Annotated in this window: 47 protein-coding genes, 1 tRNA gene and 1 pseudogene (2 of these 49 only partly in view); 34 read left to right on the top strand and 15 right to left on the bottom strand. The window is 68.3% G+C overall.

Translation table 11 applies throughout. From position 1 onward, the window contains the following. The 8 genes from EV648_RS04930 to pyk all read left to right on the top strand — a co-directional run. A protein-coding gene (locus tag EV648_RS04930; protein ID WP_241994909.1) for a MauE/DoxX family redox-associated membrane protein crosses the window boundary here: on the top strand, positions 1-448 show its 3' portion. It extends 38 nt beyond the left edge of the window; the window shows 448 of its 486 coding nt (coding positions 39-486); the start codon falls outside the window, past its left edge; it ends in the stop codon at positions 446-448. Then, a complete protein-coding gene (locus tag EV648_RS04925) occupies positions 445-1,152 on the top strand; it encodes a thioredoxin domain-containing protein (protein ID WP_132285413.1) in 708 nt (235 codons plus the stop codon). The genes EV648_RS04930 and EV648_RS04925 overlap by 4 nt, the downstream gene beginning before the upstream one ends. Before the next feature lie 72 nt (positions 1,153-1,224). After that, positions 1,225-2,265, top strand: coding sequence for a prolipoprotein diacylglyceryl transferase (gene lgt, locus EV648_RS04920; protein ID WP_241994908.1), 1,041 nt, complete (start codon positions 1,225-1,227; stop codon positions 2,263-2,265). Beyond that, positions 2,258-3,034 (top strand): VIT1/CCC1 transporter family protein, encoded by a 777-nt coding sequence (locus tag EV648_RS04915; protein ID WP_241994907.1) that lies wholly within the window; start codon positions 2,258-2,260, stop codon positions 3,032-3,034. Before lgt ends, EV648_RS04915 begins: the two co-directional genes overlap by 8 nt. Positions 3,035-3,431: 397 nt before the next feature. Further along, entirely contained in the window at positions 3,432-7,970 is a 4,539-nt protein-coding gene (gene gltB, locus EV648_RS04910; protein WP_132285411.1) for a glutamate synthase large subunit, read from the top strand. Further along, positions 7,970-9,436 carry a glutamate synthase subunit beta gene (locus tag EV648_RS04905; RefSeq protein WP_132285409.1) on the top strand — a complete coding sequence of 489 codons (1,467 nt, stop codon included), beginning with the start codon at positions 7,970-7,972 and terminating at the stop codon, positions 9,434-9,436. The genes gltB and EV648_RS04905 overlap by 1 nt, the downstream gene beginning before the upstream one ends. A 113-nt stretch (positions 9,437-9,549) precedes the next feature. Then, positions 9,550-11,100, top strand: coding sequence for a metallophosphoesterase (locus EV648_RS04900; RefSeq protein WP_241994906.1), 1,551 nt, complete (start codon positions 9,550-9,552; stop codon positions 11,098-11,100). Positions 11,101-11,173: 73 nt separating this feature from the next. After that, complete coding sequence (gene pyk, locus EV648_RS04895) at positions 11,174-12,616, top strand: pyruvate kinase (RefSeq protein ID WP_132285407.1); 1,443 nt, start codon at positions 11,174-11,176, stop codon at positions 12,614-12,616. A 290-nt stretch (positions 12,617-12,906) separates the two neighbouring features. Here pyk and EV648_RS04890 read toward each other — a convergent pair whose 3' ends face one another. Together EV648_RS04890 and EV648_RS04885 are read right to left on the bottom strand one after the other, a co-directional pair. Then, complete coding sequence (locus EV648_RS04890) at positions 12,907-13,653, bottom strand: helix-turn-helix domain-containing protein (protein ID WP_132285405.1); 747 nt, start codon at positions 13,651-13,653, stop codon at positions 12,907-12,909. A 41-nt stretch (positions 13,654-13,694) separates the two neighbouring features. After that, positions 13,695-13,771 (bottom strand) — tRNA-Leu (locus EV648_RS04885). Positions 13,772-14,483: 712 nt separating this feature from the next. Here EV648_RS04885 and EV648_RS43810 point away from each other — a divergent pair. The 8 genes and pseudogenes from EV648_RS43810 (at position 14,484) to EV648_RS04845 (ending at position 21,472) form a co-directional block, all read left to right on the top strand. Continuing rightward, a complete protein-coding gene (locus EV648_RS43810; RefSeq protein ID WP_241994905.1) occupies positions 14,484-14,729 on the top strand; it encodes a hypothetical protein in 246 nt (81 codons plus the stop codon). Positions 14,730-14,794: 65 nt separating this feature from the next. Then, complete coding sequence (locus EV648_RS04875; RefSeq protein WP_132188209.1) at positions 14,795-15,376, top strand: ANTAR domain-containing response regulator; 582 nt, start codon at positions 14,795-14,797, stop codon at positions 15,374-15,376. A 191-nt stretch (positions 15,377-15,567) separates the two neighbouring features. Then, entirely contained in the window at positions 15,568-16,806 is a 1,239-nt protein-coding gene (locus tag EV648_RS04870) for a branched-chain amino acid ABC transporter substrate-binding protein (RefSeq protein ID WP_241994904.1), read from the top strand. A gap of 88 nt (positions 16,807-16,894) precedes the next feature. Further along, positions 16,895-17,240: pseudogene (locus EV648_RS45050) on the top strand (branched-chain amino acid ABC transporter permease); the annotation flags it as partial. Beyond that, complete coding sequence (locus tag EV648_RS43805; protein WP_370452698.1) at positions 17,240-18,211, top strand: branched-chain amino acid ABC transporter permease; 972 nt, start codon at positions 17,240-17,242, stop codon at positions 18,209-18,211. The pseudogene EV648_RS45050 and the gene EV648_RS43805, both read left to right, overlap by 1 nt. Beyond that, positions 18,208-19,893: a branched-chain amino acid ABC transporter permease gene (locus tag EV648_RS04855; RefSeq protein WP_132285403.1), complete on the top strand. Its 1,686-nt coding sequence runs from the start codon at positions 18,208-18,210 to the stop codon at positions 19,891-19,893. The genes EV648_RS43805 and EV648_RS04855 overlap by 4 nt, the downstream gene beginning before the upstream one ends. Further along, positions 19,890-20,759, top strand: coding sequence for an ABC transporter ATP-binding protein (locus EV648_RS04850; protein ID WP_132285401.1), 870 nt, complete (start codon positions 19,890-19,892; stop codon positions 20,757-20,759). The genes EV648_RS04855 and EV648_RS04850 overlap by 4 nt, the downstream gene beginning before the upstream one ends. Continuing rightward, a complete protein-coding gene (locus tag EV648_RS04845) occupies positions 20,756-21,472 on the top strand; it encodes an ABC transporter ATP-binding protein (RefSeq protein WP_132285399.1) in 717 nt (238 codons plus the stop codon). Before EV648_RS04850 ends, EV648_RS04845 begins: the two co-directional genes overlap by 4 nt. 73 nt (positions 21,473-21,545) lie before the next feature. Here EV648_RS04845 and EV648_RS04840 read toward each other — a convergent pair whose 3' ends face one another. After that, entirely contained in the window at positions 21,546-22,286 is a 741-nt protein-coding gene (locus tag EV648_RS04840; RefSeq protein WP_132285397.1) for a DUF554 domain-containing protein, read from the bottom strand. Positions 22,287-22,450: 164 nt separating this feature from the next. Here EV648_RS04840 and EV648_RS04835 point away from each other — a divergent pair, with 164 nt between their 5' ends. Continuing rightward, complete coding sequence (locus EV648_RS04835) at positions 22,451-23,203, top strand: GNAT family N-acetyltransferase (protein ID WP_132285395.1); 753 nt, start codon at positions 22,451-22,453, stop codon at positions 23,201-23,203. On the opposite strand, the gene EV648_RS04830 is transcribed toward EV648_RS04835, so the two are convergent. After that, positions 23,166-23,594: a hotdog fold thioesterase gene (locus EV648_RS04830; protein ID WP_132188215.1), complete on the bottom strand. Its 429-nt coding sequence runs from the start codon at positions 23,592-23,594 to the stop codon at positions 23,166-23,168. The two genes, EV648_RS04835 and EV648_RS04830, sit on opposite strands and share 38 nt — an antisense overlap. Before the next feature lie 128 nt (positions 23,595-23,722). On the opposite strand from EV648_RS04830, the gene polA reads away from it, so the two are divergent. Next, a complete protein-coding gene (gene polA / locus EV648_RS04825) occupies positions 23,723-26,434 on the top strand; it encodes a DNA polymerase I (protein ID WP_132286666.1) in 2,712 nt (903 codons plus the stop codon). A gap of 45 nt (positions 26,435-26,479) precedes the next feature. Here the strand turns inward: polA and EV648_RS04820 are convergent, their stop codons facing one another. Both EV648_RS04820 and EV648_RS04815 read right to left on the bottom strand, forming a co-directional pair. Further along, on the bottom strand, positions 26,480-26,950 hold the full coding sequence (locus EV648_RS04820; protein ID WP_132285393.1) for an NUDIX domain-containing protein: 471 nt from the start codon (positions 26,948-26,950) through the stop codon (positions 26,480-26,482). 73 nt (positions 26,951-27,023) lie between these two features. After that, positions 27,024-28,286: a lipopolysaccharide biosynthesis protein gene (locus EV648_RS04815; RefSeq protein WP_132285391.1), complete on the bottom strand. Its 1,263-nt coding sequence runs from the start codon at positions 28,284-28,286 to the stop codon at positions 27,024-27,026. A gap of 74 nt (positions 28,287-28,360) precedes the next feature. Here EV648_RS04815 and EV648_RS04810 point away from each other — a divergent pair, with 74 nt between their 5' ends. Then, positions 28,361-30,055: a hypothetical protein gene (locus tag EV648_RS04810; protein WP_132285389.1), complete on the top strand. Its 1,695-nt coding sequence runs from the start codon at positions 28,361-28,363 to the stop codon at positions 30,053-30,055. Between the two features lie 59 nt (positions 30,056-30,114). Continuing rightward, positions 30,115-30,279 carry a DUF2613 family protein gene (locus EV648_RS04805; RefSeq protein WP_132285387.1) on the top strand — a complete coding sequence of 55 codons (165 nt, stop codon included), beginning with the start codon at positions 30,115-30,117 and terminating at the stop codon, positions 30,277-30,279. 29 nt (positions 30,280-30,308) lie between these two features. Here EV648_RS04805 and EV648_RS04800 read toward each other — a convergent pair whose 3' ends face one another. After that, the gene (locus tag EV648_RS04800; protein WP_241994950.1) at positions 30,309-31,472 is read right to left on the bottom strand and encodes a glycosyltransferase family 4 protein; all 1,164 of its coding nucleotides are present in this window, start codon (positions 31,470-31,472) and stop codon (positions 30,309-30,311) included. Positions 31,473-31,588: 116 nt separating this feature from the next. Here EV648_RS04800 and EV648_RS04795 point away from each other — a divergent pair, with 116 nt between their 5' ends. Then, entirely contained in the window at positions 31,589-32,347 is a 759-nt protein-coding gene (locus tag EV648_RS04795) for a bifunctional 2-polyprenyl-6-hydroxyphenol methylase/3-demethylubiquinol 3-O-methyltransferase UbiG (RefSeq protein ID WP_241994902.1), read from the top strand. Beyond that, positions 32,344-36,408, top strand: a complete 4,065-nt coding sequence (locus EV648_RS04790; protein ID WP_132285385.1) for an alpha-(1->3)-arabinofuranosyltransferase — start codon at positions 32,344-32,346, stop codon at positions 36,406-36,408. Before EV648_RS04795 ends, EV648_RS04790 begins: the two co-directional genes overlap by 4 nt. On the opposite strand, the gene EV648_RS04785 is transcribed toward EV648_RS04790, so the two are convergent. Continuing rightward, on the bottom strand, positions 36,297-37,520 hold the full coding sequence (locus EV648_RS04785) for an acyltransferase (RefSeq protein WP_132285383.1): 1,224 nt from the start codon (positions 37,518-37,520) through the stop codon (positions 36,297-36,299). The two genes, EV648_RS04790 and EV648_RS04785, sit on opposite strands and share 112 nt — an antisense overlap. Continuing rightward, positions 37,517-39,328: a hypothetical protein gene (locus EV648_RS04780; RefSeq protein ID WP_132285381.1), complete on the bottom strand. Its 1,812-nt coding sequence runs from the start codon at positions 39,326-39,328 to the stop codon at positions 37,517-37,519. Before EV648_RS04780 ends, EV648_RS04785 begins: the two co-directional genes overlap by 4 nt. Positions 39,329-39,440: 112 nt before the next feature. On the opposite strand from EV648_RS04780, the gene EV648_RS04775 reads away from it, so the two are divergent. Next, positions 39,441-40,547, top strand: a complete 1,107-nt coding sequence (locus EV648_RS04775) for a DUF3068 domain-containing protein (RefSeq protein WP_132285379.1) — start codon at positions 39,441-39,443, stop codon at positions 40,545-40,547. 39 nt (positions 40,548-40,586) lie between these two features. On the opposite strand, the gene EV648_RS04770 is transcribed toward EV648_RS04775, so the two are convergent. The 3 genes from EV648_RS04770 to EV648_RS04760 all read right to left on the bottom strand — a co-directional run bounded on the left by EV648_RS04770 (position 40,587) and on the right by EV648_RS04760 (position 42,569). Continuing rightward, positions 40,587-41,378: a class I SAM-dependent methyltransferase gene (locus tag EV648_RS04770; RefSeq protein ID WP_241994901.1), complete on the bottom strand. Its 792-nt coding sequence runs from the start codon at positions 41,376-41,378 to the stop codon at positions 40,587-40,589. A gap of 76 nt (positions 41,379-41,454) precedes the next feature. Beyond that, positions 41,455-42,003 (bottom strand): SRPBCC domain-containing protein, encoded by a 549-nt coding sequence (locus EV648_RS04765; protein WP_132285377.1) that lies wholly within the window; start codon positions 42,001-42,003, stop codon positions 41,455-41,457. Beyond that, positions 42,003-42,569: a TetR/AcrR family transcriptional regulator gene (locus tag EV648_RS04760; RefSeq protein WP_132285375.1), complete on the bottom strand. Its 567-nt coding sequence runs from the start codon at positions 42,567-42,569 to the stop codon at positions 42,003-42,005. Before EV648_RS04760 ends, EV648_RS04765 begins: the two co-directional genes overlap by 1 nt. A 112-nt stretch (positions 42,570-42,681) precedes the next feature. Between EV648_RS04760 and EV648_RS04755 the strand changes: the two genes are divergently transcribed. Both EV648_RS04755 and rpsA read left to right on the top strand, forming a co-directional pair. Further along, entirely contained in the window at positions 42,682-43,590 is a 909-nt protein-coding gene (locus tag EV648_RS04755; RefSeq protein WP_132285373.1) for a phosphotransferase family protein, read from the top strand. A gap of 250 nt (positions 43,591-43,840) precedes the next feature. Further along, the gene (gene rpsA, locus EV648_RS04750) at positions 43,841-45,319 is read left to right on the top strand and encodes a 30S ribosomal protein S1 (protein ID WP_132285371.1); all 1,479 of its coding nucleotides are present in this window, start codon (positions 43,841-43,843) and stop codon (positions 45,317-45,319) included. A gap of 204 nt (positions 45,320-45,523) precedes the next feature. Here the strand turns inward: rpsA and EV648_RS04745 are convergent, their stop codons facing one another. After that, positions 45,524-46,468 (bottom strand): phosphotransferase, encoded by a 945-nt coding sequence (locus EV648_RS04745; RefSeq protein WP_241994900.1) that lies wholly within the window; start codon positions 46,466-46,468, stop codon positions 45,524-45,526. A 169-nt stretch (positions 46,469-46,637) separates the two neighbouring features. Between EV648_RS04745 and coaE the strand changes: the two genes are divergently transcribed. The 9 genes from coaE to EV648_RS04700 all read left to right on the top strand — a co-directional run bounded on the left by coaE (position 46,638) and on the right by EV648_RS04700 (position 56,166). After that, positions 46,638-47,324 carry a dephospho-CoA kinase gene (coaE, locus tag EV648_RS04740; protein WP_370452697.1) on the top strand — a complete coding sequence of 229 codons (687 nt, stop codon included), beginning with the start codon at positions 46,638-46,640 and terminating at the stop codon, positions 47,322-47,324. Positions 47,325-47,558: 234 nt separating this feature from the next. Beyond that, entirely contained in the window at positions 47,559-48,701 is a 1,143-nt protein-coding gene (locus EV648_RS04735) for a PrsW family glutamic-type intramembrane protease (RefSeq protein ID WP_241994898.1), read from the top strand. After that, complete coding sequence (locus EV648_RS04730; protein ID WP_132285367.1) at positions 48,698-49,774, top strand: PT domain-containing protein; 1,077 nt, start codon at positions 48,698-48,700, stop codon at positions 49,772-49,774. The genes EV648_RS04735 and EV648_RS04730 overlap by 4 nt, the downstream gene beginning before the upstream one ends. Further along, the gene (locus EV648_RS04725) at positions 49,771-50,778 is read left to right on the top strand and encodes a hypothetical protein (RefSeq protein ID WP_132285365.1); all 1,008 of its coding nucleotides are present in this window, start codon (positions 49,771-49,773) and stop codon (positions 50,776-50,778) included. Before EV648_RS04730 ends, EV648_RS04725 begins: the two co-directional genes overlap by 4 nt. A gap of 49 nt (positions 50,779-50,827) precedes the next feature. Next, on the top strand, positions 50,828-51,595 hold the full coding sequence (locus EV648_RS04720) for a hypothetical protein (RefSeq protein ID WP_132285363.1): 768 nt from the start codon (positions 50,828-50,830) through the stop codon (positions 51,593-51,595). Positions 51,596-51,776: 181 nt separating this feature from the next. Then, positions 51,777-53,882: an excinuclease ABC subunit UvrB gene (gene uvrB / locus EV648_RS04715; RefSeq protein WP_132285361.1), complete on the top strand. Its 2,106-nt coding sequence runs from the start codon at positions 51,777-51,779 to the stop codon at positions 53,880-53,882. A 132-nt stretch (positions 53,883-54,014) separates the two neighbouring features. Next, entirely contained in the window at positions 54,015-54,395 is a 381-nt protein-coding gene (locus tag EV648_RS04710) for a VOC family protein (RefSeq protein ID WP_132285359.1), read from the top strand. Positions 54,396-54,398: 3 nt separating this feature from the next. Then, a complete protein-coding gene (locus EV648_RS04705) occupies positions 54,399-54,755 on the top strand; it encodes an MmcQ/YjbR family DNA-binding protein (protein WP_199234433.1) in 357 nt (118 codons plus the stop codon). A 253-nt stretch (positions 54,756-55,008) separates the two neighbouring features. Next, positions 55,009-56,166, top strand: a complete 1,158-nt coding sequence (locus EV648_RS04700; protein WP_132285357.1) for a TerC family protein — start codon at positions 55,009-55,011, stop codon at positions 56,164-56,166. Between the two features lie 75 nt (positions 56,167-56,241). On the opposite strand, the gene EV648_RS04695 is transcribed toward EV648_RS04700, so the two are convergent. Together EV648_RS04695 and EV648_RS04690 are read right to left on the bottom strand one after the other, a co-directional pair. Further along, complete coding sequence (locus tag EV648_RS04695; protein ID WP_132285355.1) at positions 56,242-57,108, bottom strand: C40 family peptidase; 867 nt, start codon at positions 57,106-57,108, stop codon at positions 56,242-56,244. Continuing rightward, positions 57,105-57,671: the 3' portion of a mandelate racemase/muconate lactonizing enzyme family protein gene (locus EV648_RS04690; RefSeq protein WP_132285353.1), read on the bottom strand. The gene runs 501 nt beyond the window's last position; the window shows 567 of its 1,068 coding nt (coding positions 502-1,068); the start codon falls outside the window, past its right edge; the stop codon is at positions 57,105-57,107. Before EV648_RS04690 ends, EV648_RS04695 begins: the two co-directional genes overlap by 4 nt.

Here is a 57,671-nt window from a genome sequence, read left to right as displayed (position 1 = left end):
CGCCCGGCTGGTGCTCGGCGGCGTGATGCTGGTGGCCGGCGCGCTCAAGGTCACCGACCCGGAGGTCGCCGCGCAGGCGGTCCGGGCCTACGAACTGCTTCCGTCCGGGTTCGACAGCATCGTGGGGCTGGTGCTGCCGTTCCTGGAGATCGCGATCGGGTTGCTGTTGATCGTCGGTTACGGTGTCCGGCCCGCCGCCGCGGTGGCCGGTGTTTTCATGGTGGTGTTCATCGCCGCGGTGTCCTCCGCCTGGGCTCGTGGTCTGGCGATCGACTGTGGCTGCTTCGGCGGCGGCGGTCAGGTCGCGCCCGGCCAGACGAAGTACTTGCAGGAGATCCTGCGGGACGTCGGTCTGCTGGTGCTCGCGGGGTGGCTGTGGTTCAGCCCGCGCAGCAAGTTCGCGCTCGAATCGGATCCGCACGTGTCGACAGGAGTAACCGCGTCGTGAGCAAGACCCAGCCCAAGCCCCCGGTCAATCCGCTGCTGCAGCAGAAGCGGCGGATCTCGCCCGGCATCGTCATCGTGGTCGTGGTGGTGCTCGCCATCATCGCCGCGGTCGGTGTCGACTACTGGCGCAAGCACTCCAAGGTCGAGGTGACCACCAGCGGCGGGCCTGAGCCCGCGGTGATCACCGGACCCGGCACCAACGGCAAGGGCGTCACGGTCGGCAAGGCCGGCGCCAAGTCGCACATCGACCTGTACCTCGACTTCCGCTGCCCGCACTGCGCGGACTTCGAGGAGGAGTCCGGCCCGACCATCGACAAGCTGGTCGAGGACGGCACCGCCACCCTGACCTACTGGCCGCTGGCTTTCGTGAGCCCGGATGACTCGCCCCGGCTTGCCAACGCGTTCGCCGCGGCCGCCGCGAACGGCAAGGCACTGAGCTACGCCGACGGCATGTACGGCGACTTCTCCAAGGCCTGGACCACCGACCAGCTGATCGACCTGGGCAAGCAGCTCGGCATCGACGACCAGAAGTTCGAGGCGGCGGTCAACGACAACAGCTACAAGGGCTGGCTCGACTCGATCGCCCAGGCGGCCAACGACCGCAAGGTGGAAGGCACTCCCACAGTCTTCGTGAACGACAAGATGCTGAGTGGCGACCAGCTCACTCCTGAGGGCCTGGAGAAGGCCGTCGGGGCCACGAACTGACGCACCGAGTCCCCATCGTGACCCCGTGTTGGTGGTCGCGGTGGGGCCGGTCGAGTAGCGTTCCTGCTTGCCATGTCTAGTCTGCTGCCCGCCGTGATCATCCCGGCGTTCATCCCCAGTCCCAGCCAGGGCGTCTGGCACCTCGGCCCGTTGCCGCTGCGTGCCTACGCCATCTGCATCCTGCTCGGCATCTTCGCCGGTTACTGGCTGGGCCGGAAACGCTGGGTCGCCCGCGGCGGCTCGGCTGAGGTGCTCGCCGACATCATCATGTGGGCGGTGCCGTTCGGCCTGGTCGGGGCCCGGATCTACCACGTGATCACCGACGCCGAGCTGTACTTCGGCGAGGGCAAGCACCCGATCGACGCGCTGAAGATCTGGCACGGCGGCCTCGGTATCTGGGGTGCGGTCGCGTTCGGCGCGCTCGGCGCCTGGATCGCCTGCCGCCGGCACAAGGTGCCGTTCCTCGCCGTCGCCGACGCGATGGCGCCCGGGATCGCGCTGGCCCAGGTGATCGGCCGGTTCGGGAACTACTTCAACCAGGAACTGTTCGGGAAGCCGACGGACCGGCCCTGGGGCCTGGAGATCGCCCCGGAGCACCGGCCCCCGGGCTACATGGACTTCGCCACCTTCCACCCGACCTTCCTCTACGAAGCGATCTGGAACCTCGGTGTGATCGCGCTGGTGATCCTGGTCGACCGGCGCTACAAGCTCGGCCACGGCCGCGCCTTCGCCCTGTACGTCGCCGGCTACACCCTGGGCCGGGCGTGGATCGAGAACCTGCGGATCGACACGGTGAACGAGTTCGCCGGACTCCGGCTGAACGTGTGGGTGTCGATGGTGATGTTCGTGCTCGCCGTCGCCTACTTCATCATCAGCCTCCGCCTGAAGCCCGGCCAGGAGGACATCTCCGGCGGTCCCGCGGCCGGCGGCGACAAGCCCTCCGACACCGCGGCGGATGCCGACGAACCGGCGGACACCGTGGCCGAGACCCCTTCCTCCGAGGAGGCGGTCCCGGCTGACGCGGACCAGCCGTCCGCGGACACCGCCGCCCCCGGCGGCGAAAAGGACGCCAAGGTCGAAGCCGGATCCCCGACTGACAGGCCCCGTGACTGACCCCGTTGTACCTGCTGCCGGCGGCGAGGACCCCACCTCGCCGCCGACTTCCGGCGGACCGGAGGTGTCCGCGGAGCATTCCGGGGACCACACGCATCGCGATGTGACGGGTGGCTGGCTGCGGCCGGCGGTGTTCGGGGCGATGGACGGGCTGGTCTCGAACTTCGCGCTGATCGCCGGCATGGACGGCGGCACCGAGTCCGGGTCGCAGTTCATCGTGCTGGCCGGGCTCGCGGGGCTGGCGGCGGGCGCGTTCTCGATGGCGGCGGGGGAGTACACCTCGGTCGCCTCGCAGCGCGAGCTCGCCCGCGCCGAGATCGAGGTCGAACGGCGCGAGATCCAGCGCCACCCCGGCGACGAGGAGCTGGAGCTCGCCGAGACCTACGAGGCGAAGGGCCTCGACCCGGAGCTGGCGAGCAAGGTCGCCCAGCAGTTCCACGCGAACCCCGAGCAGGCGCTCGAGGAGCACGTCCGCGAAGAGCTCGGCCTCGACCCCAACGACCTGCCGTCCCCGGTGGTCGCGGCGGCGTCGTCGTTCGTCTGCTTCGCGATCGGCGCGATCATCCCGGTCCTGCCGTACCTGCTCGGCGCCTCGAACGTGCTGCCCGCGCTGATCATGTCCCTCACCGCGCTCTTCATCTGCGGCGCGGTCGTCAGCCGCGTCACCACCCGCTCCTGGTGGTACTCCGGCCTCCGCCAGCTGATCCTCGGCGGCGCCGCCGCAGCCCTCACCTACTTCGTCGGCACCCTGGTAGGCCCAGGCATTTAGCGTCGCAGCCTTCTATGCCGCCTGGCGGGAGGCCTCTTCGATGACGTCACCTACCGAGACCATTCGCTCTTCACCACCCAGCCCTCGCCGGTGACCCAGACGCCACCATTCGCCTGCCCGGTCCCGGACGTGAGCGGCTGCCAGCCGTCCCTCGGTCCCCAGGTCACGGGTGAATTCTCGGGGTCGTGTCTGGTGGGTGGGAAGGGGGTGCTGTCACCATGGGTAGACAGACGAGTGAGCGCTTGCTCACGTGGCGTGACAGCGGATTGTGAAAGGCGTTGTGACGGTGGAATGGCTGTCCATCTGTCGGGCGTCATGAGGTAGTCTCGGGACTCCCGGCTTGGGCCAGTGTTGTCCCGCGGCCAGTTGTTGACCGTAGGACGACGGGAGCCCCTGAATGTTTGGTCGCCCCCCCTTTTTCATCAGGCACAGGCCGAGCGAGGGTCTGTACGACGGACGCCACGAGCACGACGCGTGTGGTGTCGCCTTCGTCGCAACCCTCACCGGTGAACCGAGCCACGACATCGTGGCCAAGGCTTTGACCGCCCTGCGCAATCTGGAACACCGTGGCGCCTCCGGCGCCGAGCCCGATTCCGGCGATGGCGCCGGCATCCTGCTGCAGGTCCCCGACGCGTTCTACCGCAAGGTGTGCGACTTCGAGCTGCCCGTACCGCGGAGCTATGCGACGGGTATCGCGTTCCTTCCCCAGGAGGCCGACGACGCCGCCAAGGCCGTCGCCCGGATCGAGGAGCTCGCCGCCGAGGAGAACCTGACGGTGCTCGGTTGGCGCGACGTGCCGACCGATCCCGCGCTGCTCGGAGCCACCGCGCGCTCGGTGATGCCGGTGTTCCGCCAGCTGTTCGTGGCGGCCAAGGCCGGCCGGGTGATGGGACTGGCGCTGGAGCGGATGGCGTTCCGGCTGCGCAAGCGGGCCGAGCGGGAGACCGCGACCTACTTCCCGTCGCTGTCCGGCCGCACCATCACCTACAAGGGGATGCTGACGACCGACCAGCTGGACAAGTTCTTCCCCGAGCTGACCGACCCGGACCTCGCCTCGGCGATCGGCGTCGTGCACTCGCGGTTCTCCACCAACACGTTCCCGTCCTGGCCGCTGGCCCACCCGTACCGGTACATCGCCCACAACGGCGAGATCAACACCGTGCAGGGCAACCGGAACTGGATGCGGGCCCGCGAGGCGCTGCTCGCCAGCGACCTGATCCCGGGTGACCTCGAGCAGATCTACCCGATCTGTACTCCGGACGCGTCCGACTCGGCGTCGTTCGACGAGGTGCTGGAGCTCCTGCACCTGGGCGGCCGCTCGTTGCCGCACGCGATGCTGATGATGATCCCGGAGGCGTGGGAGAACGCCACCACGATGGATCCGAAGCGACGCGCGTTCTACGAATTCCACTCCACCCTGATGGAGCCGTGGGACGGACCCGCCTCGGTGGTGTTCTCCGACGGCACCAAGGTCGGCGCCGTACTCGACCGGAACGGCCTGCGCCCCTCGCGGTACTGGGTGACGGAGGACGGTCTCGTCGTTCTCGCTTCCGAGGCCGGGGTGCTCGACATCGACCCGGCGACCGTGACCCAGAAGGGCCGGCTCGAGCCGGGCCGGATCTTCCTGGTCGACGTCGACGCGCACCGGATCATCACCGACCACGAGGTGAAGTCGGCACTGGCCGACGAGCACCCGTACGACGAGTGGCTGCACGCGGGCCTGATCCGGTTCGAGGACCTGCACGAGCGCGAGCACGTCGTCCACAGCCACGCTTCGGTGACCCGTCGCCAGCAGGTGTTCGGGTACACCGAGGAAGAGCTGCGGGTGCTGCTCACCCCGATGGCGAAGTCCGGCGCCGAGCCGATCGGCTCGATGGGCACGGACACCCCGATCGCCGTCCTGAGCGACCGGCCGCGGCTGCTGTTCGACTACTTCGCCCAGTTGTTCGCCCAAGTCACCAACCCGCCGCTGGACGCGATCCGCGAGGAGCTTGTCACCTCGCTTTCGTCGTCGCTGGGGCCCGAGGCGAATCTGCTCAACCCGAGCCCGGCGTCCTGCCGTCAGGTGGTGCTGCCGTTCCCGGTGATCACCAACGACGAGCTGGCCAAGCTGCGCCACATCAACCTGGACGGCGACCTCCCAGGCCTCGCGACGACCGTGTTGCGCGGTGTCTACGAGGTCGAGGGCGGCGGCGCCTCGCTGAAGGCCAGGCTCGAGGAGATCTGCACGGAGGCCGACGCGGCCATCGCGGACGGCGCCCGCATCCTGGTGCTGTCCGACCGGCATTCGAACGCCGAGAACGCGCCGATCCCGTCGCTGCTGCTGACCGCCGCGGTTCATCACCACCTGGTGAGGGAGAAGACCCGCACGCAGGTCGGCCTGGTCGTCGAGGCAGGAGACGTGCGTGAGGTCCACCACGTCGCCCTGCTGATGGGCTACGGCGCGGCCGCGGTCAACCCGTACCTGGCGCTGGAGTCCGTCGAGGACCTCTGCCGCCGCGGCACCTACCTGCCCGGGATCGAGCCGGAGCAGGCCGTCCGGAACCTGGTGAAGTCGCTCGGCAAGGGCGTCCTCAAGGTGATGTCGAAGATGGGCGTGTCCACCGTCGCGTCGTACACCGGTGCGCAGATCTTCGAGGCCAACGGCCTGTCGCCGGACCTGGTCGATGCCTACTTCACCGGTACGTCGTCCAAGCTCGGCGGGATCGGGCTGGACGTCATCGCCGAGGAGGTCCGGCGCCGGCACCTGCGGGCGTACCCGGCGGACGGCATCGTCGCCGCGCACCGCAAGCTCGAGATCGGCGGCGAGTACCAGTGGCGCCGCGAGGGCGAGCCGCACCTGTTCGACCCGGAGACGGTGTTCCGGCTGCAGCACTCCACCCGCACCGGGCGGTACGACATCTTCAAGCAGTACACGGCCCGGGTGGACGAGCAGTCCGAGCGGCTGATGACGCTGCGCGGCCTCTTCGGGTTCAAGTCCGGCCGGGACCCGATCCCGATCGACGAGGTCGAGCCGGTGGCGGCGATCGTCAAGCGGTTCTCCACCGGCGCGATGAGCTACGGCTCGATCAGCGCCGAGGCGCACACCACGCTGGCGATCGCGATGAACCAGCTCGGCGGCAAGTCGAACACCGGTGAGGGCGGCGAGGACTCCGACCGGCTGCACGACCCGGCCCGGCGCAGCTCGATCAAGCAGGTCGCGTCCGGCCGGTTCGGCGTCACCTCGGAGTACCTGACGAACTCCGACGACATCCAGATCAAGATGGCGCAGGGCGCGAAGCCCGGCGAGGGTGGTCAGCTGCCCGGGAACAAGGTGTACCCGTGGGTGGCGAGCACGCGGCACTCCACCCCGGGCGTCGGCCTGATCTCGCCGCCCCCGCACCACGACATCTACTCGATCGAGGATCTGGCCCAGCTGATCCACGACCTGAAGAACGCGAACCCGTCCGCGCGGATTCACGTGAAGCTGGTCTCGGAGGTTGGTGTCGGCACGATCGCCGCCGGCGTCAGCAAGGCGCACGCGGACGTCGTACTGATCTCCGGCCACGACGGCGGTACCGGTGCGGCTCCGCTGACGTCGCTGAAGCACGCGGGCGGTCCCTGGGAGCTCGGTCTCGCCGAGACCCAGCAGACCCTGCTGCTGAACGGTTTGCGGGACCGGATCGTCGTTCAGACCGACGGCCAGCTCAAGACCGGCCGGGACGTCGTGATCGCGGCTCTGCTCGGCGCGGAGGAGTACGGCTTCGCCACGGCTCCGCTGGTGGTCTCGGGCTGCATCATGATGCGCGTCTGCCACCTGGACACCTGCCCGGTCGGCGTCGCGACGCAGAACCCGGTACTGCGTGAGCGGTTCTCCGGGAAGCCCGAGTTCGTGGTCAACTTCTTCGAGTTCATCGCCGAGGAGGTCCGGGAGTACCTGGCGGAGCTGGGTTTCCGGTCGCTGGACGAGGCGATCGGCCACGCCGACGTGCTCGACATCCAGCGCGCGGTCGACCACTGGAAGTCCGACGGGCTCGACCTGACGCCGATGCTGCACGTGCCCTCGCTGCCGGAAGGTGCTTCGCGGCACCAGACCGTGCTGCAGGACCACGGGCTTGACAAAGCGCTGGACAACGAGCTGATCCGGATCTGCGCACCCGCGCTCGAGAACGGCGAGCCGGTCCGGGCGCAGCTACCGATCCGGAACGTGAACCGGACCGTCGGCACCATGCTCGGCCACGAGATCACCAAGCGGTACAAGGCCGCGGGGCTGCCGGACGAGACGATCGACCTGACCTTCACCGGGTCGGCCGGCAACTCGTTCGCCGCCTTCGTCCCGCGCGGGGTGACGCTCCGGTTGGAGGGTGACGCCAACGACTACGTCGGCAAGGGCCTGTCCGGTGGCCGCGTGGTGATCCGGCCGGACCGGCACGCGCGCTTCGACGCTGCCGACCAGATCATCGCCGGCAACGTCATCGCATACGGCGCGACGTCGGGTGAGCTGTTCATCAACGGTGGCGTGGGGCAACGGTTCTGCGTGCGGAACTCCGGCGCCACCGCCGTGGTCGAGTCGGTCGGCGACCACGCCTGCGAGTACATGACGGGTGGTCGCGTCGTGGTGATCGGCGCGGTCGGCCGGAACTTCGCAGCGGGCATGTCGGGCGGCGTGGCCCACGTGCTCGACCTGGACCGCACCCTGGTGAACCCGGAGCTGGTCGACCTGCTCCCGCTCACTGGGGACGAGTCCGAGCTGTTGCACGACCTGGTCCGCAGGCACCACGAGGAGACCGGCTCGGAACGGGCGGCCAAGCTGCTCGCCGACTGGACCGCGGCGGCCCCCAGGTTCACCACGGTGATGCCCCGCGACTACGCCCGGGTGCTGGCGGCCAAGGCGGCCGCCGAGCGCGACGGGCTGGACGCGGACGCCACCACGCGAGCGATGATGGAGGCCATCTGATGGCTGATCCGAAGGGATTCCTGACCACTCCGCGCGAGGTCGCCGAGCGCCGCCCGGTGGAGGAACGCAAGCAGGACTGGAAAGAGGTCTACCCCGGTGGGGCCGGCAAGGCGCTGCTGCCGATCATCACCAAGCAGGCCGGGCGCTGCATGGACTGCGGCATCCCGTTCTGCCACTCCGGCTGCCCGCTGGGCAACCTGATCCCGGAGTGGAACGACCTGGTCTGGCGCGACGACTGGACCGGCGCGATCGAGCGGCTGCACGCGACGAACAACTTCCCCGAGTTCACCGGCCGGCTGTGCCCGGCGCCGTGTGAGCCGGCTTGCGTGCTGGGCATCAACCAGGAGCCGGTGACGATCAAGAACGTCGAGGTCGCGATCATCGACAAGGCCTGGGAGTCCGGCGACGTCCGGCCCCAGCCGCCGGAGTGGCTGACCGGCAAGACGATCGCCGTGGTCGGCTCCGGCCCGGCCGGTCTCGCCGTCGCCCAGCAGCTGACCCGGGCGGGTCACACCGTCGCCGTGTACGAGCGGGCCTCGGCCCCCGGCGGGCTGCTGCGGTTCGGCATCCCCGAGTTCAAGATGGAGAAGTCGCAGGTCGAGCGACGGATCCAGCAGATGAAGGAAGAGGGCACCGTCTTCCGGTCCGGTGTCAACGTCGGCGTGGACGTCACCGGCACCCAGCTCAAGCAGCGGTACGACGCCGTCGTGATCGCGACGGGTGCCACCGCGGCCCGGGACCTGCCGGTGCCGGGACGCGAGTTCGGCGGCATCCACCAGGCGATGGAGTACCTGCCGCAGGCGAACAAGGTCGCGCTGGGGGAGACGGTCGAGGACCAGATCGTTGCCACTGGCAAGGATGTGGTGATCATCGGTGGCGGTGACACCGGCGCCGACTGCCTGGGTACGGCGCACCGGCAGGGCGCCCGCAGCGTCACCCAGCTGGAGATCATGCCGCGCCCCTCGGAGGAGCGGCCGGCCGGACAGCCCTGGCCGACGTACCCGATGATCTACCGGGTCGCCTCGGCCCACGAGGAGGGCGGCGAGCGGGTCTACGCCGTCTCGACGAACAACTTCGTGGCCGATGCCGACGGCAGCGTCTCGGGCCTTGACCTGATCGAGGTCGAGCTCGTCGACGGCAGGTTCACCCCGGTCGAGGGCTCGGAGCGGACCATCCCGGCGCAGCTCGTGCTGCTCGCGATGGGCTTCCTCGGTCCCGAGCGGGAGGGCTTCCTCGAGCAGCTCGGCGTGGACCTGGACGAGCGCGGCAACGTCAAGCGCGACAAGTCCTACCAGACGTCGGTAGAGGGCGTCTTCGCCTGCGGCGACGCCGGCCGAGGCCAGTCCCTGATCGTCTGGGCAATCGCCGAAGGCCGCTCCTGCGCCGCCGGCGTAGACACCCATCTGACCGGCTCCTCCACCCTGCCCACCCCGATCCCACCAACCGCCCGACCACTGGTGGTCTGAGTTGACCGGTACTACGGACGCCTGCGTGCGGCAGGCGTCCGCAGTACCGGAGGCTTGGGTCGCGCCGCGCGCCATGGTGCGGACGTTTGATCAAGGGCTCTAGGTTGGGACGCGTGTCTGGACGGCTGGTGACGAGGTCCCGGCTCCGCAAGGCGGCGCCGTGGGCCGGGTTGGTTGTGCTCTGGCTCGTCGTCTCGACCACCATCGGACTGCTCGGTTTCGCGAACGACTCCGAGCGCGTCACCATCGGCGCGCACGCCGCGACCGTCTCGCCGACCTTCGACGGTCACGCCACGCTGGACCTCGGTGCCGTCCTCCCGCGGCTGCGGCTGAAGACCGACCTGCCCGCGGACCTCGGCATCAACATCGACATCCAGGAGACGGATGCCGACAACCTCACCGAACTGCTCAACCGCGACGCCCTGATCGCCAGCCAGCCGGACGGTGAGATCGCCAGGATCCGCGAGGTGGTCCGGGAGATGGCGGTCGACAACGCGGTCGCCGGCTCCGGTTCCGGCCTGCTCGCCGCGGTCGTCGTCGCCACCGTCTGGGCGATGCTCGGACCACGCCGGCGCCGCGAGTTGTTCGTCCTGCTGCACAGCTCCGAACGACGCGTCCGGCACCGGGCGGTCGTCGTACTGGTCGCGATGCTGATCACCATCGCCTCGATCTTCGGACCCGGCCGGATGCGCGCCCCCGAGGTCGCGCCGACCGACTGGCGACCGCTGTCCGCGCTGCTGCCCGAGCTGTCCTTCGACGAACGCCTGAAGACGGTCGAGGTCGCCTCCGGCTTCTCCACCACGGGCGGGATCGGAGTGATCCGTACGGCGGTCGAGACGTACGAGCGGTCGACTGACTTCTACGGGCAACTCCGCGACCGGGTCGTCCGGGTCGGCGGCCGGATCCACCAGGCGAACCCGGGGGAGACCGTCGCGCTGCTCGTCTCGGACCGGCACGACAACATCGGGATGGACCCGTTCGCCGCGGAGGTGGCCAAGGTGGCCGGCGCGAAGGTGCTGATCGACGCCGGAGACGACTCCTCCTCGGGCCAGGCCTGGGAGGTGTTCAGCATCAACTCGCTGGCGCAGCACTTCAAGGACCTCAAGGTGGTCTCGGTCGCGGGCAACCACGACGCCGGCGGCCACATCGAGGACGCGATGCGGAAGAACAAGTTCACCGTGCTCGACAGCAAGCCCGTCGAGGTCGAAGGGATCCGCTTCCTGGGCGACAGTGATCCGACCCGGACCGGGCTCGGCAGTGCCGACAGCCCGGGCGACGAGACGACCGCCGAGCAGTCCGAGCGGCTGGCCGACGTGGCCTGCGAACAACCCGAGGACAAGCGGATCTCCACCATGGTCGTGCACGATCCGGCGTCGTTCGCGGACACCGCCAACCGGGGCTGCGCGACCCTCCTGCTCTCGGGTCACCTGCACCGTCAGGTCGGGCCGGACACGAAGGTGGTGGACGGCAAGCCGGTGACCACCTTCACGAACGGGACCACCGGCGGAGCGGCGTACGCGTTCGCTCTCGGGTACACCTTGCGGCGTCCGGGCGAGGTCACTCTGATCACCTACTCGGAGGGTCAGCCGATCGGTCTGCAGACCGTCACGGTCGAGCTGACCGGCGAGGTGACGGTCGGGGCGTACCGGCCGCTCTCTTCCTGACACCAACTGTTGACCGTCCAGTAGTGGGGCGGACCAATCGTCGAGTGGTCTTGTAGGAGTAGGGTTTTGTGACGTGCGTCGCGCAAAGATCGTTTGTACGCTCGGCCCGGCTACGGCCGCCCCCGAGCGCGTCCTGGAACTCGTCCAAGCAGGTATGGATGTCGCTCGGCTGAACTTGAGCCACGGCGCCCACGCCGAGCATGAGCGCATCTACCAGCGGATCCGCACTGCAGCGGCCGAGACCGGCCACAACGTCGGCATCCTCGTCGACCTGCAGGGCCCGAAGATCCGGCTGGCGGAGTTCGCCGAGGGGAAGGTCACCCTGACCTACGGCGAGCGCTTCACCATCACCACCCGGGAGGTGCCGGGTGACGTCACCATCTGCGGTACGACGTACGACGGTCTGCCGGGCGACGTCAACCCGGGTGACCAGCTGCTGATCGACGACGGCCGGATCGCCCTGGTCGCCGAGGAGGTGACCGAGACCGACGTGGTCTGCCGGGTCACCGTCGGCGGGCCGGTGTCGAACCACAAGGGCATCAACCTGCCCGGTGTCTCGGTCAGCGTGCCCGCACTGTCCGAGAAGGACGTGGAGGACCTGCGCTGGGCCCTGCACCTGCCGGCCGACATGATCGCGCTGTCCTTCGTCCGGGACGCCTCCGACATCCAGCTGGTGCACAAGATCATGGACGAGGAAGGTCACCGGGTGCCGGTGATCGCCAAGATCGAGAAGCCGCAGGCGGTCGCCAACCTGGACGAGATCATCGAGGCCTTCGACGGCTTCATGGTCGCCCGCGGCGACCTCGGCGTTGAGCTCCCGCTGGAGGAGGTCCCGCTGGTCCAGAAGCTGATCATCGACCAGGCCCGGCTGAACGCGAAGCCGGTGATCGTCGCCACCCAGATGCTGGAGTCGATGATCTCCGCCCCGCGCCCGACCCGGGCCGAGGCGTCCGACGTGGCGAACGCGGTACTCGACGGCGCCGACGCGGTGATGCTGTCCGGCGAGACGAGCGTCGGCCGGTTCCCGATCGAGACCGTCAAGACGATGGCCCGGATCGTGGCGTCCACCGAGCAGCACGGACTGAGCCGGGTCAAGGAGATCGAGTGGGAGCCGCGCACCAAGGGCGGCGTGATCGCCAAGGCGGCCGCCGACGTGGCCGAGCGGATGGAGGCGAAGTACCTGGTCGCCTTCACCCAGAGCGGTGACACCGCACTCCGCCTGGCCCGCTACCGCACCGAGATCCCGGTCCTCGCCTTCACCCCGGTACCGTCGGTGAGCGCCTGGCTGAGCGTGGTCTGGGGCATCGAGACCCACATCGTCCCGACCGTCGACCACACCGACGAGATGGTCCGCCAGGTAGACCAGCGCCTCCTCGAACTGGGCAAGCTCCAGAAGGGCGACCTGGTCGTCATCGTCGCCGGCTCCCCGCCCAGCATCCCTGGCTCTACCAACGCCCTCCGAGTCCACCGCATGGGCGACGCCATCTCCGGCGCAGCCCCCGCCTACCGCGCCTGACCCAACCCCCTCGATCGCCGGACCCTTCCTTTGGGTCCGGCGATTGCTGTCGTACGCCGACCCGCATCGCGCCTCCTCCGTCGGCGCTCGGCCCACCCACCCCAGGCCCGCCGCTCTTCCGTCGCGGCTCACAACAACGTGTGTCCCACAACTTGACGGGATCGCATGAGCGGGCGCGCCCCTGGCTTCTACGAGCGGCGGCGCGAGGGGCCGGCTCGCACGAGCGGGAGGGCTGCCCCGCTCCAGCTGATACGACTGGCGGGCCAGTGTCCGTTCCCAGTCGGGTGACGCTAGAACTTCGGCCCCACGTGCAGGTCGAGTGTTGCGACAGCCTCTCGCCTGGCGACGGACAAGGCGTTGCGGCGTGGCATCCGCCAGGGGACTCCAACCAGACCGAGAGCCCATTGGCAAAGACCCATGATGTCCGCGGACTCGTTCGAGAACATGTAGCGCGGGTATTCATAACGCTTCACCTGACCGGCCACGGTTCTAGTGGTCCAGTTGGCCACGCGACAACCGTCAGAGTGAAACAGCCCACGGAGGAGCATCCCCGGATGGGCGACCACGATCTCCCGCTGCCAGTCCGCCAGTTCGATAGCCCGCGTGTGCTTGGGGCCGGCACCGTGTTGGGGGAACAGACACGGCCAGTGCTTCCAGTACGAGACGACCGAGACACAACCGACGGCCCGGGCTCGATGGACCGGCCGGTTCGGATGCACGGCGAGGATTGCCTCCTCGGCCTCGGCGATGAGCCCGGGGTACTTGTTATCGCAGGCAATCCGCAGGGCGTAGACGCACTTCTTGTGCTCCGAGAGGCATCCATCGCCCAAGTAGAGGCCGAGCAGATGTGCGTACTGGCTCTCAGGCAAAGGACCGCCGGCGCACCGCGGGCAATCAGATGCGGATCCAGAAGGCAGGGTGTCCCGCCAGTCACGAAGAGTGGCGCGGCTGACGCCGAGGCGCCTGCTGATGGAACTCAAACTCTCGCCAGCCGCCATCGCAGCCAGTGCCACCCGCCGCGTCGGCCCGTCGTACATGAAGGAAGCCTCGCAGCGACGACCGACAGAATCCGGCCGTTTGGTGCCCTGGGTGGGACTCGAACCCACACTGGATGCTGTTTGAGAGCATGGCCTCTGCCGATTGGGCTACCAGGGCATTCCGCCGAAGATCCTAGCCCATTGGCTGGCCGGATGTTCGCCATGGGCTGGCGTTTCGCGCTGGCCCATTGCACTTCGGACAACATCACTGACTGCGAACATCTTCTTATTTTCTTGAGGTCCTGGCAAATCCGGACGCCATCGGAAATTGTCGATGGCGACGGTCAAGGTGGCGCTATGCCTCGCTTCAGCCCGCAGGAGACCGTCGAGTCGGCGTTGCGGATGTCCGACCAGGGCGTCAGCGACCGTGTGACGACATCCACGGGGTGGCGATCAAGACCATCCGCAAGTGGCGCCGGCTCTACCAGCGGCAGGGTCTTCCCCGACTCGGTAGTGGGTGTCCGGCGTCTCCTTGTCCGCGCTGCGACTACGCAGACCTGAACGAGTCGGCGTACGCGCACCTGTTGGGGTGGTACCTGGGTGATGGGCACATCGCCAGGGCCCGCCGAAGTGTCTATGTTCTGTCCATCTCCAACGATCCGAAGTACTCGAGGCTGCCAGACGAAATCGCCGCCACCATGCGGTTGGTCAAGCCGACGGGCAGCCCGTGTAAGCGTGGCGGCCATGCGACACGGATCGAGGTGCGGTGGAAGCGCTGGCCATGTCTGTTCCCGCAGCACGGGCCAGGCAGGAAGCATCTGCGGAAGATCGAGGTGGCCGACTGGCAGCAGGAGATAGTTGCCCGATAGCCCGACCGGTTGCTTCGCGGCTTGTTCCACTCTGATGGTTGCCGCGTCACGAACTGGACGACCCGGGAGTTGAAGAGCGGGGAGATCAAGCGCTACGAGTACTTGCGATATGTCTTCGCCAACGAGTCCGAGGACATCATCGGCATCCTGACAGCTGCCCTGGATCTGCTGGAGATCCCGTGGCGGCGATCGCGCCGGAACATGGTCGCGGTGAGTCAGCGAGTGGGGGTTGAGGCGCTGGATGGGTTTGTGGGGGCCAAGAGCTGAGCGGGGTGGGGCCAAGGGTTGAGCGTGCCCGGCCCTGGGAGGGGTGGGATCGATATGGTGGCGGGGTGAATGCGAAGCGAGTGGTGATCGCCGAGGACGAGGCGCTGATCCGGATGGACCTGGCCGAGATGCTGGCGGAAGAGGGGTATGACGTCGTCGGGCAGGCGGGGGACGGGGAGGAGGCCATCCGGCTGGCGACCGAGCACCGGCCTGATCTGGTCATCCTGGACGTGAAGATGCCCAAGCTGGACGGGCTCAGCGCGGCGGAGAAGATCGCCGGCGAGCGGATCGCCCCGGTGCTGATGCTGACCGCGTTCTCGCAGCGTGAGCTGGTCGAGCGGGCCCGGGACGCGGGCGCGATGGCCTATCTGGTGAAACCGTTCTCCAAGGCGGATCTGCTGCCCGCGATCGAGATCGCCGCCTCCCGGTACGTCGAGCTCGCGGAGCTGGAGCGTGAGGTCGCGGACCTCGCGGAGCGGCTGGAGACGCGCAAACTGGTGGATCGCGCGAAGTCCGTGCTGCAGACGAAGTTCGGGTTGTCCGAGCCGGACTCGTTCCGGTGGATCCAGAAAACCGCCATGGACAAAAGAGTTTCCATGCGCCAGGTCGCCGAGTTGGTCGTTGACGAGGCGGGCAGTAACGACTGAATCACTCTGTGCTCAGGGCGCACGGTGTGCACCGGCGTCGTACAGCTGTCATTCGTGCCCATGCTGCTTACGGGGGTAACGACCTCACAACACACGCAGTGTGCGGTTCGCATGGAGTGCTTCCGGAGGTCTAACCTGCGGATGCTCGCGGCAATCGCGGGAGTCCGGGGGTTTGCTCGGATTATCCAGACATGGGAGGAACAGTGCACCAGCGTTCCGTAGTACGGGTCGGCGCGTCGCTGATCGTTGCGTCGTTGGCCCTGACTGCCTGCGGTTCACGCAGTGACGACAACGCCGGCGGCGACTCTGGGGGCTCGACGAAGACCGCCAAGATCGGCGTGATCGCGCCTCTGTCCGGAGACCTGTCCGCGCTGGGTCTGGGCATCCAGCACTCGGTCGAGTTGGCCGTGAAGCAGGCCAACGACTCGAACGCGATCCCGGGCTGGAAGCTCGAGGTCGACGCGAAGGACGACGAGGCCAAGCCAGACGTCGGCAAGAACGCCGCCACCGCGTTGTCCTCGGACGCCAACGTGATCGGCGTGGTCGGCACGCTGAACACCAGCGTCAGCCAGCAGGTCCAGCCGGTGCTCGCGCCGAAGAACATCGTCCAGGTGTCGCCGGCCAACACCGGGCCCGGCCTGACCAAGGGTGCGAACTGGCAGACCGACCCGAAGCGGCCGTACCCGACGTACTTCCGGACCTGCACGACGGACGCGGTCCAGGGTCCGTTCGCGGCGCGGTACCTGTACGAGAAGGCGAAGATCACCAAGGTCGCCACCATCCACGACAAGAAGGCCTACGGCCAGGGCCTGGTCGGCACCTTCACCGAGGAGTTCAAGAAGCTGGGCGGCCAGATCACCGCGGCCGAGACCATCAACCCGGACGACTCGAACTACCAGGCCGTCATCTCGGCGGTCAAGCCGTCCGCGCCGCAGGCTCTCTACTACGGTGGTGAGTACCCGCAGGCCGGTCCGCTCTCGCAGCAGATGAAGGCCGCCGGCCTGAACGTCCCGCTGATGGGCGGCGACGGCATCTACGACCCGAAGTACGTCTCGCTGGGCGGCAAGTCCAGCCAGGGTGACCTGGCCACCTCGGTCGGCGCGCCGGTGGACACGCTCGAGTCGGCGAAGAAGTTCGTCGCGGACTACAACGCGGCCGGCTACAAGGACCCCTACGCGGCCTACGGCGGTTACTCCTACGACGCGGCGAACTCGATCATCAACGCCCTGAAGGTGTCGCTGAAGGACGCCAAGGACGTCGAGTCCGCGCGTCAGGCGACGGTCGATGCCCTGGGCAAGGTCAGCTTCGACGGGGTCACCGGTAAGGTCGCCTTCGACCAGTACGGCGACACGACCTCCAAGGTCCTGACCGTCTACAAGGTCGATGGCGGCAAGTGGACCACCGTGGAGAGCAAGAACTTCGAGGACTGATCACGCTCGACCGCATTACCCCGGGGGTGGGACGCCATGTCGTTCCACCCCCGTTTCGCGCCACTACTGAGGCAGTTGGGAGGTCGACGTGGACCAGTTCTTCCAGCAGCTCGTGAACGGGCTGACTCTCGGATCGCTGTACGCCCTGATCGCGGTCGGGTACACCGTCGTCTACGGCATCGTGCAGCTCATCAACTTCGCCCACGGCGAGGTCTTCATGATCGGTGCGTTCGGCGCACTGACGACGTACCTGTTGTTCTTCAACGGCGAGACCAGCGTGTGGATCCTGCCGATCATGATCATCGGCGCCATCATCGCCTCGGTGGGAACCGCCGTGGCGATGGAACGTGTCGCGTATCGTCCCCTGCGGAACGCGCCACGGCTGGCACCGCTGATCACCGCGATCGGCATCTCGGTGTTCCTGCAGGAGTTCATGCGGCTGTTCTACGAGCGCCCGGGCTGGACCGTGCCGGTGATGGCTGCCCTCGCGGTCGCCATCGCCTACTGGGTCGGCGCCGGCATGACGGACGTGCCGCTGAACCACCCGATCACCAAGTGGCGTGACCGGTCCCCGCTGCTCACGGCCGCCGCGGTCCCACTGGTGCTCTGGATCGGCGTCCGGCTGGCCGAACGCGACCTCTCGTTCGTGGTCTCGGCCGGCATCGTGGTCGGCGGCCTGGTGCTCGGTACTGCGATCGGCCTGCTGGCTGCCCGCCTGACCGGCGGGGCGGAACGTGTCCGCGCACTGGTCCGCCCGATGGCCGTGGTCGCCGTGGTGACGGCGGTCCTGCTCGAGGTGTCCTGGTTCATCTTCAAGGACATCATCGACAAGGTGGACTGGCCCAGCGCGAAGCAGCGGATCCCGTTCCCGCAGATCGACGTGGTCACCGGGACCGCGCTCGACATTGGCGGCGTCACCATCCAGCGGTCGGCGATCTTCACGATCGTGGCGCTGGCGATCTGCTCGGTGCTGCTGTGGTATTTCATCAACCGGACCCGGCTCGGCCGCGGTATGCAGGCGGTCTCGCAGGATCCTGACACCGCCCGGCTGATGGGCATCAACGTCGACCGGATCATCGTTGTCGCGTTCGCGCTCGGCGCAGTGCTGGCCGCGGTCGCGGGTGTCTCGCAGGGCCTGCAGAACAGCAACATCGACTTCCGGATGGGCTTCCTGGCCGGCCTGAAAGCGTTCACGGCCGCGGTGCTGGGCGGGATCGGCAACGTCGCGGGCGCCGTCGTCGGTGGCCTGGTGCTCGGCGTGGTGGAGGCGATGGCCACCCAGTACATCCCCGGTCGGTTCGGTGGTGGTTCCTGGAAGGACGTCTGGGCATTCGTCATCCTGATCCTGGTCCTGGTCTTCAGGCCGCAAGGTCTTCTCGGAGCAAGGGTGGTGGACCGCGCATGAGCGACGACCTGACAACTCCGACCCGCGCGCACACGATGGCCTGGCCGCTCGGCCTGGCCGGTGTCGCGCTGGTGATCATCGGATCGTTCCTGTCGTGGAGCTTCGACGGCGGGATCCTCGGCGACCTGTCGATCAACTTCTACCCGGGCTCGCTGCAGATCCTCGCGATCATCATGGCCGTGCTCGGTCTGGTGCTGCTGCTGGTGGAGAAGGGCCCGCTGAAGAAGCCGCTCGGCCAGTGGCTCGACGCCACCCTCGGCCTGCGGGCGCTCGGCCTCACGCTGACGCTGTACATGGTGCTGGTGCTGATCGCGATCTCGGTCGAGTCCGACGGCCTGATCAACGTCAACCCGGGCGGCTACATCAGCACGGTCGGCGCGATCCTGCTCCTGGTCAGCTCGCGGATGCTGCCGTTGCGGCAGTTGCGGGACCTCAGCCAGGCGAGGCTGCCCGGCTGGGCCGAGATCCTCGCCATCGCGCTGATGATGGCGGCGGTCCTGTTCGGCGCGGCTTACGCGCTGGGCCTGACGGACGCCTGGGCGTTCGTGCTCTGCCTGGTCTTCATCACCGCGGTGATCGCGGTGCTCTTCCGGACCGGCGTGATGCGGTGGTTCGGGCACGTCGCGCAGCGGCACAAGAAGGTGCTGACGCTGGCGGCCTTCGCGGTGGCGTTCTTCTTCCCGTTCACCCAGAACGGCTCGGACGCGAACATGTCGATCGCGACCCAGGTGCTGATCTTCGCGGCGACCGCGATGGGCCTGAACATCGTGGTCGGCCTGGCCGGTCTGCTCGACCTCGGCTATGTCGCCTTCCTCGGCTCCGGCGCGTACGTGGCCGCGATGCTGTCGACCTCGGCGTTCGCGACGATCGACTGGCACCCGCCGTTCCTGGTCGTGATGTTGCTCGGCGCCGGCACGGCCGCCACCCTGGGTCTCATCATCGGTTCGCCGACCCTGCGGGTCTCGGGTGACTACCTGGCCATCGTGACGCTGGGCTTCGGTGAGATCTTCCGGTTGACGATGTTCAACCTGGACGGCACCAACGGCCCGCTGCTGACCAACGGCCCGAACGGCATCCCGGGCATCCCGGAGCTGGAGATCGGCAGCTTCAACTTCGGCGACTCGCACGTCGTCGCCGGGATCGAGCTGGGCCGGTTCGCGAACTACTACTTCCTGCTGCTGCTCCTGCTCGCCTTCGTCATCCTGGTCTTCGCCCGGCTGAACGACAGCCGGATCGGCCGTGGCTGGGTGGCCATCCGCGAGGACGAGAAGGCCGCCGAGGCGATGGGCGTCAACGTCTTCGGCCTGAAGATCCTGGCCTTCGTGGTCGGCGCCTTCCTGGCCGGTCTGGCCGGCACCATCAAGGCTCACCAGGACGTTGCCGTCAGCCCTGACCAGTTCATCTTCCTGGAGTCGGCGTTCCTGCTCGCGGCGATCGTGCTGGGCGGTATGGGTACCATCGCTGGTGTCCTGCTGGGTGCGACGATCCTGAAGCTGCTGCCGGAGAAGCTGCGGTTCTTCTCGGAGTACCGGCTGTTGCTGTTCGGTCTGCTGCTGGTGCTGATGATGCGGTTCCGGCCGGAGGGTCTGGTCGCGAGCAGACGCCGGCAGCTCGAGTTCCACGAAGAGGACGAGGAGCTCGCGGTGGCCATCGAGAGCGAACTGGTCGAGGAGGCGAAATGACCGTCACCGACACGACTGCGACGCCGGCGCCGGTTTTCGGCGCACCGGTGCTGGAGGCTTCCGGGGTGACCATGCGATTCGGTGGTCTGCTGGCGGTCAACGACGTCAACCTGACCGTCCACGAGGGCGAGATCGTCGGTCTGATCGGCCCGAACGGGGCCGGCAAGACGACCTTCTTCAACTGCCTCACCGGTCTCTACAAGCCGACGGCCGGCCAGGTCCGCTTCGCCGGTACTCCGTTGCCGCCGAAGCCGCGGGCGGTCGTCCAGGCGGGGATGGCGCGGACGTTCCAGAACATCCGGCTGTTCGCCAACATGACGGCGCTGGAGAACGTGATGGTGGGCCGGTACTGCCGGACCTCCTCCGGCGCGTTCACGTCGGTGCTGCGCGGGCCGAAGTTCCGGCGCGAGGAGGCGGCCACCCGGACCCGGGCGCAGGAACTGCTGGACTTCGTCGGCCTCGGCCGGTCGACCGAGCACCTGGCCCGGAACATGCCGTACGGCGACCAGCGGCGGCTCGAGATCGCCCGGGCGCTGGCCACCGAACCGAAGCTCATCCTGCTGGACGAGCCGACGGCCGGTATGAACCCGCAGGAGACCCGGCAGGCCAGTGACCTGATCTTCAAGATCCGGGACTCGGGGTTGTCGGTGGTGGTGATCGAGCACGACATGCGCTTCATCTTCAACCTGTGCGACCGGGTGCTCTGCCTGGTCCGCGGGGAGACGCTCATCGAGGGAACCCCCGGCGAGGTGCAGTCCGACCCGCGCGTGATCGAGGCCTACATCGGCACCGGTGAGGACGAGGACGAGGACGAGGCCGCCCAGGTCCGGGACACCACGGTGGCCGAGGAGGAGGGCAAGTCATGACCGCGATGCTCGAGATCAAGGACCTGGAAGTTGCCTACGGCAAGATCGTCGCCGTCAAGAAGATCAGCTTCTCGGTGGAGCAGGGCCAGGTCGTCTCGCTGATCGGCACGAACGGCGCCGGCAAGACGACCACGCTGCGGACCATCTCCGGGCTGCTCCGGCCGACCCACGGCGAGATCCTCTTCCAGGGCCAGCGGATCGAACAGGCGGCGGCCCACGACATCGTCACAATGGGGCTGGCGCACTGTCCGGAGGGCCGGAAGATCTTCCCACGGCTGTCGGTCGAGGAGAACCTGCTGCTCGGGGCGTTCGCGCGCAACGACCACTCGGCGGTCCGGACCGACCTGGACGCGGCGTACGAGCTGTTCCCGATCCTGGGGGAGCGGCGCAAGCAGCCGGCCGGCACCTTCTCCGGTGGTGAGCAGCAGATGCTGGCGATGGGCCGGGCGATGATGAGCCGGCCCAAGCTGATGATGCTGGACGAGCCGTCGATGGGGCTGTCGCCGATCATGATGAAGCGGATCATGTCGACGGTCACCGAACTGCAGAAGCAGGGCACCACGATCCTGCTGGTCGAGCAGAACGCCCAGGCCGCGCTGAAGCGGGCGGACTTCGGCTACGTGCTGGAGGTCGGCAAGATCGTGCTGTCCGGCACCGGCCGCGACCTGCTCACCAACGACGAGGTCCGCAAGGCCTACCTCGGCGAGGACTGAGCCACAGCGTCAACGCAGGAGCCCCGACCAGCTTCCGGTCGGGGCTCCTTGCGTGCGGCAACAACTCCTGCCGTCAGCGTCTGATCACGACAAGCAGTTGGACGAGCAGCGGAGCGACGATCAGTGCCGGCAGGAGGTCCGCTACGGCGATCTGCTTGATCTTCAGCAGGCGGAGAGCCACACCGACCAGCAACAGGCCCCCAGTGGCCCCCAGGGCCGTTACGTGGGCGTCTGGGAGCACGTCGCCCAGCAGAGCGCCTACCGCCGTCATCAATCCCTGGATGACGAGCACAACGATCGCAGAGGCCGCGACGCCCCAGCCGAGCGAGGCAGCGAAGGCGATCGACGCGAAACCGTCCAGCACGGACTTGAGGAGAAGCTGGTCCGCACCCCGGCCCAGACCGTCGGACAGCGCGCCCAGGAACGTCAGCGGGCCCACGCAGAAGACCATCGAGGCGGTGACGAACCCCTCGACGAAGGTGCTCTCGCTGTCGCCTCCGCTGAACCGGTGCTGCATCCAGGCGCCGAAGCCCTCCAGCCGCTGCTCGATCCGCAGGATCGAACCGATGATCCCGCCGATCAGCATCGCGCCCAGCACGATCAGTACGGGAGCGCTGTCGCCGACCGCCGCGCTGAGCACCTCGTCGCCGACCGCGAGGGCCGAGGTGATCGCGATCAGCAGCGTCACCAGGCCGAGCGCGTCGGTGACCAGGTCACGCGTCCGCTGACTCAAACGATGGCCGACGAGCACGCCGAGTACCGAGCCGACGAGGACCGCCGCGACGTTGACGACGGTGCCGATTCCGATGAACAAACCCTGGTCTCCGATCGCCGGCCGTGGCGGCCGGTGGGGCGGTCATGTGGAGGGCGAGTCATGGCTTTGCAAGTGACCCCGGAAGCCCTACTGTTGCGCGGGGATGAGCGTATCGGCTCGTTCTGTTCACCTCGGGGGTGGATCAGAATCTAGGAGGGGCCGACGTGGCACCAGTCATCGAGGTGCGCGACGCCCGTCCCGACGACGCCGACACTTTGGTGACGCTCTGGCGTGAGCTGGCGACCGGCACCGGGCACCAGGCCCGGCTGCTGGCGGCGCCGTCCGCGGAGTCCGCCCGGGCCGCGGTGGCGAGACATCGGGACGATCCGTCGGGCCGGCTCATCGTCGGCGAGATCGACGGCGTGCTGGGCGGGATGGCTTATCTGCGGCAGACGCCGCTCAGCCCGCTGCACGACGAGACCACCGTGATGGTGGAGTACCTGCACGTCAGCGACCATGCCCGCCGGCACGGCCTGGGCAAGGCCCTGATGGCGGAGGCCGCGGCGTGGGCCGAGCACGGGAATTGCCCGCACCTGGCGGTGCTCGCCCCGCCGGTCGCGCGGGAAGCGAACAGATTCCTTGCGCGGTTGGGACTAGGACAGGCCGGGATGGTGCGATTCGCGAGCACCCACACCGTTCGCCGTCGCCTGGCCGCGGAGCACGCGCCGAACATGTTCGGCCTGCTCTCGTCGCGGCGCTCGGTGATCGCCCGCCGGGCCCAGTTGACCCGCTCGCCGCTGGTCGAGGACCCGTCGTACGCCGACGCGTCGTACCGGGATTCGTCGTACGACGAGGCGCAGTACGAGGACCAGCAGTACGACGGTCCGCAGTACGGGGCGAACGGGTTCGACGATCCGGCCTACGAGAAGCTGGAGGAGCTCAGGCTCCCGGCGGAACCTGAATCAGCTGGCACGTGATCCGTGCGGTGCAGACCCGCTTCTCGCGCTCGTCGGTGATCACGATCTCGTACGACGTGGTCGTGCGGCCGAGGTAGATCGGGGTGGCGACGCCGGTGACGACGCCTTCGCGGACGGCGCGGTGGTGGGTGGCGTTGATGTCGACGCCCACCGCGACCTTGCCGTAGCCGGCGGCGTGCAGCGCCGAGCCGATGGAGCCGAGGCTCTCCGCGAGCACGCAGGAGGCGCCGCCGTGCAGCAGCCCGTACGGCTGGACGTTGCCCTTCACCGGCATCGTCGCGACGACCCGCTCGGGGCTCGCCTCGGTGACAACGATGCCCATCAGCTCGAGCAGCGTGCCCTCGGTCGCCATCCCCGCCGGAAGCTCCGCCGCGGCCTTCTCGTCACTCACAGGGGTCTCCTCCGGGCTCGCACGACATGTCGTTTGGAAGACTACGTGAGCCCCTCGGTGCGCGTGCCAGAACTGTCGGCGGTACCCACTAGAGTCGGTACGTGGCTCCTGAAACAGACTCCTCGACGATGACCAAGGACCCGGGCACGGTGACCGGCGACGCCGGCGGCCGGCCGCGGATCCTGCTGCTGGACGGGCACTCGCTCGCCTACCGGGCGTTCTTCGCGCTGCCGGTGGAGAACTTCTCCACCACCACGGGTCAGCACACCAACGCGGTGTACGGGTTCACCTCGATGCTGATCAACATGCTGCGCGACGAGCAGCCGACGCACATCTGCGTGGCGTTCGACGTGTCCCGCAAGACCTTCCGCTCCGAGCAGTACACGGAGTACAAGGCCGGCCGGTCGAAATCACCGGACGAGTTCAAGGGACAGGTCTCGCTGGTCAAGGAGGTGCTGGAGGCGCTGCGCATCCCGACCACCGAGATCGACGGGTGGGAGGCCGACGACATCATCGCGACCCTGGCCACCCAGGCCGACGAGCAGGGCTTCGAGGTACTGATCAGCAGTGGTGACCGCGACTCGTTCCAGCTGATCAACGACAACATCACCGTGCTCTACCCCAAGCGCGGCGTCTCCGAGATCGCCCGGATGGACCCGGCGGCCGTCGAGGCGAAGTACGGCATCCCGCCCCGGTTGTATCCGGATCTGGCCGCGCTGGTGGGGGAGAAGAGCGACAACCTGCCCGGCGTCCCGGGCGTCGGCGACAAGACCGCGGCGAAGTGGCTGAACCAGTTCGGTTCGCTGAACGACGTGATCGACCGGGTCAACGAGATCAAGGGCAAGGCCGGGGAGTCACTGCGCGAGCACCTGTCCGACGTGATCCGGAACCGCCAGATCAACGAACTGGTTCGCGACCTGACCCTGGACGTGGCGGTCGACGACCTGGTCCGGCACCCGTGGGACCGGGACAAGGTGCACACGCTCTTCGACAGCCTGGAGTTCCGCGTACTGCGCGAGCGGCTGGTCGCCGAGCACGAGCAGGTCGAGGAGACCATCGAGGAAGGGTTCGACCTCGAGGGCACCCAGCTGAAGCCGGGCGAGCTCGCCGGCTGGCTCAAGGAGCACGTCTCCACGGGCGCGCGGACCGGTGTCGCGGTGCAGGGCAGCTGGGGCCGGGGGACCGGCGAGATCACCGGCCTTGCACTGGCCACGTCGACCGGCGCCGCTGCCTGGTTCGACCCGACCACGATGACGCCGGACGACGACTCCGCCTGGCAGGCCTGGCTCGCGGATCCCGAGCAGCCGAAGGCGCTGCAGGACGCGAAGGGCCCCCTGCTCGGTTTCCTCGAGCGCGGCTGGACGCTGGGCGGGCTCACCTCGGACACCCAGCTGAGCGCGTACCTGGTCCGCCCGGACCAGCGGTCGTACGACCTCGCCGACCTGACGGTGCGTTACCTGCGGCGGGAACTGCGCAACGAGGAGGCCGACAACGGCCAGCTCAGCTTCGACGACATCGAGGGCGGCCCGGCCGCGGACGCGACGATGCTGCGCGCGCGGGCGATCGCCGACCTCGCCGACACCCTCGACGCCGAGTTGGACAAGCAGGCCGGTACTGCGTTGCTGGCGGACGTGGAGCTGCCGCTGATCGACGTGATCGCCGGGATGGAGCGGGACGGGATCGCCGTCGACCGGCCGTACCTGGAAGAGCTCGAGGAGCGGTTCGCGACCGGCGTCCGGGAGGCGGCGACCGCGGCGTACGAGGTGATCGGCAAGGAGATCAACCTCGGTTCGCCGAAGCAGCTGCAGGTGGTGCTGTTCGACGAGCTGCAGATGCCGAAGACCAAGCGCACCAAGACCGGGTACACCACGGACGCGGACTCGCTGCAGTCGCTGTACGAGAAGACCGAGCACCCGTTCCTCGCGTACCTGCTCGCGCACCGGGACGCGACGCGGCTGCGGCAGACCGTCGAGGGGCTGCTGAAGACGATCAGCCCGACGGACGCGCGGATCCATACCACGTTCAACCAGACGATCGCGGCGACCGGGCGGCTCAGCTCGACCGACCCGAACCTGCAGAACATCCCGATCCGGACCGAGGAGGGCCGTCGGATCCGCGAGGCGTTCATGGTCGGCGACGGTTTCGAGGCGCTGATGTCGGCCGACTACAGCCAGATCGAGATGCGGATCATGGCGCACGTGTCGGAGGACCAGGGCCTGATCGACGCCTTCAACTCCGGGATGGACTTCCACTCGGTGACCGCCGCGCGGGTCTTCTCGGTGGATCCCGCCGAGGTGACGCAGGAGATGCGCGCCAAGATCAAGGCGATGAACTACGGCCTGGCGTACGGGCTGTCGGCGTACGGGCTGAGCCAGCAACTGAAGATCGGCGTGGACGAGGCCAAAGGCCTGATGGACGAGTACTTCGAGCGCTTCGGCGGCGTCCGCGACTACCTGCGCAGCATCGTCGGCGAGGCGAGCAAGAGCGGGTACACCGAGACCATCCTCGGCCGCCGGCGCTACCTGCCGGACCTGACCAGCGACAACCGCCAGCGCCGCGAGATGGCCGAGCGGATGGCGCTGAACGCCCCGATCCAGGGATCGGCCGCGGACGTGATCAAGATGGCGATGCTCAAGGTTGACGCGTCACTGCGCTCCTCCGGCCTGAAGTCCCGCATGCTTCTGCAGGTCCACGACGAACTGGTCTTCGAGATCGCCCCGGGGGAGCGCGAGGGGCTGGAGGAACTGGTCCGCCGCGACATGGGCGCAGCCGTCGAGATGGCCGTCCCTCTGGACGTCTCCGTCGGCGTCGGCCGCACCTGGCACGAAGCCGCCCACTAGCCGAGCCCTGCGCGAAGCAGCGCGCCTGCCGCTCGCTGACCTCGGTCAGCGGGCGAACAGCGGTGGTTCGTCGGCCTTGCGTGCGTTGGCGAGGTAGGTGAGTTCGCGGTCCGTGAGTTCCGGGAGGTCGTCGAGGGAGTACCAGGCGACCTCCAGGGACTCGTCGTCGTTCACGCGCGCCTCGCCGCGGATCGGCCGGCAGCGGAAGCAGAGATCCAGGAACTGGACCTGGTCGCCGTTCGGATAGGACGACGGCGGCAGCGCCTCGATACTCACCAGCCGGACGATCTCGGACTCGACCGCAGTCTCCTCCTCGATCTCCCGGAGCAGCCCGAGAGCGGGTTGCTCGCCGGGCTCGAGAATGCCCGCAGAAAGCGACCAGCGGCCGGTGTCGGTCCGGCGTACCAGCAGGACGCGCTCGTCGTCGTCCAGCACGACCGCGGTGATCCCGGTCAGCCAGAGCAGGTCGTGCCCGATCTTCTTGCGCAGCTCGAGGATGAACTCCGGAGTCGCCATAACCGCGACCCTATGTGATGACCGTCCGCGAACACGCGGGCGCAAGTTCGCCGAGTCCAGCCTCTGGTGAGACTCAGTCGCTGTCGGCCGTCTGCTTGTGCAGCCCAGCAGCGAGGGCGGCCGACAGCGCCAGAGCGCAGGTGGCGGTCATCGCGGCGAGAACCTTGACTGCGGTCATGCCGGTGGCAATGTCGAGCCCGAGGATGATCAGCGCGGTCACTACCAGAGCGGCCAGGCCGATCCAGATCACCAGCGCCGCGCGCTTCTCCTGCTGCGCGATCGCGGCGTACACGACCAGTTGCAGTACGGCGTACGAGGAGCCGGCGAGGGCGAAGATCCAGGCGTACGAGCCGAGCGCGGCGTAATTCTCCTTGCCACCGGCCACCGTCACCACGAGGTCGGGGAGCAGCAGTGCGCCGAGCACGCAGCAGACACCGAGCGCCGCCACCGCCTGGATCGCCCGGCGAAGTCGCAGGGTGTCGCCGGGGGAGTTCGCCAGCGAGGGGAACACGATCACGATGACGAACTGCGGCAGGAACAGGCACGCCTTCGCCACGATCACGCCGGCCGCGTAGTACCCGCTGTGCTGGCCGTCCATCAGGCTGCGCGCCAGGAGCACGTCGACGTTGGCGATGGCGAAGAAGGCGAGCAGGGTGTGCGTGCCGTGCACCGCCTCCCGCAGTACCTGCTTCACCTGCTCCGGCGTGCCGCCGGTCGAGCCGCGCAGCAGGAAGGTGCCCAGCAGCGGTGGTACCGCGGCGCCGAGCGCAACGCCGATCATGGCTGAGGTGAGAGTCGGGTGGATCACCAGAGCGCCGGCGCCGAAGAAGAACCGCCCGACTCCGACAGTGGTGTACAGGGCTGCCAGTTCGGTCCAGTTCTTGCCGCCCTGCAGCACGCCCAGCTGGGACCCCATGATGCTGAGGCAGCCGAGAGTGGGCGCCAGGAGCAGGACGGCGATCAGCGAATCGATGTGCAGCAGCCACATCAACAGCGGAGTGGCTACCAGGCACACAGCGGTCAGCCCGAGCGCGGCACGACGGCCCGCCTTCAGCAGCGAGTCGGCCAGCTCGGCCTGGCCCGGCCCGGTGTGGGTGGCGATCCGCCGGGCGCCGGACGCCTGCAGCCCGAGCGGCACCACGTTGCCGATCAGCAGCAGGCCGAGCAGAGCGATGACCGCGCTGAACTGCTCCGGCGCTAGCTTGTGGACGGCAAACAAGGTGAAACCGTAGGCGCCGACGTTCATGATGGCCATGCCGACCGCCACCACGGTCGCGCTGCCCAGAAAGGTCAGTTTCGGCGCGGGGGGCTGGCCGGGCGTCGTCTCAGAGGTCATGCGGCTTCTGTTCTGCTGGCGGTTCAACGGATCGCGGGTAGGTTTCGCTGGAACAGTACTGCGAGGAGGTAGGCGTGGAGGGGGGATCCGCCCGTCGGGCCCGGCTCTTGCCGTGGGTCTGGCCGGTACTGCTCACCGTACTGATCACCGTGCCGCTGCTCGCTCCTGGATACGTGGTCGGCTACGACCTGGTGTTCGTGCCGGACCTCACGCTACGGCTTGATCTGTTCGGAGTCACAACCGCACTGCCGCGCGCCGTGCCCTCCGATGTGCTCGTCGCGCTGCTCGACGAGGTCTCCGGTGGTCAGTTCCTGGACAAGGTCGTCCTGGTCGCCGTACCGCTGCTGGCCGGCTTCGGGATGACAGCGCTGTGGAGGGAGCTACGGCTCGGTGGCCCGCTGGCAGGCTGCGCGGCGGTGACGCTCTACGTCTGGAACCCGTTCGTCGCCGAGCGCCTGCGGCTGGGTGCCTGGGCGCTACTCCTCGGGTACGCCGCCCTGCCGTGGCTGGTCCGTTCAGCGCTCAAGGTTCGCCGCGGGGAGGGCTGGGCCGGGTTCCTCCTGGCTTCAGCCGGGTGTGCGCTGACGGCCTCGGGCGGGTTGACCGGACTGCTGGTGGCGGCCCTGATCCTCCTCTGGCCGGCACGTGGCCGCGTGTGGCCATTGGCGGGCGCGGCTCTCCTGAACGCGCCGTGGCTCGTCGCCGGGCTGGCACGCTCCTCGGCCGCGACGTCGGACCCTGCGGCGGTCTCCGCCTTCGCCGCGCGCGACGAGGGCTACGGGGGAGTGCTGCCGACTCTGCTGACTCTCGGTGGAGTCTGGAACGCCGACGTGGTCCCGGCCAGTCGCGGAGATCTGGTCCCGCTGGTGCTCGGTTTCGCGATCCTGCTGGTCTCCGTCATCGGTGTAGTCATCTGGTGGCGTCAGGATCGCCTGGCAGCGCCACTCGTCGTAGCGGCTGTCGTCTCCGTCGCTATCGGTATGGCGGGCGTGCTCTTCCCGGACGCTTTCGCGCGGGTGGTCGAGGTGGTCCCGGGCGCCGGGTTGTTCCGCGACGGCCAGCGCTACCTCGGGCCGTTGGTGCTGCTCGAGGCAGTGGGGTTCGGAGCCGCCGTGGCCGCGCTGCTGCGGGTAGTACCGCTCAAGTGGTTGGTCGGGGCGACTGCGGCGTTGATGCCGATCGCGGCGTTGCCCGGGCTCGCCGGCGGCGGTGGGATGAAGGTGTCCGACTACCCGGCCGATTGGGCGCAGGCGCGACAAGTGCTGGCGAGCGACACCAGGCCAGGGGAGTTCATCCCGTGGCCGTTCGAGTCCTACCGGGCGCCGGGGTGGAACGGGCGCCGGCCGGTGCTGGACCCGATGCCGCGGTACTTCAGCAAGCCGTCGATCGTGCCGGACGAGTTGATCGTCGGCGGGCATCGGCTGGCCGGCGAGGACCCCCGGGCGCTGGCGATCGCGACCGCGCTCAGGGCGGCCGCGCGCACCGGCGCCGATCCGACGCCGGTGTTGCTGGAGCAGGGCGTGGGGTGGCTGGTGGTCGATCGCGAAGCAGGCGGTCCGTCCCCTCGGGAGCTGGTCCCGCAGGTCACCGAGCTGTTCAGCGGTCCTTCGGTGACGATCTACCGGGTCCCCGGAACGCCTGCGGAACAAGAGGTTCGGCCGTGGGCGGTCGTCCTCATCCTGGCGGCCTGGGCGGCCGCCGGCGCGATCCTGGTTGCTGCGATACTCGCTCCGATCTTCCGGCGGACAACGGCCCGTTCCACCCTCTAGCGAAGTTACTGGCCGGTTGTTACCATCCGGTTTACTTGTCGAGGAGGGGACACGCTTTCATGGGAACACTGATCGGTGCTGCGATCGCAGTACTCGCCGGATTGGCCGTTGCCACCACCGCCGTCGTGGGGGTCGTGCAGTCGGTCAAGGACGACCCGGCGCCACCTGCCGGCCAGACACAGGGGCAGGCGGACGTTCCGATCGTCAACTACGGGGACAAGTAACCGGATCACCAGCCCCCGGCAGCGGGGGCCTAGATCTCAAGAGGCCGGCCGGCGTCAGCGCGGGCCGGCTTCTTGGCTGCTCCGGGACCATTCGCGACCTCGACCACCTGGCCGGTCAGCACGCGGTCCATGCCTCGCACGGTGGTCGACCAGTTGAAGTTGCCCGCGCAGGCCAGGGCCTCGGCAGACAGCCGGCGGCGGACCGCCTGGTCCTGCAGCAGCTCGGTGATGGCCGCACGGAACTCGGCCGGGTCGTCCACCAACAGTCCGGTGCGCCCGTCCTGCACCGACTCGGTCGGGCCGCCAGCACTGCGGTAGGCGATCGTCGGTACGCCGTGCCCGGCCGCCTCGCCCACCACGAGTCCCCAGCCCTCCTTGAGGCTCGGCAGCGCCAGCACCCACGCCTCGTCGTACGCCGCGTGCTTGTCGGCCTCGCTCACGTGCCCCCGGAATTCCACGGCCTCCTGCAGCGCGCGCTCGGCCACGTACTCGCGCAACGAGTCTTCCCACCAGCCAGAGCCGACCACCACCAGTCGGGCCTCGGGCAGTACCTCGCGAGCTTCGGCGATCGCGTCGACCGCGTGCTCGATCTGCTTGTGCGGCACGATCCGCCCCACGCACACCACTGTCGGCCGCGCGTCCCGTGGAGTTTGCCGGGCCGGCGCCGGATCAGTCCCGTTGTGTACTACGTCGACGCGTGCGGCATCCACTCCGAGCGCGACCAGTTCGTCCCGTGAGGCCGAGGACACCGTCACGTACCGGCAGTCGCGGTACAGCCGGGGAGCGGCCCGGGACTCGAGCCACCAGCCGAGCCGGCCCTTCCAGCCCGGGTACACCACCTGCCACTGCTCGTGGTGGACGTGGTGCACGAGCACGACCACCCCGGTACGACGTACGAGGCGGGTAAAGAATGGGAGGCCGTTCTGCACGTCGACCACGCGGTCCGGGCGGTGCAGCCAGGTGTGCAGCAGGCCGCGCAGGTAAACGGTCACCTTGCTGCCGCGGTAGAGGTAGCGGACGCCGTGGCGGCGGGCGTCCCGGGGACTGCCCGGGTACGACGCGCACAGCATGGTGACCGACCAGCCCAGTTCCGCAAGGCCTCTGGCGACCTCCTCCACGTACCGTTCGGAGCCACCACCTTCCGGGTTCGTCGTGTCCCGCCAGTTCAGCAACAGCACGGTCTGCTCGCGCACCGTCAAAGCCCCACCCTCTACTCAATGCCTTCGGTCCGCCCCCGGGGATAAGCCCGCGAGGTTACCAGGGAGTAACGATGTCCGCCAGAGGTCGCGAAATCAGTTAGGGTCCGCGTGTGTCCGCTGCGATTCCGAGTCCCCTATCCGCCGTCCGGTGGACCGCCGACCTCGGCCGCGCCCTGCGCCTGTTCAAGGCGTTCGGGGTGGAGCAGACCGACCCGGATCTCTTCTACGGAACGCTCGCCGACGACTCGGTCGGCCAGCTCTCCGAGTACGTCGACCTACGCGGTGCGCGGATGCTCGACGTCGGCGGCGGCCCCGGGTACTTCGCCGACGCCTTCCGCGAGGCGGGTGCGACGTACTACGCGATCGACTCCGACCTCGGCGAACTCAGTGGCCGGGGTGAACCTGTCGAGGGCACGGTCCTCGGCAGCGGGATGGCGCTGCCGGTCGGGGACGCCCAGGTCGACGTCTGCTTCTCGTCGAACGTGCTCGAGCATGTCCCCGATCCCTGGCTGATGGCTGACGAGCTGGTTCGCGTCACCCGGCCCGGCGGCACGATCTTCCTGTCGTACACGGGCTGGTGGGGCCTGCACGGCGGTCACGAGACCGCCCCCTGGCACTTCCTCGGCGGTCATCGAGCCGCCCGGCGATACGAACGACGCCACGGCCACCCGCCGAAGAACAAGTTCGGCGAATCGCTCTTCCCGATCACCGTGGCCGGAGGACTCCGCTGGGCCCGCGCCTGCGCCGATGCCGACCTGGTGGCCGCCCTGCCGCGCTACCACCCGCGCTGGGCGTACGGCGTACTGGCTGTTCCCGGGGTGCGGGAGTTCGCGACCTGGAACCTCGTCCTGGTGCTCCGGCGCCGATGAAGACGGCCGATAGGGAGCGGGTGGTCTGGCGGGCGAGGCTGGTGCTCGGCTGCCTCGTCCTGATCGCCCTGTGCTTCCACCAGGCTCCCGGCAAGATCGTGCCGGACACCAAGCTCGACCTGACCGCCGGACCGGGTGCCTTCCTGGCTCGCTCCCTGCACCTGTGGGATCCGCAGGGCGCCTTCGGTCAACTCCAGAACCAGGCGTACGGCTACCTGCTGCCGATGGGCCCGTTCCACTGGTTCCTGGACACACTGTCCGTGCCTGGTTGGGTCACCCAGCGGCTGTGGTGGTCGCTGGTCATGTGTGTGGCCTTCCTGGGTGTGTGGAAGCTGTGTGGCGCTCTTGGCTACGGCGCTCCTTGGGCGCGGTTCACGGTCGCTCTGCTGTACGCGCTGAGTCCGCGGATGCTCGGCGAGGTGACGATCACGTCGATCGAGGTCTGGCCGATGGCGATGGCTCCCTGGGTTCTGCTGCCACTGGTGACTCCGCGGGCGCGTTCCGGTTGGTGGCGGGTGGGGTGGTCCGCTGTTGCCTTCGCCTTGGTCGGGGGAGTGAACGCAGTGGCCACCGGTGCGACGCTGGTGCTTCCTGCGCTATGGATCGCCACCCGGCGGCTGGACAAGTCGACGCTGAAGCTTGCGATGGGCTGGTTCGGGTGCGTGGTGGCGGTCTCCGTCTGGTGGCTGGTCCCGTTGATGTTGCTGGGCCGCTACAGCCCGCCGTTCCTGGACTGGATCGAGGACGCCGGCGTGACCACCGGCACGGCCAGCGTCTTCGAGTCGTTCCGCGGGACCTCTCACTGGCTCAATTTCCTGTCCGCTGGCAGCGGCCCGAGCTGGCCGGCGGGCTGGTTGTACGTCACGCAGCCCGCACTGATCCTCACGACGGCAGCCGTCGCCCTCCTGGGCCTGGTCGGCCTGGCGATGGGATCGCTGAGGCACCGGGGATTCCTCCAGCTTTCGCTGATCGTCGGCCTGCTGCTGGTGACCCTTGGGCACGTCAGTTCGCCTCTGTCGCCTCAGCTGCAGGAGCTGCTCGACGGGCCGCTCGCAGCCTTGCGTAACACCCACAAGTTCGAGCTGGTCGTGCGCCTGCCGCTCATGCTCGCCGCGGCTCACGCCCTCACCCGCTTGACCAGTTGGGCGACGGCCTCCGGAGTTCACCGCCGGATCGTGCCGGTGCTGGCCGCCTTCCTCGTCGTGTCGGTGGCCACGCCTGCGATCTTCGCCCAGCTGCCGCGAACCGAGGGATACGAGGCGATCCCGGCGCACTGGCGTCAGGCGGCCCGCTGGCTCGACAGTCAGCAGACGAGCGGCAGCGTGCTCGTTGTACCGGCCGCGTCCTTCGCGGACTTCACCTGGGGCTCGACGAAGGATGAGCCCTTCCAGGCTTTGCTGAAACGCCCGATGGCCGTGCGGGACGCGGTACCGCTCGGCTCTGCCGGTACTACGCGCTGGCTGGACGAGGTGGAGCGCCGACTCGGTACGGGTGTCGGTGACAGGACCCTGCAGCAAACCCTCGCGCGGGCAGGCGTCCGGTACGTCGTCGTGCGGAACGACCTCCGGTACGACGCTCAGGTCAGTCCGACTCTCGCGGTCCATGAAAGCCTGGCCGAGTCCGCCATCAAACGGGTGGCCTCGTTCGGCCCGCTCACGGGCAGCACCATGGAGCAACCCGGGGTGACCCTCGACGGGCGTACCCGGCTGCCGTACCCCAGCGTGGAGATCTACGACGTCGGCACGACGACCGGGGCACGCCTGGTCCCGCAGTCGCAGTTGGTGGAGGTCCGCGGGGCTCCCGAGGACGTGCCGGGTGTCGTGACGGCGCTGGGTGGGGACCGCGAGGCCGTGACGAGCTCGGACGCCGCCGGCCGCTTCAAGGACCTCCCATTGGTCCAGACGGACGGCATGCAGCGTCGCGAGGTCTCCGTCGGCCGGGCGGCGGACAACTATTCGGCCGTGCTGACCGGCTCCGATCCTGGCACGCTGCGCAGACGAGCTCTCGGGTACGTCGTCGACCCGGCCGCGCCCAGTACTACGAGGACGTGGGCCGACGGACTGGTCGACGTACGGGCGTCGTCGTCCGCGGGCGACGCCAACGCCACGCTGTGGACCGGCCCGGGCAACGGCCCGTTCGCGGCCGTCGACGGTGACCCGTCGAGCCGCTGGATCTCGGGCACGTTCGGCCGCAGCAGTGGCGAGTGGCTCGAGCTCAGCTTCTCGGCGCAGCGCTCGGTGGAAGGTCTGAAGATCCAGTTCTCGCTGGCGGCGCCGACTACCGAGCCGGTACGGACGCTGGAGGTGACGACCGATGCCGGCTCGTTGACGACCGTGGTGGCCGGCACGAACGAAGCGCAGAACATCCCTACGCCCCCCGGTCACACCCAACGACTGCGGGTCCGCGTCGGTGTGACGGATGGCAAGAATCCGAACGGGGTGTCGATCGCCGAGCTGACCGTGCCCGGTCTCACTCCGGTCAGCCGGCTGGCGGTGCCGTCGGGGCTGGCCCGTCAGCCGGACGCGCTGGTGTTCAGGAACCAGGAGATCGGGCGATCGGCCTGCCTGCACGTGGACAACCGGCCGTTGTGCCGGCAGGCGACCGCCTCGGACTCCGAGGAACCGACGGGCCTCCTGCGCAGTGTGGACCTGCCCGGGGCGGCGTCCTACCAGCTCCAGGGCACCGCGCTTCCCAAGGACGGGACCGCACTCGACCGGCTGCTCGCCACGCCAGGAGCCATCACTGCCTATGCTTCGTCCCGCGCGGTGGCCGCGCCGGAGGGTCGGCCCGGTGCCGCGGTGGACCGCGATCTCGGCACGGGCTGGGTCGCGAACGTCACCGACCTGCGACCGCGACTGACCTTGAGGTTGCCTCGGGCAAGGAAAGTCAAGGGGTTGCAGTTCCTCACCGATCCGTACCTGGCCGCGTCCCAGCCCACCGGGGTGTCGGTCCGGCTCGGCGGTGCCGCTCCGGTGGAGCTCACGGTGGACCCGGAAGGATATGTCAGGTTCCCCGCCCGTGCGGCCAGGTCGATCGAGGTCTTCTTCACCTCGACCAAGCCGCTGATCGACTTCGACTCGGCCAGCGGGGCTGCCCGGACCGCGCCGGTCGGCGTGTCCGAGATCCGGGTCCTGGGTGCGGACGACCTGCGGAGAGCGTTGGATCCGGACGCCCGCACCGGCGCGTACTGCGGGTTCGGCCCGGCTTTGCGAGTGGACGGCGTCCCGGCTGACACCGAGGTGAAGGCAACCGTGCGCGACGTCCTGCAGCGTCGGCCGGTGACGTTCACCACCTGCGGGGAGCACACGGCGGTTCCCTTGCAGGCCGGGCGGCACAACGTCGATGCGCTGGCCGGAGGCGGCTTCGTGCCGGTGGCGCTCACGCTGACCAGGTCAGGTCTCGCCAGGGCGGCTGCCACGCCGGTGAGGAACGTGGAGGTATGGCGACCCAACCCCGCCGAGCTGACCATCGAGGTGCCGGCCGCCGAGGAGCAGTCGGTGCTGACAGTCGCCCAGAACTACAGCGACGGCTGGGTGGCGTACGACGGCACCGGGCACAAGCTGGCGCCGATCCGGATCGGCGGCTGGCAACAAGGCTGGCTGCTGCCTGCCGGAGCCGAGCAGGTCGTCACTGCGCGGTTCATGCCCGACCGTACGTACCGGGCTGGCCTGCTGGTCGGTCTTGTCGCCATGCTGGCCGTGCTCGCCCTGGCGGTGTTTTTCCGCCGTGGATCAAGGTACTCGGGCCACCGGCTCCGGGAGGCACGCAGAGTCAGGCCGTGGGTTGCGGTGGTGTTCGGCCTGGCCGCCGGCACGTTCATGTCCGGCTGGATCGGCCTGGGAGCGGTCATGCTCGCAGCAGTGTGTTCGTGGTTCCTGTCCGACCGCCGGATCGCGGTGCTCGCGGTGACGGCCGGCGCGGTTCTGGCGGGGACCCTGGTCGCAGTGGTTCAGCCCTGGCCAGCCGGGGGAGCAGGGCTGACCTCGGGTGTCGTCCAGGCGTCTGTCCTGTTCGGCTGCGCGCTGGCCCTCTTGTCCAGGCCTACCGGCGAGACGTCGTAGCTTCTGTCCCGTCGGCCCCGGCGCATGATCGGCCGCTCCAGGCAGTAGTAGCTCACGGCCGCGAGAGCGGCTGACCCAGCCAGGGTCGAGAAGAACAAGAGCGCGAGCTGGCCGTGGAACAGCTCGAACCCGATCAGTCGCTCGACCAGGCTGAGCACTATCAGGTGGTAGAGGAACACGCCGTACGAGATGTCTCCGGCGATGTGGCCGACCCGTCCACCCAGGACCTTGGCGGTCCTGGCCGTCGGGGTGACCGCGGGAAAGATCACGCACGCGGCGATCGCCGTGTAAAGAAGGCTCTTCGTGAAGGCCTGCCCAGGAGTCGGCGCTATCAGGCTGAACGGACCGGCTATCGGGGTGCTCGCGATCACGAGGAGTGCGACTGCGGCGGCCCAGACCGTACCTGGCAGCTTGGTCAGCGTGTCGAGCGCTGACGGGCCGAGCCGCCCACTGCTGCGAGCCACCTGCCACAGGGCGAGGGCCATACCGACTGCGAACCAGCCGAGGTAACCGGGCAACCAGAGCCCGGCGATCGCGTGCTTGCCGGCGTTGACTCCGGCCATCCAGGCCGGGCCGAGCAGCGTGAACGTTGCGAGGACAGCGAGCCGCCAACGCACACCGCGCCGAGTCGGGCGGTCGTAGCCGGTCAGCAGCATCGCCAGGATCGGCAGCAACAGGTAGAACACGACCTCCGTTGCCAGGCTCCACAGCTGGGTGAGCCCGTCCGCAGGTGGATCGTGCGCGTAGATCTGGGTCAGCGTGGCATGCCGCAGGTACACCACCCACGACACTGCCCGGTCGTGCGGTACGACGAGAGCGGCGAGCAGTACGACGACCCACAGGGCGGGCAGGATCCGCAGGGCGCGATTGCGCAGGTACGGCAGGACGAGGGGCGGCTCGGTCTCCTCGAACCAGGCGACCACCCAGGGCCGGTAAAGCAGGAACCCGGAGATCGCGAAGAAGATCGCCACTCCGACGTCCAACCGGGCCAGCAGCCCCGAGAACGGGCCGGTCAACGCGTCACCGCTGTGGAAGCCGATATGCGTGCCAAGGACCGCGAGTGCGCCGACCGCTCGCAGGCCGTCGAGGGCGGGGAATCTGGTCCGTCTCATCCATTCACCCGCGGCAGTCCGATCTCGATGTGGCCCAGGCAGAGGTTCGTCCCGGGATCCGTCGAACGCAGCCGCACCGCGGTGGCACCGATGCGTTCCGACGGACCGAAGTACATGGTGCCCGGCAACGCGGCCGGCCAGGTGACGGCCGGCATCGCGGCGACGGAGCCGTAGTCGTCGAGCAGTTCGACCACCACGTGGTTCTCCCGGTTGGAGAAGTAGCTGATCTTGGCGTACCAGTTGCTGCTGGCAGCCTCGGCCGGGGTCGAGTGCAGCGGCAGCGTCACGGGTTCCGTCCCTCGCACGACCAGGTCGCAGATGGCGTTGCCGGTCTTGGGCGGTTCGGCCTGCGACCAGACGGTCAGGGTCGCCGGCCGGAGCCGGCCGGTGTCATCCACGATGGACGGCTCGCTGCCGGGGGCCTGCGACTGGAACGGGATGCCGGTCATCCGCAGCATCAGCGAGAGCCTGATGTCGGCCGACAGCAGGCTGACGATCGTCGGTGGCATCTTGGTGTCCCACAGGTTCGCCGTCGGCCCGGACCTATCGAGGTCGGCCCGGACGGTCGCGAAGTACGGCTTGGCGGGGTTCTTGGCCCACTGCTCGGCGAAACCGGTGTACGTCACAACAGTCCCCGCGATCCAGGCGAGCAGGCAGCATAACGCTGCCACTGGCGCGAAGCGGGCGAAGACAAGGCGCGGCCGGACGGAGGTCGCCGTCAGCACCACGGCCAACGTCAGCGGGATCGAGAGATCCGACCAGTAGTGGTAGTGCGCGGTGAAGATGCCGCCGAACAACCTGAACCGCCCGTAGGACACCACCAGCAGGGTCACCAGCACGTAGACGACGACCGATCCCCAAAGCAGCAGCGCTCGCCGATCTCGGCGCCAGGCAGTCAGCAGCAGGAAGGCCGCGACGAGCCCACCGAGAAACAAGGCCGCCGCGGGCGGCGTCGCCAGACCCATCGGGGTGCCGAAAGCGTTCCACCCCCACGGTCCACCGACCAGCGCACCCAGCGGTACGGCGAACGCGTGGCCGGCCAGGTCGAGCAGTTGCCGCGGTGACGGCAGCCGGCCCGCCGAAGGATTGCCGTGCCGCAGATAAACGATGCCAAAGGCAACTACTGGCATCAGTAGCGCGGCCGCGTACGGCAGCGTCCGGCGCAACCACGGCCCGAGCGGCTCAGTCCGCTGATAGAACGCCAGGGCGACGACAGTGACGAGGATGAGGGCCGACTTCTCCCAGCAGGCCAAGGAGATCAGCAACGAAAGGGGGCCGTAGGCAATCGCCCGGAGCCGGCGGCCGGAATACCAGTCGAGGGTCGCGTGCAGCAGCAACAGGCCGAAGACGTGGGCGGGCAGGTTGTTCACGCCGCTGGACAACGACATGAACGAGGGCATGCTCAGCGGGGTCAACGCGTAGAGGAGAGTTCCGGTGACGACCCACCAGCTGGAGCCGAGAAGCCTGAGCAGCAGGAGGCCCATCAGCGTGATCGCCAAGGCCTGCATGATCATCCGCCACGCGATGGTCACGTCCCAGTTCAGCGGAGCCAGCTCGGCGAAGCCGGCGTACACGAAGCGCAGACCCGGCGCGATGTGGTCGTTCACCGGGGTCAGCAGCTCGCGCGGCGCGAAGCCACGGCTGCCCTGCACGAGGAAGTCGAGGTCGTCGCTGAGCCAATAACCACGTCGCGCCAGCAGGCCGAGCACCCCAGCCTGCACGACCGCGACGGCGACCACCACGCCTCGCAGTACGGCCTGGTCCGGTGGTCGGCGAAGCAGCGCGACGGTACCCCAGATCCCCCTCATGGAGGCGGACTATATGACAGTTCGGCCACTGCCGGATTTTGTCGCCCCCGTTCTCTGTTCAAGCGTCCCTACTCGCTGGTAGCGTCCCGCGGACAGACCGGGAGGGGTTGTTGTGGGGAATCGCAGTCGTGCACTGGTGATCGCGCTGGGGATTTTCTTCGTCGGCGTAGCCGCGCTGGCGAAGTTCTACGCGTATCCGACGCTCGCCGTCGCACCTGCCGACCAGGTCGCGCACACGGTGTCGGTGGGCAAGGACGCCACCATCTTCAGCGTGGCGGACCTGGCGGAGAAGAACGTCGACCTGTACTCGCGCCGGACCGTCCGGGGCGACGTGGTCGCGGCTGAGAAGATCAGCAAGGAACTGAATCGCAAGGTGGTGGTGTTCGACACCGCCGTGGTGACGGACACGGATAAGGACTACCAGTTCCCCGAGTCCGCGAGTGAGACCGCGAAGGCGCCGCTGAGCTTCGTGCAGGAACGGGTCGTGCTGGACGCGACCACGGGCGAGTCGGTGCGCTGGAGCCCGGACGCCTCGAAGGACAACAGCGGGGAGTACATCACCACCACGCTGAGGAAGGAGGACCGGCTGACACCTAAGGAGGACAGCCCGTTCTTCAAGGGACACCAGGGCCTGGTGCTGAAGTTCCCGTTCGGCACCGAGAAGAAGCGGTACCAGTTCTGGGACACCACCACGCGCAAGGCGTACCCGATCGACTTCAAGGAGGAGACCAAGCTCAACGGTCTCACCGTGTACCGCTTCGAGCAGGACGTGCCGAAGCAGGACCTGCCGCTCGCCACGCCGCTGAAGGTGCCGGGCAAGCTCGTCGGTGAGCCCGGGATGGACTCGGTCGAGGTGCAGCGCAGCTACCAGAACACCCGGACGCTGTGGATCGAGCCGGTCACCGGCGCGATCATCAAGGGCCGGGAGCAGCAGCTCGCCTCGCTCAGCTACAACGGCGAGGCGAAGGTCACCGCGACCCAGGTGCAGATCGAGTACGACGCGGACACGGTGAAGAAGAACGTCGAGGGCGCCAAGGAGAACGGCGTCGACGAGGGCGGCTACAAGGCGAAGGCCGCTCAGTTGCACGCGATCGGCTTCTGGGTGCCACTCGTCTCGCTGATCATCGGACTGCTATTGCTGGGCGTGGTCGTGTTCTTCCAGGTCCGTCCGCGGCGGACCGCCGAGCCGGACACTTCAGAGCCGGCGGAATCCGTCTGACCCGTTCAGGGGTCTGTGGCGGGTTCAGGGTTTGATTGTTCAGGGCTTGTGGGCCGACCAGATCGCGGTGCCTGGGACCAGGCGGCCGCGGTCTGGTCCCCAGCCGCCCCAGACCTGATCGTGGCCGGCCGGCCATTCGGGTTCGAGCAGATCGTCGATGACCAGGCCGGCGCCGGTGAGCGCTCGGACCCAGTCGCCGGTGGTGCGATGGTGCTCGGCGTAGATCGCGGTGCCGTCGTCGTCCACCTCGACATACGGCGTGCGGTCGAAGTACGACTGGGTGATCCGCAGGCCGGCCGGTGTCGGGTCGTCCGGCATGCTCCACCGGATCGGGTGCGTGACCGAGAACACGAGTAGCCCGCCGGGTTTCAAGCTCCGGGCGATCTCCCGGAGTGCCGCCTCCGCGTCGGCGACGAACGGCAGCGCGCCGAACGCCGAGCACACGATGTCGAAAGCTTCGTCCTTGAACGGAACGGCCATCGCATTGGCGGCAACAGTCCGTACTGCGGTGCCGGTGCGGCGGTCGAGTTCGTGCGCGATGCGGAGTTGTTCGACGGAGATGTCGAAGGCGACTATGTTGGCGCCTTGGCCGACGAGCCATCGGGAGCACTGGGCGGCACCACAGCCGACCTCGAGGATGCGCTTGCCGCGTACCGGGCCGAGGAGCTGGGCGGTTGCCTCGTCCACACCCTCGGGACACCAGATGAACTTGTCGTCGCCGAGGAACGCGCCGTGCTCCTCGAGGTACTCGCCGGCGGCCGAGTCCCAGTAGGTCCGGCTGGCCCTCGAGGTCTCCGGCTCGCTCAACTCCACCCGCCGCGGCTCCACCACCGCATCACCCTAACCGGCGGCGCAGTTGCACCGGCGCCGGCTCAGGTGCGCCTCCGCAGGCTCGGGGTGCGCGGCGTCAGCCGGCGGCGCGGGCCGCGAGGGCCTGGTTCATCGCCTGGAACTGGGGCTTGATCGTGTCGTTCAGCATGCCGACCGTGAAGGGGACCGCGACTCCGTTGAACCTCTCCTCCTGGATCAGCTTCGACCGGCCGCCGTCGAGGGGCTCGATCCGGAACGAGTGCTCGCCGTCGAAGATGCCGCCGAAACCGATCTTGCCGATCCAGCGCAGCTCCTTGCCCGGGTCGACCGCGAGCAGCTCCGGAGTGAAGGTCGTCTCCTTGCCATTCGTGTCCTTGAGCACGTTGGTGATCCTCGCGCCGACCTTCAGCTCACCCGTCGACGACACGAGGAACGGGTTCCACTCGGGGTAGGCGTCGCGGTCGGCGAGCACCTGCCAGACCTGGTCGGGCGTCGCGTCGATCTCGATCTCGGTGTGGAGCACGGTCGTGTGGGCGATCGCGTAGACGCAGTACCCGGCGAGCAGGACGGCGAAGGCGCCGACGCCGGCGAGCACGCGACGGCGTACCGGGCTCTTCTTGTTCTTGTTCTCGGTGGCGGTGGTCATCAGGACTCCTCAGGTCCGAGGACGCTGCGGACGAGCTTCCTCGCGTAGTCGGGGGTGAGTGGCTCGCCGGTGACGAGGAGCCGGTAGTACAGCGGGCCGACGAGTTGGTCGACCAGGACCGCAGGGGAGACGTGGTCGAGGACGAGGCCCGCGTCCTGGGCCTTCGCGACGACGGCGGTCACAGCGCGATGGCGCTCGGCCCAGAGGGCTCTGACGCTCTCGCCGACGCGCGGTTCGCGGGCGGCGGCCGCGGCCAAGTCCGCGATCAGTGCGGGCGGAGTGGAGGCGAGGTTGGTCGCGATCGCGGTGACGAGGCCGGTGAGGTCGCGGCGTGGGTCGTCGGTCGGCTCGAACGGGACGTCCTCCCGGAGGCTCGTGATCAACGCGACCACCAGTTCGGCCTTGCTTGGCCACCGGCGGTAGAGCGTCGTCTTCGCCACCCCCGCCTGCTCGGCGACCCGGTCGACCGAGAGTCCGGCGTACCCGCCTTGCCGGATCTCGTTGAGCGCGGCGGCCAGCACCCGCTGCTCGACGCCGGCATCCCGCGGTCTTCCTCGCCCGACCATCGCTCCTCATTTCCGCTACCTCGGTTTCGTAATGAGCTTAGGAGTGCGGTTCGATTTACGCAACTAAGGTAGCGGAAATGGTTGTCGGCGATGTGCGGAAGGATGCGGCGACATGGATGACTTCGAGGCTCTCGCTGCCAGCGCTGTACCGCTCACCGGCGGCTACGGCGGGGAGACCTACGCCGTGAGCGCGGCCGGGGAGGATGCAGTGCTCCGGCTCTACGTCCGGCATCCGGAGCGCGCGGCCGTGGATGTCTCGTTGCTGCGGCTCGTCCGGGGACTGCTCCCGGTGCCGCGAGTGCTGGACGCGATGCCTGACCCAGCTGGCGACGGGGCGCCTCCTTATGTACTGACCGAGCGGCTGCCCGGGATCAACCTGCAGACGTATCTCGACACCGCCGGGGACAAGGAACGCCAGAAGGTGGGGGAGCAGCTCGGCGCATTGCTCGTCCGCCTCAGTGGCATGCCTCTCCTCACCTTCGGGGAGTTCGTCGGCCGCGACCTGCTGATCGAGTCGTTCGGCGCGGGCGGCCTGACCCAGTGGCTCGACCGGTACGTCGAGGACCTGGGACTCACCCGCGACCAGGTGGAAAGCCTGTACTCCGTGCTGGACGGGGCGGAGGACCTCGCCGACACCGGGGTGGAACGGATCTGCCTGGTGCACAGCGACTTCAACCCGAAGAACCTGCTGGTCGACCCTGACACCGCGGAGCTCACCGGGCTGATCGACTGGGAGTTCGCGCACGCCGGATCGCCGTACACGGACCTGGGGAACCTGCTCCGCTTCTGTGAGGACCCGGTGCTCGGGAGGGCGGTGCTCAGCGTCGTACGGGAGACCGGTCCGGACCTCGGGGACCGGCTCGAGGAGCGGGGGCGCGCGGCGGATCTGTGGGCCCTGATCGACCTCGCGGCCCGGCGGCCGGCGAACCCGGTGGCGGTCGCCGCGCACACCCTGATCACCCGGATCGCCGACACGGGGGACCTCGCGGGCGGCCGACCCGACCTGGACGTCGTACATTGAGTGCAGTGCTACGTCGGGAGACCTCGGCGGGCGCCTGGTTCGGACCGGGTGCCCCGGGTTGCCGTGCCCGAGTCAGTACACGTATTCTGTGAGATGCGCTATGGGCCCGCGCGACCTCGGACGGAGCAGGCTCGTGCTCGCAAGCAGTCGGTGGTGAATCTGTCCTGTTCAGGCAATCCAGCGGTTGGGTGCGATCCAACGGTCCTTGCGCACCCGTACGACACCATCAGCCCACGGAGCAACCCACCACATGACGGCCAGCATCGAGGCACCTCTCGACCCCGCAGTACGCACCACCCCGCAGGTAGCGGTCAATGACATCGGGTCGGAGGAAGACTTCCTCGCGGCGATCGATCAGACCATCAAGTACTTCAACGACGGCGACATCGTCGAGGGCACCATCGTCAAGGTCGACCGGGACGAGGTCCTCCTCGACATCGGTTACAAGACCGAAGGCGTCATCCCCTCGCGCGAGCTGTCGATCAAGCACGACGTCGACCCGAACGAGGTCGTCAACGTCGGAGATCACGTCGAGGCCCTGGTTCTCCAGAAGGAGGACAAGGAAGGCCGTCTGATCCTGTCCAAGAAGCGCGCTCAGTACGAGAAGGCGTGGGGCACGATCGAGAAGATCAAGGAAGAGGACGGCGTCGTCACCGGCACCGTCATCGAGGTCGTCAAGGGTGGACTCATCCTGGACATCGGCCTCCGTGGCTTCCTGCCGGCCTCGCTGGTCGAGATGCGCCGGGTCCGCGACCTCCAGCCGTACGTCGGCCAGGAGATCGAGGCCAAGATCATCGAGCTCGACAAGAACCGCAACAACGTGGTCCTGTCGCGCCGTGCGTGGCTGGAGCAGACGCAGTCCGAGGTGCGGATGAACTTCCTCACCCAGCTGCAGAAGGGCCAGATCCGCAAGGGTGTCGTCTCCTCGATCGTCAACTTCGGTGCGTTCGTGGACCTGGGTGGCGTCGACGGTCTGGTGCACGTCTCCGAGCTGTCCTGGAAGCACATCGACCACCCGACCGAGGTCGTCGAGGTCGGCCAGGAGGTCACCGTCGAGGTGCTGGACGTCGACATGGACCGCGAGCGCGTCTCGCTGTCGCTGAAGGCGACCCAGGAAGACCCGTGGCAGCAGTTCGCCCGGACCCACCAGATGGGCCAGATCGTGCCCGGCAAGGTCACCAAGCTGGTTCCGTTCGGTGCGTTCGTCCGCGTCGAGGAGGGCATCGAGGGTCTGGTGCACATCTCCGAGCTGGCCGAGCGTCACGTCGAGATCCCGGAGCAGGTCGTCCAGGTCAACGACGACACGATGGTCAAGATCATCGACATCGACCTCGAGCGTCGCCGGATCTCGCTGTCGCTGAAGCAGGCCAACGAGGGGCTGGACCCGGTCTCCGACGACTTCGACCCCACGCTGTACGGCATGGCGGCGACGTACGACGACCAGGGCAACTACGTCTACCCGGACGGCTTCGACCCGGAGACGGGCGAGTGGCTCGAGGGCTTCGACAAGCAGCGTGAGGAGTGGGAGCGGCAGTACGCCGAGGCCCACGCGCGCTGGGAGGCCCACAAGAAGCAGATCGAAGAGGCCAAGACGGCCGACGTCGAGGCAGGCGAGGCGTCCACGTACTCCTCCGCCGCCGCCCCGAAGGACGACGCCCCCGTCGAGGGTGCGCTCGCTTCCGACGAGGCCCTGCAGGCCCTCCGCGAGAAGCTCACCGGCCAGGGCTGATCCACCCGCAGTACCAGCAGTACCCGAGACCCCCGCATCCCCGTACTGGGTGCGGGGGTCTCGCCCGTACTACGCCCGCATCGCGCCTCCTGCGTCGGCCGCTCACCCCGGGATCGCCGCGCCTGCGTAGCGGCTCGACTGGGTGCGGGGGTGGTCGCGATACGCCGGGATTTGGCAGGTGCGGGGGACTCTGGTGGGCGGGTGTCAGAGGGCGTTGCGCCAGCCGGCTGGGTCTTCGCCGGGTGGGATTGCCTGGATGGCGCGGTGGAGGGTCAGGGCTGCGAGCCACTGGTGCTCGGCGTCGGTGAGCGGGCGGATCGACTCGTAGCCGGCGAGGAAGGTTCGGCGGACCGCGGGCGGGGTCGGTTGCCAGTTGGTGAAGTGGGTGCCGAGGACGACCAACGTCTGCGCGAGGTCTTGGACGCAGTAGTTCCACGCGAGCTCGTCGAAGTCCAGGACGGCGAGCACCTCGGTACCTGACATCACGATGTTGGAGGCTCGGTAGTCGCTGTGGATCAACTGTGGTTGCACATCGAGGGGTGGCAGGGCGGCGACCTGTGTTGCGAGGTGGGCCGAGGCTTCTGGTGCTGAGCCCGGGCCTGCTGAGTCCAGCCAGTTCAAGAGGCGCTGCTTGGGCTGTGGGTCGTCTTGTGGGCCGGTCTTGTGCTCAGCCAGTGCGGTATGGAGATCGGCCAGGGTGACGCCGGCTTCGTAGACCGCTTGGTCGTTGGCGATGTCGAGCAAGGTGCCGTCGATGTGCGGTTGGACTGTCATGGACAGCGGGCGAGCGGGGGCGTCGACTACCTCACGGTGCTTGCCGGTGAGGGCGGTGAGCGGGGCCGCGACGGGGATTCCCTGCTGGTGTAGTTCATGCAGGAGTTCCGCTGTGGTGGCGAACTTCGCGAACTGGGCTGTGGCTCGGGACCACTTCACGACCAGGTGTCCGTGGTCAGTGTGGACCCAGGCGATGGCGTTCTGGTCGCTGATGACGATGCGGTCGCAGGTCTCTACTCCGATTGCCCAGGTCTCGTCCAGCACGGCAGTCAGCCATTCGGCCGCCGCGTCGAAGGTCGGGAAGCCGAACCTCTCCTGGAGTGCCCGGCGGGCGTCAACCGACTCCCAGAGCATTGACAAGCCGTTGGGAAACACCCGGTCGACTGTACGACGTGAGGGGTTCTCGGGTGATCCGGTACTGCGGGGTGGTGGTTGCTGTGGGGTGGTGGAATGGCCCGTTACTACGATGCCGCCTGGGGTTATAGACGTGCCCCTGGGCTTACCTCGCAAGAGCGGATGCGGGTGGGTGGGTTGGCTTTCGAGGTTGGTGTTGTTACCGGGGTTCTGCTGTTGGGGGACTAGGGTTCTGGGCGTGTTGAGAGTTGGGTTGACTGGTGGGATCGGGGCCGGGAAGAGCGCTGTGTCCTCGCGGTTGGGGGAGCGCGGGGCGCTGGTGATCGATTCGGACGTGTTGGCGCGGGAAGTGGTTGCGCGGGGCACTGACGGGCTTGCCGAGGTGGTGGCGGCCTTTGGGGATGTGCTGACGGCTGAGGGCGAGATGGATCGGCCGGCGGTGGGGCGGATGGTGTTTGGGGATGAGGGGGCCCGGCGGAAGCTGGAGGCGATTGTTCATCCTCGGGTTCGGGCGCGGGCGGCTGAGATCGAGGCTGGGGCGCCTGACGATGCCGTTGTGGTGCACGACATTCCCTTGCTGGTGGAGACCGGGCAGGCGGACAAGTTCGACCTGGTGCTGGTGGTCGACGTACCGGCGGAGGTGCAGCTCGAGCGGTTGACGGGTGCGCGCGGGATGGCTGACGAGGAAGCGAAAGCGCGGATCGCGAGTCAGGCGTCGCGTGAGGAGCGGCTGGCCGTGGCTGACGTGGTGGTGGAGAACTCGGGGAGTCTCGAGGACCTGGATCGGCGCGTCGACGAGGTCTGGCGGGAGCTCTCGGCGCGGGCGGCGGAAGAGGGTCCTGGATCGGCGGGACACGGTCCGGACACGGCGGGTTGAGGGCACGGTCCGGACACGAAAGGGTGACCCCCGGGCGAGAAAGGATGAATCCGGGTCGACCTGTACGACAATCTGTGCGGGTTCGTCCGGCTGAGGCCTGGCCGACCTGACCACCCCTCGGCGCGCGCTCGCGTCGGTCCGCAAGTCCAACGTTGGGAGGATGGCGTGGAATGTCCGCGCTGTAGCTCTGACGTTCCCGAGGTGTCGCACTTCTGCCATCACTGTGGCAACGACATGCAGTCCGGGGATGCTCAGCGCAAGAAGGCGTACGCGGCCAGACCGGATGAACCGGTGGCCTCGTTCAAACTCGTCTCCACGATCATGCCGCAAGGCGCCGGCCGCCAGCCGTACACCTACAAGGTCGCACTGGGCGTTGCCCTGCTGCTGACCGTGGTGACGGCCGCGCTGGGCGCTCTGCCGGTGGCGATCATGGTGGCCGCCTTCGCCATTCCGATCGTCTACATCCTCTACCTGTACGACGTGAACCTGTGGGAGGACGAGCCGGTACCGGTCGTCGCCGCGGCGTTCGTGCTGACCGGCGTCCTGGCCGCGGTGTTCACCTGGATCTGGTCGGACAAGATCGGCCTGAGCACGGACACGATCGGCAGCAACCCGGCCGGGCCGGCCGGACGTGACCTGCTGATCCTGATGCTGCTCGTCCCGGTCGTGTCGGAGCTGATCCGCCAGATCGGCCCGCTCTACCTGGCCTCGCGCCCGCGGTACGACGATCTGATGGACGGGTTCACCTTCGGCGTCGTGGCGGGCGTGGGTTACGCCTGCTTCGAGACGCTGGTGCTGCACTGGGGCTGGATCAGCGGCGGATTCGCCGGTCCGGGCAGTAGCGCCGGCACCTGGATCTCCGTGGTTCTGCTGCAGGGCTTCGTGAAGCCGCTGATCTACGGCTCGGCGACGGGCCTCGCGGTCGCGGAGTTCTCCGGGCTGGGTGAGAAGTACGACGGGTTCACCCCGCGTTGGGTGGCCGGCCTGATCCAGGCGATGGTGGTGAACGCGCTCTTCCAGGGCGGCGTCTACCTGCTCGGCTTCGTCGGCGGTCACGGCTCCACCCTCGGCGCGATCCTCGGCGTGGTCTGGGGTCTGCTGCTGCTCGGCGCGTTGATCATTCTGGTCCGCACCGTGCTGCACAAGGGGCTGCTCGAGGCGGCCCTGGAGTCGGCCGCGCGCGGCGGCTCGAACCACGCCTCCGGCGAGCTGGCGTTCTGCTCGCGCTGCGAGATGCCGCTGCTGCCGAACTCGGACTTCTGCTCCGCCTGTGGCAACTCGGTCCGCTCCGTGCCGAAGTCCGAGCGCGGGGTGGCGTTGCAAGGGAGTGCGCCGGCCGCCGGCTTCGACGGAATCACTGGGGAGACGCAGGCATGAGCAACCAGCAACCGCCGTACGGCCAAGGCGGCCAGGGTGGCCAGGGCGGCCAGCCAGGACAGCCGCCGTACGGTGGCCAGCCGGGCTACGGCCGGCCAGGTCAGCCCGGTCCGGGCCAGCCGCCGTACCAGGGCCAGCCGCAGCAACCCCCGTACCAGGGACAGCCGCCGCAGGGACAACCCCCGCAGGGCCAGCCGCCGTACCAGGGCCAGCCGCCGTACCAGGGTCAGCCGCAGTACCAGCAGGGGCCTCCGCAGTACCAGCAGGGGCCTCCGCCGCAGCAGTACCCGGGCCAGCAGCAGTACCCCGGCCAGCAGTCGAGCTACCCGCAGCAGCAGGGATACGGCGGCCAGCAGTACCCGGGGCAGCAGCAGTACCCCACTCAGCAGTACGGCGGCAGCCGTGGCAAGGGCGGCAACAAGATCCTCCTGCTCGCAGGAGGCGGTCTTGCCGCTGTGGCGGTCATCGGTGTCGTACTGGCGCTGGTGTTCGGAGGCGGTGACGACGACAACGTCCAGCCGAACCCGGAGCCGACCAGCGCGCCGACGAGCCAGCCGAGCGGTGAACCGAGCACCGAACCCAGTGGCGAGCCGACCACGAACGTCGACGAGGGCATCGAGGTCGCCGAGGGCGTCTACGTGAAGCCCCAGCCGGGCTACCTGCGCAAGAGCCTGGACAAGTTCACCGGCGTCTACCTGCTGAAGCAGGGCGAGGCCTACTTCATGGTGAACGCGTTCAAGGCGAACCCGGACGAGACGACCACCACGGTGCTGCCGAAGCTGCTGGAGATCGAGAAGAAGGCCGTCACCTCGAGCACCTTCAAGGCGAACGAGCCGAAGGAGCTCAAGCCGGGTCCGGACGACAAGACCGACGTCAAGATCGTCACCACCCAGAGCTACGAGGCGTTGTCGACCAGCCAGAACGGCAGCATCCCGGTGATCGGGTTCGTCGGCGTGGTCGAGCGCAACGACGGCGTGATGACGATCATCCGTGTGTACGGCCGCAAGGACAAAGCAGCCAGCATCCAGAAGGACTCGACCGCGATGCTGCAGTCGGTCGTCAAGAGCCAGTGAGCGCCAAGCGGGACAAGGGCCCGGACAACCCCTGGGTCCGCAAGACGGAGTCCGACGACGCTGAGGCGGCGGCAGCGGCTGCCACCGCCGAGCCCGAGCTGCCGCCGTCCCCGTGGTCCCTGGAGGTTCCGCCGAAGCCCGCCTCGCCATGGTCCGACCCTGGTCCTGCGGGCTCGGGTGCCGTCGGTACGACGGGTCCAGGCGAGGGCGGTCCGGCAGCGGGTGGCGCTCCTGGTGGTACCGGACCTGCCGGTGCCACCGCGGGGCTTGGAGGAGCACCTGCGCCGGGCGACACCGGAGTACAGGCTGGTTCGGGGCCTGCGCGGGAGACCAGTTCGCCGTGGGGCGAGAAGGTGGGTCCGCCGTCGTTGCGCCGGCCCGAGCCGGTGAAGAAGAAGCCGGTCGTCCCGACGCTGCTGATCCCGATCGTGGCCGGGATCGCCGTGGTGGCGCTGGTCGCGGTGGCGCTCGTCCTGCTGACCGGGGGAGACGACTCGGCGGATCCCACGCCGACGCCGACCGCCTCGGTGACCACGCCGCCGGCCTCGACGTACACGCCGCCGCCGAACGCGATCGCGGTCCAATTCGGGGTGTCCGTGGTACCGGCCGACGGCTGGAGCGTGGTCGCCAAGGAGACCGTGGGCAAGCAGCTGGCGACGTACGCGCCGAACAGTGAGGCCCGGGCGTTCCTCTGGGTCCGGCAGAAGCAGAACGTCACCGCGAACGCCTACGTGCTCGGCATCATCGAGGGCGAGACGCAGAAGGACATCACCGCCCTGGGCGCCGTGCGGAACCTGCCGTGCCCGAAGGACGTCTTGGTGGAGTGCGTCGCGCTCTCCTACACCTCCACGGACAAGGGCATCAAGATCCAGGGCTGGGCGGAGGCCTACCGGCGCAAGGACGGCATCGTCACCGCGCTGGACTTCCGGACCCGCTCCGACTACGCCCAGAAGGCCGAGGCCGACGTCGTCCCGATGAAGCAGTCGGTCATCGACAGCCTGTGAAGTTGGTTCCACCCCGCCTACATCCCATGACACACCGCGAGGGGCGCTCATGAGTCAGCAGTACGGACCTCCGCAGCAACCGCCTGCCCAGGGTGGTTGGGGTCCCGGCCCGATGGGGCCGCCGCAGTTCCGGCCGGCGAAGTCCAGCCGTACCCAGTGGATCGTGATGGGCGGCGCCGTGATGGCCGTACTGCTGATCGCGGTCGGCGTGGTCCTGCTCGTCACGGGCGGTGGCGACGAGAAGCAGGCTCCGCCCGTCGCCGGGGACTCCGTCACGCCGGACCCGATCGGCACGCTCTACACCCCACCGACGCCGACCAAGCCGGAGATCACCAAGGGCCGGTACGACACGGGGGTCGAAGTGGGCGGTGGCGTCTGGTTCACCCCGGCCAAGGGTTGGCTGCCGGGTGCGGACAAGACCATGTCGGGCAAGTACTACGTCCTGCAGGACGCCAGCCGGCGCGGGTTCATCGACGGCTACTACTGGGTCCGCCAGACGCAGAACTACGACTCCGCCAAGTCGTTCGCCGAGCACCTGGTCGACATCGAGTCCAACGCGCTGCAGGACGTCCGGATCAGCAAGGGCAACCCGGTGAAGTGCACGAACCCGGTGCTCAAGGCCTGCTACTGGCTCAGCTACTCGGCGAACGTGAGGAGCACGACCGGCAAGCTGATCCCGTTCCGGGGGTTCGTGTCGGCGTACCAGGACGGGTCCGGCACGATCACCGCGTCGGACGCCGGCCTGGAGGTCAGCGTCTACAACCGGCGGGTGAAGGAGCTGGTCTACATGAACCGGACCCTGGAAAAGAGCTTCTGACCAGCGCATTCACCACTGCTGGGCGACCTCTGTCCGGACCGGTGACCTGGCTCCGGCTCAGCTCTGGGCGGAATTCGGGCAGTGCCGGACCGGGGCGGAGGGGTGGGGACGGGAAACTGCCGGACCGGGGCGGAGGGGTGGGGACGGGAAACTGTCCGCGGCGGGCCGTACGGTGGAGGGCATGAGACAGGTCACCGATCTCCAGCGTATGGTCGCCCCCCTCGAGGTGGTGTCCGACTTCGACCCGGCCGGCGACCAGCCGGCCGCCATCGCCGAGCTCGAGCGCCGGATCAACGCGGGCGAGCAGGATGTGGTGCTGCTGGGCGCGACCGGTACCGGTAAGACGGCGACGATCGCCTGGCTCGCGGAGAAGATCCAGCGGCCGATGCTGATCCTGCAGCCGAACAAGACGCTCGCCGCCCAGTTCGCGAACGAGCTGCGGCACTTCTTCCCCGAGAACGCGGTCGAGTACTTCGTCTCGTACTACGACTACTACCAGCCCGAGGCGTACGTCCCGCAGACGGACACCTACATCGAGAAGGACTCCTCGATCAACGAGGAGGTCGAGCGGCTCCGGCACTCCGCGACCTGGTCCCTGCTGACCCGGCGCGACGTGGTCGTGGTCGCCACCGTGTCCTGCATCTACGGTCTGGGCTCCGCCGATGAGTACCTGAACCGGATGATCCATGTGAAGGTCGGGGACGAGACCGACCGCGACGGCCTGCTCCGCAAGCTGGTCGGCGTGCAGTACGCGCGCAACGACCTGGCCGGCACCCGCGGCACCTTCCGGGTCCGCGGCGACACGCTCGAGGTCTTCCCGGTGTACCAGGAGCTGGCCGTCCGGGTGGAGTTCTTCGGCGACGAGATCGAGCGGCTGATGACGCTGCACCCGCTGACCGGCGAGGTGCTGAGCGAGGAGGACGAGCTCTACATCGGCGCCGCGACGCACTACGTGACCGCGCCCGAGAAGATGGAGCGCGCGATCAACAGCATCGAGGCCGAGCTGGCGGAGCGGCTGGCCGAGCTGGAGCGTGGCGGACAGCTGCTGGAGGCGCAGCGGCTGCGGATGCGGACGACGTACGACATCGAGATGATGCGCCAGATCGGCACCTGCTCCGGGATCGAGAACTACTCCCGGCACACCGACGGCCGCGAGGCCGGTACCGCGCCGCACTGTCTGCTCGACTACTTCCCGGAAGACTTCCTGCTGGTGATCGACGAGTCGCACGTCACCGTCCCGCAGATCGGCGGGATGTACGAGGGCGACATGTCCCGCAAGCGGACCCTGGTGGAGCACGGCTTCCGACTGCCGTCGGCGATGGACAACCGGCCGCTGCGCTGGGAGGAGTTCCTGGAGCGGATCGGCCAGACGGTCTACCTGTCCGCCACCCCGGGGCAGTACGAGCAGGACAAGTCGGACGGCTTCGTCGAGCAGATCATCCGGCCGACGGGTCTGATCGACCCCGAGGTGATCGTGAAGCCGACCAAGGGCCAGATCGACGATCTGATCCACGAGATCCGGCTCCGGGTAGAGAAGGACGAGCGGGTGCTCGTCACGACACTGACCAAGAAGATGTCCGAGGACCTGACCGACTACCTGCTGGAGATGGGGATCCGGACCAGGTATCTGCACAGCGAGGTGGACACCCTGCGCCGGGTCGAACTGCTCCGCGAGCTGCGGATGGGCGAGTACGACGTACTGGTCGGCATCAACCTGCTGCGCGAGGGCCTCGACCTGCCGGAGGTGTCGCTGGTCGCGATCCTGGACGCGGACAAGGAAGGCTTCCTGCGCTCCGGAAGGTCGCTGATCCAGACGATCGGTCGTGCCGCCCGCAACGTGTCGGGCGCCGTGTACATGTACGCGGACAAGATCACCCGGTCGATGGAGATGGCGATCGACGAGACGAACCGCCGCCGCGCGAAGCAGGTCGCCTACAACACCGAGCACGGGGTGGACCCGCAGCCGTTGCGGAAGCGGATCGCGGACATCACCGACATGCTCGCCCGCGAGGACGCCGACACGGCCGAACTGCTGGGCAGCGGGCGGACCCAGAGCCGCGGCAAGGCTCCGGTGCCCGGTGGTGGCAAGGCGAAGGCGGGGGAGAAGGCCAAGGAGCTGGCCGGCGGTCTGCCGTCGTCCGACCTGGCCGACCTGATCCAGCAGCTCACCGACCAGATGCACAACGCGGCCGCCGAGCTCCAGTTCGAGGTCGCGGCCCGCTACCGCGACGAGATCTCCGAACTGAAGAAGGAGCTCCGTCAAATGGTCAACGCCGGCGCCAAGTAGGTCCTGCACCAACTGACAAGCGGTACTCGAGCCCCCACCGACCCATCGTCGGTGGGGGCTCGCTGTTTGACGCGAAGCTTCAGCCATTGTCCGTAGTACGTGATAGGCATCGGGGGACGGAAGGGGAGGCTGATGCTGGATCACGTGTCGGTGCAGTGTGACGACCTGGCGGCGAGCAGAGCGTTCTACGAGCGGTTGCTGGCGCCGTTGGGAGTCACGGTGGCGATGGACTTCGGGGATGTGCTCGGGCTAGCCGGACCGGACGGGATGCCGAGGTTCTGGCTGGGGAAGGCGCAGGGCGGTGTCCAGCGAGAGATTCACATCGCCTTCTCCGCTCCCGACCGGGCAACCGTGGACAAGGTCTACGCCGTGGCTCGAGAGCTGAATGCCGAGATCCTGCACGAACCACGCGTCTGGCCGGAGTACCACGAGACCTACTACGGCGTCTTCGTCCGGGACCCCGACGGTAACAACGTCGAAGCCGTGAACCACAGGGATGCACGGAAGGAATAGCGCATGAGGCTGACCTCGGAGGAGTTGCTGGAGTTCTGTCTCGGGAAGCCCGGGGCGTGGCAGGACGAACCGTGGGAGGGGGACACGGTGGCGAAGGTCGGGGACAAGATCTTCGCGTTCCTCGGCGGGGGCGAGTCCGTCGGGATCAAGTGCGGCAACAACCGCGAGGAGGCCGACGAGCTCGTCCGGACCTATCCCGAGGACGTCACGAAGAGCGCCTACATCGGGCGCTCGGGGTGGAACAGCGTGCGCCTCGGCGGTGCGGTTCCGGACGACGAGATCCTCGAGCTGGTGGACACGTCATACCAGACGATCGTGGCGAAACTGCCGAAATCCAGACGGCCACCCGTCACAACCTGACTACGCAGACAGGTTATTCCCGTCGCAGGACGTGATCATCCCGACAAGCGGAATCGCCGTCCCCGATTTGGAAACTCGGACACCAACCAGCCAGAATGGGTCCAGTTGAAGGGGAGTATTCCTTTCGCGGCGGTATCGTCATCACGGTCAAGGGTTCATCCCTCGCGCCCGGTGCCGCCGGCCAGGCCCGACTGATCGAGCCAGGCGGAAGAGACCTTCGGAGTCCACTGTCGTCTGAGCTCCGGAGGTTCCTGTGCACGTTGCCGACTATGTCTGGTACATCACCGTCGGGTTGCTGCTGGCCCTGCTGGCCTTCGATGTGTTCATCATCGGACGCCGCCCGCACGAGCCGAGCACGAAGGAATCCGCCACCGCGATCGTCTTCTACGTGTCGCTGGCGGTCATCTTCGGCCTCGGTGTGTGGGTGTTCTCCGGCGGGCAGTACGCGGGCGAGTTCTTCGCCGGCTGGCTCACGGAGTACAGCCTGAGTGTCGACAACCTCTTCATCTTCCTGATCATCATGGCCAGATTCCAGGTGCCGAGGAAGTACCAGCAGACAGCGCTGCTGGTCGGCATCATCCTGGCGCTGTTCTTCCGCGGCATCTTCATCGCCGTCGGCGCGGCCGCGATCAACCAGTTCTCCTGGATCTTCTACCTGTTCGGCGCGTTCCTGGTCTACACCGCCGTCCACCTGGCCCGGCAGGGCGAGAACGACGACGAGGACTACAAGGAGAACGCGGTCATCCGGTTCGCCAAGCGCCGGCTGAAGGCCACCGACGAGTACAACGGCGTCAAGCTGACCGTGGTGCAGAACGGCAAGCGGCTCGTCACCCCGATGGCGATCGTGATCATCGCGCTCGGCACCACCGACCTGCTGTTCGCGCTCGACTCGATCCCGGCGATCTACGGCCTGACCCAGGAGCCCTTCCTGGTCTTCACCGCGAACGTGTTCGCCCTGATGGGTCTGCGCCAGCTGTACTTCCTGCTCGGCGACCTGCTGCGCCGGCTGGTCTACCTGTCGCTCGGCCTGTCCGTGGTGCTCGCCTTCATCGGCGTGAAGTTGGTGCTGCACGCGATGCACGAGAACGAGTTGCCGTTCATCAACGGCGGCGAGCACATCAGCTGGGCGCCGGAGATCCCGATCTGGGTCTCGCTCGGCTTCATCATCATCACGCTCGGCATCACCACGATCCTGAGCCTGCGCAAGTCCCGCAGCATGCCGGCCCGGCCCGCCGACGACGACGAGTCGGACGAGAGTTCTGCGGACCCGAGCCCGGCGACCGAGCAGGTCTCGCCCACCGACTCCCACACGCTGGCCGCGCAGGCCGGAGGCGGCGAGCTCGACGAAGCCACCCGCGCCGAGATCGAAGGCATCCAGGAGCCCGAGCAAACAGACTCCAAAAAGTCCTGACCACCTGAACAACAAGCGCCCGGCCCCCTCGTGGGGACCGGGCGCTTGGTCTGTCAGAGGGGGCGGACGCCGGGGTCAGAGGCGTGCGGCGGCTACCAGGGTTTCTCGGCGCTCGGGGAGGAGGGGTTCGTTCTCGAGGCGTTTGCCGGTTTCCGAGGCGTGCAGCATGCCTTCGGCGGAGACGAAGCCGACGTGGTGGATCTTCTTGCCCGGCCGGCCGAAAAAGTACAGGTCGCCCGGCTTGGCCTCGTCCACCGGGATCTGTTCCAGCGCGGCGGCCTGGTCGTGCGCGTCCCGCGGGATCCGCTGACCGAGCACCCGGCTCACCGCGTGGATCAGCCCCGAACAGTCCAGCCCGTACGTCGAGGTCCCGCCCCACAGGTACTCGAGCCCCAGGAACAACGACCCCAACCGGATCCGGTCCTCGGCCGTTGCCGGCGCCTCCACCGCACGGAGCGCGGAACCCGCCAGCCACCCGAGCTCACCATCCGGCAGCGCCACCCGGGTGAACCCGTCGGCCTGCTCGACCGACGCGAGCACGGTCGCGAACGACAGGTCGGTCAGATGCCCCGATCCGGGCTCGGCGAACAATTCGGCGGACGGCACGGTCACGGCCACCGGCGAGGTGGCGCTGCTCGGCAGCTCACCCAGGTGACTCGATGGCACCCAGCCGGGATACCCGAGGTCGTCAACGGAGGACGGCTGCCACGGCGCGAGGATCTCGGACCAGCCGTTCCGTTCGGAGCGGACCAGTACCGGCTCGGCGTACAGGAGTTGGGTCAGGGTTCGGCCGTGCAGGCCCAGGCGGGTCTCGGTGTCCATGGACTTGGCCCAGGCAGCCACATCGGGCTGGGCGGCGGTCGCAGGGGCATCGATGTCACGCGGCGCATCGGGTGAGGTCCACACGGTGCTGACCGGGACTTTGGCAGCAACTAGCTTCATGCGGTCAAGCCTGTCACGCCCAGTCCAGCGCCTGTAGGCAGGTGGATCGTCGAGCCCTCGTAGCGGATCCCGCCGGTCACCGGAGCCTCCTTCAGCCACCACGCCGCGTCCAGGTCGTTGACCGTCGTTGTCGGGTACGCCGAGACCAGCGCGGCGGCCGCTCCGACGCCGACGTGGCTCTCCATCATCGAGCCGACGATCGACCCGAGTCCGTGCTCGCGGGCCAGTTCCAGCAGGGTCCGGGCTGGCCCGAGTCCGCCGCACTTGGCGAGCTTGACGTTCACCAGGTCCGCCGCGCCGTGCCGGATCACCGCGACCAGGTCCCGGACGCCGTACACGGACTCGTCGGCGAGGATCGGCGTACTGACCCGGTCGGTGACCCAGGCCATGCCCTCCAGGTCGGGGGCCGGCAGCGGTTGCTCGACGAGTTCGATGTCGCAGCCGGCATCCTCGAGCGCCCGGATCGCGGTGACGGCGTCGCGGCGGTTCCAGCCCTGGTTCGCGTCCAGGCGCAGCCGCGGGTCCGGCCCGATCGCTTCGCGGATCCGGCGGACGCGCTCGAA

Source organism: Kribbella sp. VKM Ac-2568, from assembly GCF_004345365.1.
Taxonomy (GTDB): Bacteria; Actinomycetota; Actinomycetes; order Propionibacteriales; family Kribbellaceae; genus Kribbella; species Kribbella orskensis.
This window is presented reverse-complemented; position numbering and strand designations above follow the sequence as displayed.

Bases quoted from the DNA above. Each gene is read 5' to 3' on its own strand.
- EV648_RS04705 (WP_199234433.1), top strand. From the start codon at position 54,399: ATGAGGCTGACCTCGGAGGAGTTGCTGGAGTTCTGTCTCGGGAAGCCC.
- EV648_RS04815 (WP_132285391.1), bottom strand. From the start codon at position 28,286: ATGACCTCTGAGACGACGCCCGGCCAGCCCCCCGCGCCGAAACTGACC.
- gltB (WP_132285411.1), top strand. From the start codon at position 3,432: ATGTTTGGTCGCCCCCCCTTTTTCATCAGGCACAGGCCGAGCGAGGGT.
- EV648_RS04780 (WP_132285381.1), bottom strand. From the start codon at position 39,328: ATGAGGGGGATCTGGGGTACCGTCGCGCTGCTTCGCCGACCACCGGAC.
- EV648_RS04695 (WP_132285355.1), bottom strand. From the start codon at position 57,108: ATGAAGCTAGTTGCTGCCAAAGTCCCGGTCAGCACCGTGTGGACCTCA.
- EV648_RS04735 (WP_241994898.1), top strand. From the start codon at position 47,559: ATGCAGTCCGGGGATGCTCAGCGCAAGAAGGCGTACGCGGCCAGACCG.
- lgt (WP_241994908.1), top strand. From the start codon at position 1,225: ATGTCTAGTCTGCTGCCCGCCGTGATCATCCCGGCGTTCATCCCCAGT.
- EV648_RS04765 (WP_132285377.1), bottom strand. From the start codon at position 42,003: ATGACCACCGCCACCGAGAACAAGAACAAGAAGAGCCCGGTACGCCGT.
- EV648_RS04845 (WP_132285399.1), top strand. From the start codon at position 20,756: ATGACCGCGATGCTCGAGATCAAGGACCTGGAAGTTGCCTACGGCAAG.
- uvrB (WP_132285361.1), top strand. From the start codon at position 51,777: ATGAGACAGGTCACCGATCTCCAGCGTATGGTCGCCCCCCTCGAGGTG.
- EV648_RS43805 (WP_370452698.1), top strand. From the start codon at position 17,240: ATGCGGCTGTTCTACGAGCGCCCGGGCTGGACCGTGCCGGTGATGGCT.
- rpsA (WP_132285371.1), top strand. From the start codon at position 43,841: ATGACGGCCAGCATCGAGGCACCTCTCGACCCCGCAGTACGCACCACC.
- EV648_RS04720 (WP_132285363.1), top strand. From the start codon at position 50,828: ATGAGTCAGCAGTACGGACCTCCGCAGCAACCGCCTGCCCAGGGTGGT.
- polA (WP_132286666.1), top strand. From the start codon at position 23,723: ATGACCAAGGACCCGGGCACGGTGACCGGCGACGCCGGCGGCCGGCCG.
- EV648_RS04820 (WP_132285393.1), bottom strand. From the start codon at position 26,950: ATGGCGACTCCGGAGTTCATCCTCGAGCTGCGCAAGAAGATCGGGCAC.
- EV648_RS04760 (WP_132285375.1), bottom strand. From the start codon at position 42,569: ATGGTCGGGCGAGGAAGACCGCGGGATGCCGGCGTCGAGCAGCGGGTG.
- EV648_RS04755 (WP_132285373.1), top strand. From the start codon at position 42,682: ATGGATGACTTCGAGGCTCTCGCTGCCAGCGCTGTACCGCTCACCGGC.
- EV648_RS04870 (WP_241994904.1), top strand. From the start codon at position 15,568: ATGGGAGGAACAGTGCACCAGCGTTCCGTAGTACGGGTCGGCGCGTCG.
- EV648_RS04905 (WP_132285409.1), top strand. From the start codon at position 7,970: ATGGCTGATCCGAAGGGATTCCTGACCACTCCGCGCGAGGTCGCCGAG.
- EV648_RS04730 (WP_132285367.1), top strand. From the start codon at position 48,698: ATGAGCAACCAGCAACCGCCGTACGGCCAAGGCGGCCAGGGTGGCCAG.
- EV648_RS04855 (WP_132285403.1), top strand. From the start codon at position 18,208: ATGAGCGACGACCTGACAACTCCGACCCGCGCGCACACGATGGCCTGG.
- EV648_RS04890 (WP_132285405.1), bottom strand. From the start codon at position 13,653: ATGTACGACGGGCCGACGCGGCGGGTGGCACTGGCTGCGATGGCGGCT.
- EV648_RS04785 (WP_132285383.1), bottom strand. From the start codon at position 37,520: ATGAGACGGACCAGATTCCCCGCCCTCGACGGCCTGCGAGCGGTCGGC.
- EV648_RS04790 (WP_132285385.1), top strand. From the start codon at position 32,344: ATGAAGACGGCCGATAGGGAGCGGGTGGTCTGGCGGGCGAGGCTGGTG.
- EV648_RS04710 (WP_132285359.1), top strand. From the start codon at position 54,015: ATGCTGGATCACGTGTCGGTGCAGTGTGACGACCTGGCGGCGAGCAGA.
- EV648_RS04850 (WP_132285401.1), top strand. From the start codon at position 19,890: ATGACCGTCACCGACACGACTGCGACGCCGGCGCCGGTTTTCGGCGCA.
- EV648_RS04805 (WP_132285387.1), top strand. From the start codon at position 30,115: ATGGGAACACTGATCGGTGCTGCGATCGCAGTACTCGCCGGATTGGCC.